This is a genomic window from Pacificimonas flava (assembly GCF_000342165.1).
Taxonomy (GTDB): Bacteria; Pseudomonadota; Alphaproteobacteria; order Sphingomonadales; family Sphingomonadaceae; genus Pacificimonas; species Pacificimonas flava.
Window position 1 is genome coordinate 1 of the sequence record NZ_AMRV01000007.1, and the last position, 55,321, is coordinate 55,321.

Annotated in this window: 55 protein-coding genes, 1 tRNA gene and 4 pseudogenes (1 of these 60 cut by a window edge); 16 read left to right on the plus strand and 44 right to left on the minus strand. The window is 63.9% G+C overall.

The window, feature by feature from the left end:
* Positions 1 to 490: hypothetical protein (locus tag C725_RS16715; protein ID WP_038282858.1), on the minus strand; the 490-nt coding region annotated here is incomplete at its 3' end.
* 122 nt (positions 491 to 612) lie between these two features.
* Here C725_RS16715 and C725_RS10175 point away from each other — a divergent pair.
* Genes C725_RS10175 through C725_RS10185 form a run of 3 tightly spaced genes read left to right on the plus strand, consistent with a single transcriptional unit; the run spans position 613 to position 5,604 of the window.
* Positions 613 to 2,943, plus strand: coding sequence for an EAL domain-containing protein (locus C725_RS10175; protein ID WP_038282860.1), 2,331 nt, complete (start codon positions 613 to 615; stop codon positions 2,941 to 2,943).
* Between the two features lie 10 nt (positions 2,944 to 2,953).
* Entirely contained in the window at positions 2,954 to 4,597 is a 1,644-nt protein-coding gene (locus C725_RS10180) for an alpha-amylase family glycosyl hydrolase (protein WP_008602618.1), read from the plus strand.
* A complete protein-coding gene (locus tag C725_RS10185; protein WP_008602620.1) occupies positions 4,594 to 5,604 on the plus strand; it encodes a glycosyltransferase family 4 protein in 1,011 nt (336 codons plus the stop codon). The genes C725_RS10180 and C725_RS10185 overlap by 4 nt, the downstream gene beginning before the upstream one ends.
* 1,038 nt (positions 5,605 to 6,642) lie before the next feature.
* On the opposite strand, the gene C725_RS10190 is transcribed toward C725_RS10185, so the two are convergent.
* From C725_RS10190 to C725_RS10200, 3 genes are all read right to left on the minus strand, one after another.
* Positions 6,643 to 7,269 carry a DUF4336 domain-containing protein gene (locus C725_RS10190; RefSeq protein ID WP_200858603.1) on the minus strand — a complete coding sequence of 209 codons (627 nt, stop codon included), beginning with the start codon at positions 7,267 to 7,269 and terminating at the stop codon, positions 6,643 to 6,645.
* 224 nt (positions 7,270 to 7,493) lie between these two features.
* Positions 7,494 to 8,357 carry a glucose 1-dehydrogenase gene (locus C725_RS10195; protein ID WP_008602623.1) on the minus strand — a complete coding sequence of 288 codons (864 nt, stop codon included), beginning with the start codon at positions 8,355 to 8,357 and terminating at the stop codon, positions 7,494 to 7,496.
* Positions 8,358 to 8,388: 31 nt separating this feature from the next.
* Positions 8,389 to 8,835, minus strand: a complete 447-nt coding sequence (locus C725_RS10200) for a DUF892 family protein (RefSeq protein ID WP_008602625.1) — start codon at positions 8,833 to 8,835, stop codon at positions 8,389 to 8,391.
* 195 nt (positions 8,836 to 9,030) lie between these two features.
* Here C725_RS10200 and C725_RS10205 point away from each other — a divergent pair, with 195 nt between their 5' ends.
* Together C725_RS10205 and C725_RS10210 are read left to right on the plus strand one after the other, a co-directional pair.
* Positions 9,031 to 9,537, plus strand: coding sequence for a hypothetical protein (locus C725_RS10205; protein WP_008602627.1), 507 nt, complete (start codon positions 9,031 to 9,033; stop codon positions 9,535 to 9,537).
* A 7-nt stretch (positions 9,538 to 9,544) separates the two neighbouring features.
* Positions 9,545 to 10,027 carry a DUF421 domain-containing protein gene (locus C725_RS10210; protein ID WP_008600881.1) on the plus strand — a complete coding sequence of 161 codons (483 nt, stop codon included), beginning with the start codon at positions 9,545 to 9,547 and terminating at the stop codon, positions 10,025 to 10,027.
* Between the two features lie 189 nt (positions 10,028 to 10,216).
* On the opposite strand, the gene C725_RS10215 is transcribed toward C725_RS10210, so the two are convergent.
* Together C725_RS10215 and C725_RS10220 are read right to left on the minus strand one after the other, a co-directional pair.
* A complete protein-coding gene (locus tag C725_RS10215) occupies positions 10,217 to 11,275 on the minus strand; it encodes a glycosyltransferase family 2 protein (RefSeq protein ID WP_184460244.1) in 1,059 nt (352 codons plus the stop codon).
* Between the two features lie 203 nt (positions 11,276 to 11,478).
* Positions 11,479 to 11,778, minus strand: coding sequence for a hypothetical protein (locus C725_RS10220; RefSeq protein ID WP_038282862.1), 300 nt, complete (start codon positions 11,776 to 11,778; stop codon positions 11,479 to 11,481).
* Between the two features lie 424 nt (positions 11,779 to 12,202).
* Here C725_RS10220 and C725_RS15820 point away from each other — a divergent pair, with 424 nt between their 5' ends.
* Together C725_RS15820 and C725_RS10235 are read left to right on the plus strand one after the other, a co-directional pair.
* The gene (locus C725_RS15820) at positions 12,203 to 13,030 is read left to right on the plus strand and encodes a Coq4 family protein (protein WP_078056258.1); all 828 of its coding nucleotides are present in this window, start codon (positions 12,203 to 12,205) and stop codon (positions 13,028 to 13,030) included.
* A gap of 38 nt (positions 13,031 to 13,068) precedes the next feature.
* Positions 13,069 to 13,684: pseudogene (locus C725_RS10235) on the plus strand (tyrosine-type recombinase/integrase).
* Between the two features lie 91 nt (positions 13,685 to 13,775).
* Here the strand turns inward: C725_RS10235 and C725_RS15825 are convergent.
* The 8 genes and pseudogenes from C725_RS15825 to C725_RS15830 form a co-directional block, all read right to left on the minus strand.
* Positions 13,776 to 14,231 carry a GFA family protein gene (locus C725_RS15825; RefSeq protein ID WP_078056245.1) on the minus strand — a complete coding sequence of 152 codons (456 nt, stop codon included), beginning with the start codon at positions 14,229 to 14,231 and terminating at the stop codon, positions 13,776 to 13,778.
* A 442-nt stretch (positions 14,232 to 14,673) separates the two neighbouring features.
* Positions 14,674 to 15,866 (minus strand): annotated as a pseudogene (locus tag C725_RS10240) (IS91 family transposase).
* Between the two features lie 6 nt (positions 15,867 to 15,872).
* Positions 15,873 to 16,780, minus strand: a pseudogene (locus C725_RS10245) (tyrosine-type recombinase/integrase).
* A gap of 395 nt (positions 16,781 to 17,175) precedes the next feature.
* Positions 17,176 to 17,772, minus strand: a complete 597-nt coding sequence (locus tag C725_RS10250; protein WP_200858604.1) for a nucleotidyltransferase domain-containing protein — start codon at positions 17,770 to 17,772, stop codon at positions 17,176 to 17,178.
* A 226-nt stretch (positions 17,773 to 17,998) separates the two neighbouring features.
* A complete protein-coding gene (locus C725_RS10255) occupies positions 17,999 to 18,340 on the minus strand; it encodes a FecR/PupR family sigma factor regulator (RefSeq protein ID WP_038282869.1) in 342 nt (113 codons plus the stop codon).
* Positions 18,333 to 18,839, minus strand: coding sequence for an RNA polymerase sigma factor (locus C725_RS10260; protein ID WP_051051337.1), 507 nt, complete (start codon positions 18,837 to 18,839; stop codon positions 18,333 to 18,335). Before C725_RS10260 ends, C725_RS10255 begins: the two co-directional genes overlap by 8 nt.
* 128 nt (positions 18,840 to 18,967) lie before the next feature.
* On the minus strand, positions 18,968 to 19,135 hold the full coding sequence (locus C725_RS16415) for a hypothetical protein (RefSeq protein ID WP_160165726.1): 168 nt from the start codon (positions 19,133 to 19,135) through the stop codon (positions 18,968 to 18,970).
* Positions 19,136 to 19,163: 28 nt separating this feature from the next.
* Positions 19,164 to 19,912, minus strand: a protein-coding gene (locus tag C725_RS15830; RefSeq protein ID WP_149864640.1) for an IS5 family transposase whose coding sequence is annotated in 2 segments (ribosomal slippage) — positions 19,164 to 19,579 and positions 19,579 to 19,912 — 750 coding nt in all. Because the reading frame shifts where the segments join, the coding sequence is not laid out codon by codon here.
* 407 nt (positions 19,913 to 20,319) lie between these two features.
* Between C725_RS15830 and C725_RS16990 the strand changes: the two genes are divergently transcribed.
* Positions 20,320 to 20,565: an antitoxin Xre/MbcA/ParS toxin-binding domain-containing protein gene (locus tag C725_RS16990; RefSeq protein ID WP_008602654.1), complete on the plus strand. Its 246-nt coding sequence runs from the start codon at positions 20,320 to 20,322 to the stop codon at positions 20,563 to 20,565.
* Positions 20,566 to 20,999: 434 nt separating this feature from the next.
* Here C725_RS16990 and C725_RS10280 read toward each other — a convergent pair.
* The 5 genes from C725_RS10280 to C725_RS16420 form a co-directional block, all read right to left on the minus strand.
* Positions 21,000 to 21,076 (minus strand) — tRNA-Arg (locus tag C725_RS10280).
* 219 nt (positions 21,077 to 21,295) lie between these two features.
* Complete coding sequence (locus C725_RS10285) at positions 21,296 to 21,778, minus strand: DUF1178 family protein (RefSeq protein ID WP_008602655.1); 483 nt, start codon at positions 21,776 to 21,778, stop codon at positions 21,296 to 21,298.
* Complete coding sequence (locus tag C725_RS10290) at positions 21,775 to 22,593, minus strand: carbon-nitrogen hydrolase family protein (RefSeq protein ID WP_008602656.1); 819 nt, start codon at positions 22,591 to 22,593, stop codon at positions 21,775 to 21,777. Before C725_RS10290 ends, C725_RS10285 begins: the two co-directional genes overlap by 4 nt.
* Positions 22,593 to 22,853, minus strand: coding sequence for a glutaredoxin 3 (grxC, locus tag C725_RS10295; protein ID WP_008602657.1), 261 nt, complete (start codon positions 22,851 to 22,853; stop codon positions 22,593 to 22,595). The genes C725_RS10290 and grxC overlap by 1 nt, the downstream gene beginning before the upstream one ends.
* A gap of 32 nt (positions 22,854 to 22,885) precedes the next feature.
* On the minus strand, positions 22,886 to 23,629 hold the full coding sequence (locus tag C725_RS16420) for a ComF family protein (RefSeq protein ID WP_008602658.1): 744 nt from the start codon (positions 23,627 to 23,629) through the stop codon (positions 22,886 to 22,888).
* Positions 23,630 to 23,677: 48 nt separating this feature from the next.
* Here C725_RS16420 and C725_RS16425 point away from each other — a divergent pair, with 48 nt between their 5' ends.
* Positions 23,678 to 24,478 (plus strand): class I SAM-dependent methyltransferase, encoded by an 801-nt coding sequence (locus C725_RS16425; RefSeq protein WP_160165727.1) that lies wholly within the window; start codon positions 23,678 to 23,680, stop codon positions 24,476 to 24,478.
* A 30-nt stretch (positions 24,479 to 24,508) separates the two neighbouring features.
* On the opposite strand, the gene C725_RS10310 is transcribed toward C725_RS16425, so the two are convergent.
* A complete protein-coding gene (locus C725_RS10310) occupies positions 24,509 to 24,913 on the minus strand; it encodes a (deoxy)nucleoside triphosphate pyrophosphohydrolase (protein ID WP_008602660.1) in 405 nt (134 codons plus the stop codon).
* Positions 24,914 to 25,019: 106 nt separating this feature from the next.
* Here C725_RS10310 and C725_RS10315 point away from each other — a divergent pair, with 106 nt between their 5' ends.
* Positions 25,020 to 25,196, plus strand: a complete 177-nt coding sequence (locus C725_RS10315) for a Flp family type IVb pilin (protein WP_008602661.1) — start codon at positions 25,020 to 25,022, stop codon at positions 25,194 to 25,196.
* 199 nt (positions 25,197 to 25,395) lie between these two features.
* Positions 25,396 to 25,584 (plus strand): Flp family type IVb pilin, encoded by a 189-nt coding sequence (locus C725_RS10320; RefSeq protein WP_008602662.1) that lies wholly within the window; start codon positions 25,396 to 25,398, stop codon positions 25,582 to 25,584.
* 58 nt (positions 25,585 to 25,642) lie between these two features.
* Here the strand turns inward: C725_RS10320 and C725_RS10325 are convergent, their stop codons facing one another.
* The 6 genes from C725_RS10325 to C725_RS10350 form a co-directional block, all read right to left on the minus strand.
* Positions 25,643 to 27,115 (minus strand): M48 family metalloprotease, encoded by a 1,473-nt coding sequence (locus tag C725_RS10325; protein WP_008602663.1) that lies wholly within the window; start codon positions 27,113 to 27,115, stop codon positions 25,643 to 25,645.
* A gap of 86 nt (positions 27,116 to 27,201) precedes the next feature.
* Positions 27,202 to 27,798, minus strand: coding sequence for an ABC-type transport auxiliary lipoprotein family protein (locus C725_RS10330; RefSeq protein ID WP_008602664.1), 597 nt, complete (start codon positions 27,796 to 27,798; stop codon positions 27,202 to 27,204).
* Positions 27,795 to 28,745 (minus strand): MlaD family protein, encoded by a 951-nt coding sequence (locus C725_RS10335; RefSeq protein ID WP_008602665.1) that lies wholly within the window; start codon positions 28,743 to 28,745, stop codon positions 27,795 to 27,797. Before C725_RS10335 ends, C725_RS10330 begins: the two co-directional genes overlap by 4 nt.
* A gap of 3 nt (positions 28,746 to 28,748) precedes the next feature.
* Positions 28,749 to 29,585, minus strand: coding sequence for an ABC transporter ATP-binding protein (locus C725_RS10340; RefSeq protein ID WP_008602666.1), 837 nt, complete (start codon positions 29,583 to 29,585; stop codon positions 28,749 to 28,751).
* Entirely contained in the window at positions 29,585 to 30,712 is a 1,128-nt protein-coding gene (locus C725_RS10345) for an ABC transporter permease (protein ID WP_008602667.1), read from the minus strand. Before C725_RS10345 ends, C725_RS10340 begins: the two co-directional genes overlap by 1 nt.
* 46 nt (positions 30,713 to 30,758) lie before the next feature.
* Positions 30,759 to 31,679 (minus strand): SMP-30/gluconolactonase/LRE family protein, encoded by a 921-nt coding sequence (locus C725_RS10350; protein ID WP_008602668.1) that lies wholly within the window; start codon positions 31,677 to 31,679, stop codon positions 30,759 to 30,761.
* 157 nt (positions 31,680 to 31,836) lie between these two features.
* Between C725_RS10350 and C725_RS10355 the strand changes: the two genes are divergently transcribed.
* Complete coding sequence (locus tag C725_RS10355; protein WP_008602669.1) at positions 31,837 to 33,327, plus strand: DNA recombination protein RmuC; 1,491 nt, start codon at positions 31,837 to 31,839, stop codon at positions 33,325 to 33,327.
* Between the two features lie 459 nt (positions 33,328 to 33,786).
* Here the strand turns inward: C725_RS10355 and C725_RS10360 are convergent, their stop codons facing one another.
* From C725_RS10360 to C725_RS10400, 9 genes and pseudogenes are all read right to left on the minus strand, one after another.
* A complete protein-coding gene (locus tag C725_RS10360) occupies positions 33,787 to 34,011 on the minus strand; it encodes a DUF5818 domain-containing protein (RefSeq protein WP_051051342.1) in 225 nt (74 codons plus the stop codon).
* Positions 34,008 to 34,574 (minus strand): cupin domain-containing protein, encoded by a 567-nt coding sequence (locus C725_RS10365; protein WP_008602671.1) that lies wholly within the window; start codon positions 34,572 to 34,574, stop codon positions 34,008 to 34,010. The genes C725_RS10360 and C725_RS10365 overlap by 4 nt, the downstream gene beginning before the upstream one ends.
* A 4-nt stretch (positions 34,575 to 34,578) precedes the next feature.
* Positions 34,579 to 35,379, minus strand: a complete 801-nt coding sequence (locus C725_RS10370) for a TrmH family RNA methyltransferase (RefSeq protein ID WP_008602672.1) — start codon at positions 35,377 to 35,379, stop codon at positions 34,579 to 34,581.
* A gap of 14 nt (positions 35,380 to 35,393) precedes the next feature.
* Positions 35,394 to 35,669: an HPr family phosphocarrier protein gene (locus C725_RS10375; protein WP_038282929.1), complete on the minus strand. Its 276-nt coding sequence runs from the start codon at positions 35,667 to 35,669 to the stop codon at positions 35,394 to 35,396.
* On the minus strand, positions 35,666 to 36,079 hold the full coding sequence (locus tag C725_RS10380; RefSeq protein WP_008602674.1) for a PTS sugar transporter subunit IIA: 414 nt from the start codon (positions 36,077 to 36,079) through the stop codon (positions 35,666 to 35,668). The genes C725_RS10375 and C725_RS10380 overlap by 4 nt, the downstream gene beginning before the upstream one ends.
* Positions 36,080 to 36,082: 3 nt before the next feature.
* Positions 36,083 to 37,078, minus strand: coding sequence for an RNase adapter RapZ (gene rapZ / locus C725_RS10385; protein WP_008602675.1), 996 nt, complete (start codon positions 37,076 to 37,078; stop codon positions 36,083 to 36,085).
* Between the two features lie 6 nt (positions 37,079 to 37,084).
* Complete coding sequence (locus C725_RS10390) at positions 37,085 to 37,507, minus strand: HPr kinase/phosphorylase (RefSeq protein WP_008602676.1); 423 nt, start codon at positions 37,505 to 37,507, stop codon at positions 37,085 to 37,087.
* A pseudogene (locus C725_RS16845) lies at positions 37,504 to 39,003 on the minus strand (ATP-binding protein); the annotation flags it as partial. The pseudogene C725_RS16845 and the gene C725_RS10390, both read right to left, overlap by 4 nt.
* 31 nt (positions 39,004 to 39,034) lie before the next feature.
* Complete coding sequence (locus C725_RS10400; RefSeq protein ID WP_038282873.1) at positions 39,035 to 39,769, minus strand: response regulator transcription factor; 735 nt, start codon at positions 39,767 to 39,769, stop codon at positions 39,035 to 39,037.
* 272 nt (positions 39,770 to 40,041) lie between these two features.
* On the opposite strand from C725_RS10400, the gene C725_RS10405 reads away from it, so the two are divergent.
* Positions 40,042 to 41,634, plus strand: a complete 1,593-nt coding sequence (locus C725_RS10405) for a phosphoenolpyruvate carboxykinase (protein ID WP_038282875.1) — start codon at positions 40,042 to 40,044, stop codon at positions 41,632 to 41,634.
* 156 nt (positions 41,635 to 41,790) lie between these two features.
* Here C725_RS10405 and C725_RS10410 read toward each other — a convergent pair whose 3' ends face one another.
* Genes C725_RS10410 through rpmF form a run of 5 tightly spaced genes read right to left on the minus strand, consistent with a single transcriptional unit; the run spans position 41,791 to position 44,913 of the window.
* Positions 41,791 to 42,261, minus strand: coding sequence for a MerR family transcriptional regulator (locus C725_RS10410; RefSeq protein ID WP_008602680.1), 471 nt, complete (start codon positions 42,259 to 42,261; stop codon positions 41,791 to 41,793).
* Positions 42,262 to 42,318: 57 nt separating this feature from the next.
* Positions 42,319 to 42,618 (minus strand): integration host factor subunit alpha, encoded by a 300-nt coding sequence (gene ihfA / locus C725_RS10415; protein WP_008602681.1) that lies wholly within the window; start codon positions 42,616 to 42,618, stop codon positions 42,319 to 42,321.
* Between the two features lie 58 nt (positions 42,619 to 42,676).
* On the minus strand, positions 42,677 to 43,660 hold the full coding sequence (locus C725_RS10420) for a beta-ketoacyl-ACP synthase III (protein WP_008602683.1): 984 nt from the start codon (positions 43,658 to 43,660) through the stop codon (positions 42,677 to 42,679).
* Complete coding sequence (gene plsX / locus C725_RS10425; RefSeq protein WP_008602684.1) at positions 43,657 to 44,706, minus strand: phosphate acyltransferase PlsX; 1,050 nt, start codon at positions 44,704 to 44,706, stop codon at positions 43,657 to 43,659. The genes C725_RS10420 and plsX overlap by 4 nt, the downstream gene beginning before the upstream one ends.
* Before the next feature lie 27 nt (positions 44,707 to 44,733).
* Positions 44,734 to 44,913, minus strand: a complete 180-nt coding sequence (gene rpmF / locus C725_RS10430; protein WP_008602686.1) for a 50S ribosomal protein L32 — start codon at positions 44,911 to 44,913, stop codon at positions 44,734 to 44,736.
* A gap of 222 nt (positions 44,914 to 45,135) precedes the next feature.
* Here rpmF and C725_RS10435 point away from each other — a divergent pair, with 222 nt between their 5' ends.
* Positions 45,136 to 45,534, plus strand: coding sequence for an MAPEG family protein (locus C725_RS10435; RefSeq protein ID WP_008602688.1), 399 nt, complete (start codon positions 45,136 to 45,138; stop codon positions 45,532 to 45,534).
* Between the two features lie 12 nt (positions 45,535 to 45,546).
* Here the strand turns inward: C725_RS10435 and C725_RS10440 are convergent, their stop codons facing one another.
* A complete protein-coding gene (locus C725_RS10440) occupies positions 45,547 to 46,206 on the minus strand; it encodes an MBL fold metallo-hydrolase (RefSeq protein ID WP_008602690.1) in 660 nt (219 codons plus the stop codon).
* A gap of 103 nt (positions 46,207 to 46,309) precedes the next feature.
* On the opposite strand from C725_RS10440, the gene pabB reads away from it, so the two are divergent.
* Both pabB and C725_RS10450 read left to right on the plus strand, forming a co-directional pair.
* Positions 46,310 to 48,097, plus strand: a complete 1,788-nt coding sequence (gene pabB, locus C725_RS10445; protein WP_008602693.1) for an aminodeoxychorismate synthase component I — start codon at positions 46,310 to 46,312, stop codon at positions 48,095 to 48,097.
* 42 nt (positions 48,098 to 48,139) lie between these two features.
* A complete protein-coding gene (locus C725_RS10450) occupies positions 48,140 to 49,342 on the plus strand; it encodes a pyridoxal phosphate-dependent aminotransferase (RefSeq protein ID WP_008602695.1) in 1,203 nt (400 codons plus the stop codon).
* A 271-nt stretch (positions 49,343 to 49,613) separates the two neighbouring features.
* Here the strand turns inward: C725_RS10450 and C725_RS10455 are convergent, their stop codons facing one another.
* From C725_RS10455 to C725_RS10465, 3 genes are all read right to left on the minus strand, one after another.
* Complete coding sequence (locus C725_RS10455) at positions 49,614 to 50,876, minus strand: DUF445 domain-containing protein (protein ID WP_008602697.1); 1,263 nt, start codon at positions 50,874 to 50,876, stop codon at positions 49,614 to 49,616.
* 139 nt (positions 50,877 to 51,015) lie between these two features.
* Positions 51,016 to 54,168 (minus strand): efflux RND transporter permease subunit, encoded by a 3,153-nt coding sequence (locus tag C725_RS10460; RefSeq protein ID WP_008602701.1) that lies wholly within the window; start codon positions 54,166 to 54,168, stop codon positions 51,016 to 51,018.
* A gap of 11 nt (positions 54,169 to 54,179) precedes the next feature.
* A protein-coding gene (locus C725_RS10465; RefSeq protein WP_008602702.1) for an efflux RND transporter periplasmic adaptor subunit crosses the window boundary here: on the minus strand, positions 54,180 to 55,321 show its 3' portion. 46 nt of this gene lie beyond the right edge of the window; the window shows 1,142 of its 1,188 coding nt (coding positions 47-1,188); the start codon falls outside the window, past its right edge; it ends in the stop codon at positions 54,180 to 54,182.

Consider the following 55,321-nt stretch of genomic DNA (forward strand, 5'->3'; position numbering starts at 1 on the left):
CAACGGCAATGGCGGCGGCAAGCCCGACACGCCGGGCAGCGGCAATGGTGGCGGCAAGCCGGACCTGCCGGGCAGCGGCAATGGCGGCGGGAAGCCCGACACGCCGGGCAACGGCAATGGTGGCGGCAAGCCCGACACGCCGGGCAACGGCAATGGTGGCGGCAAGCCTGACACGCCGGGCGACGGCAATGGTGGCGGCAAGCCTGACCTGCCGGGCAACGGCAATGGCAATGGCGGCGGACCGCCTCACGGGCCTGGTGAACCCGGTGATGGTGCCGATCAACATGGTGACGATTGGGACGATAACAACTGGGACGATGATGATCGTGATGACGACGATCGTGATGACGACTGGGACGATGATGATCGTGATGACGACGATCGTGATGACGATTGGGACGATGATGATCGCGACGATGACCGCGATGATGATGGCGACGAGCGTAGAGGGAACGATGCCTTCGAAGCGCGTACCCTTGTCGAGGGTCATCGCGCGGTGACGCCGGTGGACCGCCAGTCGATCATGGACAGGTCTCTTGAAGGACCGCGACCCCCGCGAGGCATAAGCATGTCAGGACGACCTACGGTTCACCCCTATTAGGCCCGCAAGACATGACCAGCATGATCCGGCACGGGAAAGGCAGTAAAGTTGCTCTGCTCTGTCTGCTGATCGTGCTCGTCGCTGCAAGTTGGCTCGGAGGTTTTGCGGCTTTCGAGAGACGGGTTCTGGATCTGCAAACGCACTTGGGTGAGCGCCAGGCGTCCGGCGAGATCCTTATCGTCGAGATAGATCCGAAAAGCATCGACGCGCTGAAGCAGTGGCCCTGGCCGCGGCGGCTGCATGCCCAGGCACTGAACGCACTGTCAGAACGCGACCCCCGCCTCATTGCTTTCGATGTGGATTTCTCGTCGCGACAATCGCCGGAAGACGACGCCGCGCTCAGCCGTGCGCTTCAGTCCACGAAGGCCACAACGGTTCTGGCTGCGTTCGAGCAGGCCAGCGCGGTAGAGGGCCGCTCTATCGCTGCGCTACCGCTTCCAGCGCTGCGAAGCAGAGCGTTCATAGGCAATGCCAACGTGCGCCCCGATCCGGACGGCGCCGTGCGCACCTATCCCGTGGCAGCCGAAATCGCCGGTCAATTGCGTCCGTCCCTGGCAACTTTGACGGCCGAAGCGAACGTGCAGCGCGCAAGCGAAATCCTGATCGATTACAGCATCGATCCCGCGTCGATCCCGCGCTTGTCGTTCATCGATCTGCTACGCGGCGACGTGGCGGTTTCTGCAATCCAGGGGAAACGGATCCTGATCGGCGCAACGGCGATCGAACTCGGGGACCGCTATCATATTCCCGGACGCGGCCTGCTTCCGGGTGTTGTCGTGCAGGCTTTGGCTGCGGAGACGATGCTGCTGCCAGCGCCGCCGATACCGCTGCCCCGAACGGCATCGGCGCTTGTTGCCCTTCTGATCGGCATAGCACTCGCTGCGATGTTCGGCCGGCAGAGACACTTCCTGGCCGCAGCGTTCATGACAGCGGCGGCGACCATCCTGAGTACGTATTGGGTGGATCAAACCTTCGGTGCCGTCCTCAATCTGGCGATCCCGACCTTGATATGGGGCGGACTGTTCGTCAGCGGTCTGGCCCTGGAGGTGCGATTGCTGCTCAAGAAGCGGGAACTTCTCAACCCGGTCACCGACCTGCCGAACCGGCGCTTGCTGGAGCGGGAGTTGATGAAGGAGGAACACCGGGCTCTGGCTCTCGTCCGCGTGCAGGGATATGATCGGATTGCGTCGGCCTTTGGCGTCGATGCCGCGCAAATGCTGATCCTTTCTCTGGCACGTCTCATTTCAGTGCGTAGCCAGGATGCGCCAGTATATCAGCTTTCGAACAATCTGCTGGCCGTGCTCCTCGATCCGGCGCGAACCGATCCGGAAATCTGGTTTGCCGGCGTGGAAATGAACCTGCGGCAAGGAGTCAGTGCGGACGATATTCGCGCCGACATCCGCGTGGTTGCAGGTTTCGACCTTGCGGGTCCGGAAGCCGATCCCAATTCGTCGCCCATCGACCGCGCGCTTCTGGCGTTGAGCCAGGCGGAAGAGGGGAAGCGGCGGCTAGGCCTGTCCGGCGGCCAGCAGGACCGCGACGGGGAGCAGTGGCGCGTCGGCCTTGCAGCGACGTTGCGAAAGGCTATCGAAGCCGGCCATCTCCGCCTTACCTTCCAGCCCAAAATGTGCATCGGAACGGGCGAAGTCACGCATGTCGAGGCCCTCGTTCGCTGGCTCGATCCGGAGCGGGGGCCGATCTTTCCCGACCAGTTCATTCCGCTTGCCGAGGCGAACGGTAGCATAAGCGATCTGACGCGCTTCGTCGTTGCGGAGGCAGCGGACATGATTGCGCGTCTTCGAGCGAACGGATTGACGACGGGCGTGGCAGTGAACATCTCGACCAACGATCTGGCGGATCCGGCCTTTGTCGAGTTCGTCGCCGAGACCCTAAGGCGAACCGGAATCCCGCCGGACGCCCTGACACTGGAAATCACCGAGACCGGGCTGATCGAAGGCCGAACCGAGGCGCTGGTCTCCGCACGCCGGCTCAAAGCCCTCGGCCTTCGCCTCTCGATCGACGATTACGGTACGGGCCAGTCCACCATGGCCTATGTCGAACAATTCCCGGCGGACGAGCTAAAGATCGACATGTCCTTCGTCATGCGAATGACAGACGACCGGGCGAACGCGATTCTCGTGAAATCCGCGATCGATCTGGGCCATGCGCTTGGCCTGAGCGTCGTGGCGGAGGGCGTCGAAACCGCTGGCATCCTGACTGCGCTCAGGGAACAGAGGTGCGACTATGCGCAGGGGTATCATATTTCCCGCCCGCTGGAGGCGGACGATCTTTTTACCTATCTTTCCGCTTCTCGCGAAGGAGTCTTGCGAAGCGCAGCCTGACCAGGCGGCTATGGCCGATGCCGCCTCGACCGGGGCCGGTTTCAGCATTCCCATTCGCGGCGGGCGGTGGCATGGCCGGACCATGCAGGACGGCGAACAGCATGCGTGGTGGCAGCGCGGAGTAATCTACCAGATCTACGCGCGTTCGTTTCAGGATAGCGACGGGGACGGGGTGGGCGACCTCCAGGGGATTGCGGCGCGGCTTGACCATGTCGCCGCGCTGGGGGTGGATGCGATCTGGCTGTCGCCAATATTCCCCTCGCCCATGGCCGATTTCGGCTATGACGTGGCCGACTATTGCGGGATCGAACCGATGTTCGGCGACCTTGCCGCCTTCGACCGGCTGGTGGCGCAAGTGCACCAGCGCGGGCTGAAGCTGCTGCTCGATTTCGTCCCCAACCACTCCTCCGACCAGCATCCGTGGTTTCTCGAAAGCCGTTCCAGCCGCGACAATCCGAAGCGCGACTGGTATATCTGGCGCGACCCGGCCCCCGGTGGCGGACCGCCCAACAACTGGATCAGCGACTTCGGCGGCAGCGCCTGGGAATGGGACGCGAAGACGGGGCAGTACTACCTTCATGCCTTCCTGCCGCAGCAACCGGACCTCAACTGGCGCAATCCGGAACTGAAGCGCGCCATGCTGGATGTGTTGCGGTTCTGGCTGGACCGCGGCGTCGACGGCTTCCGGATCGACGTCCTGTGGCACATTGTGAAGTCGGAGGGACTTCCCGACAATCCGCTGAACCCCGACTGGGGGCCGGAGCGGACCGAGCGCGACCGCCTGATCCAGCAGCACTCTACCGACCAGCCGGAGGCCCACGCGATCAGCGCCGAGTTCCGGGCGCTGACCGACAGCTACGCAGACCGCGTCCTGATCGGAGAGATCTTCCTGCCGAATGATCGCCATGCCCGCTGGTATGGCACGCCGGATGCCCCGCAGGTGCACCTGCCGTTCAACTTCCAATTGATCGAGAATGCGTGGGAAGCGCCCCGCCTGAGAGTGGTCATCGCGGATTATCTGGCCTCGCTCCCCCCGCATGGCTGGCCCAATTGGGTACTCGGCAGCCACGACGCGCCTCGCATCGCCGGACGTATTGGCGAGCGTCAGGCCCGTGTGGCCATGATGCTGCTGCTGACCCTGCGGGGCACGCCAACGCTTTATCAGGGGGACGAACTGGCGATCGGGGAGGTGCCGATCCCGCCCGAGCGGATACGCGACCCGCAGCACCACCGTCAGCCGCACCTCGATATCGGCCGCGACCGCTCTCGCACCCCGATGCCGTGGGACGGCTCCCAGCCACATGCCGGCTTCAGTTCCACCGAGCCATGGCTACCGCTGAATCCCGACTGGCCGACCCGCAACGTCGCGGCACAGGAGCAGGATCCCGCCTCCATGCTCGCTCTCACCCGCGCGCTGCTGGCAATGCGGCGGGCGGAGCCGGCGCTGGCGGTCGGCGGAATGCGCCTTCTGGACGCCCCGGACGGTGTGCTCGCCTATGAGCGCGAACATGGCGAACGGCGGTTGACCATCTTGCTCAACCTGACGCCGCGCAGCATTGCCGCGCCATGGGAAGGAACGCCGCTTTTCTCCACGCTCGACCGGGCGGCGGACCCTGGCATGCTCCGCCCGGACGAGGGGCTGATCGTCGCATGAAGGTCGCCATGCTCGCCCCCATCGCCTGGCGCACGCCGCCGCGCCACTATGGCCCGTGGGAACTGGTCACCCACCTGCTGACCGAGGCGCTCGTCGCACGCGGTATCGACGTCACCCTGTTCGCCACGCTCGACAGCCTTACCTCCGCCCGGCTCGATGGCGTGGTTCCGGCGCCCTACGAAGAGGATCCGGCAATCGATGCGAAGGTCTGGGAATACCGCCACCTCGCGCATCTGTTCGAACGGGCGCGCGAGTTCGACCTGATCCACAACCAGGCCGACTTTCCCGCCCACGCCTTCGCCAAGCTTGTGGAGACGCCAATCGTCACCACCATCCACGGTTTTTCTTCCGAACGTATCCTGCCGATGTACAAGCCGTTCGAAAACCGCGTGCATTTCGTTGCGATCAGCGAGGCGGACCGCCACCCGGATCTCGCCTATGCCGCGACGATCCATCACGGCATCCGCCTTGACGAATTCGCGTTGAATCCGGACGGCGGCGAGAATCTGCTGTTCTTCGGCCGCATCCACCCGGACAAGGGCGCAGCCGAGGCGATTGCCGCCGCCCGCGCCTCCGGCCGCCCCCTTGACCTCTACGGCATCGTGCAGGATCGTCCCTATTTCGAGCGGGAGGTCGTCCCGGCCTTGGGTGAGAGCGTTCGCTATCATGGCCCCGTCGGTGGAGCGCGGCGCACGCAGGCGCTTGGGAAGGCGCGTGCGCTTCTCCATCTGATCAATTTTGAAGAACCGTTCGGTCTGTCGGTGGTGGAGGCAATGGCCTGCGGCACGCCCGTCATCGCCCCCCGGCGCGGCTCCATGCCGGAGCTGATCGAACATGGCGTGACCGGTTTCCTGGTCGATTGCCCCGCCGAGGCGGTGGCGGCCATCGACCGCGCCGGCGACCTCGATCGCGCCGCGATCCGCCGCCACGCCGCCGAGCGGTTCAGCGTGGAGCGGATGGCGGACGAATATTCCTCCCTCTACCGCCGGATCATCGCGGCGGGCTGAGCCTGACGCGCGAGCCCGCTCGCCGGCCGATCCAAGCCCCCAAAGCCTGCTTCCGAATGGCGGCGAGGGGGGGCGCTACGATCAGTGGCGGCTTCGGCCCTGCCGACACGTGTTCCAGCGGCAGCGCTTTCACTCATAACGAAGGGCCCGCACAGGACTGGTGCCGGCGACGCGCCACGCATGCGCGGCAATCGTGGCAATAACGATAAGGAGAGCCAGCGCCCCTGCAACGGGACCGGTGTCAGTTCGATACGGGCGTCGAAATTGTTCAATCGGTCGCGCATCAGCCATCAGGTTGCTGGCCAAGCAATCAGACTGGCAATTCCTGTCAGCCGTAATCCTTGCTGCCGCCGTAGCCTTCCGGCTCTGAACGAGTCTGAACCCAAATCTCTCCGAAACCGGATAACAGTTCAAATAGAAGGATGACGATCCACCAATATATGGCACCGGGTCAGTGGCCATTTCCATGACGATAGCTTGAAAAGAAGCCTTGATATAGATCTTTCTGCTTCATGATTGGCCCTCATCGATCCTCCCTTCGTATGAGAATCCGTGAGTAAGTAAAAACAAAAACAACGGATAACAGCGTAGCTGTGATAAATGCGAATTTTGTCTGCCCGACATCTAAATACGGGCGGCCGCCATTACAATGAATCAAAAGTAAGGAAACTAGACTCAATAGAAATATAACAGCACACGAGCCATAAAACATTAAACCAGTATTCCCCGTCACGACTTTACGAATTAACATCGTGACGTGAAATATACCCGCAACCAGAAACAGGAAAGCCATTGGACTGTAAGAAAGTGCTTCCATAGCAAGTGATATTCGTAGGCTCGTGAAAGGTGCTGTCAACCCACTGTTTCCTAAGGAATTCACGGCAACGTTATCAATGTAGAAGAAGGAGCACTGGCATTGCGGGGAGAACCTTGCGTGGCCATCGATCTAGCCAGTTCCCGCCGACCGATCTCCACGGCCTCAGGCGGGTGGAGCGGCCCCGGTCGGCGCCTGGTTAAGAGCCCTTCTCGCCCGGCCGCTTAGATCAGCCAGCCGAAAGCCTGCTTGAGGCGCTCAGACCCGCGATCTTTGAACCAGTTCCCGTGCGCGAACACGGTGCGCTCCGGCTCCAGCGCGAGCATTTCCTGTATCGCAGCCTTGGCGCTCTCGCCGCCTGCTCGAACGGCCAGCCGCACATGCAGGGGCGTGGTGCCGCCTGTTGCCCTGGCAACCCGCATCAGGGCGGCAGTGATGCTCGGAAGCTTGCCGGGCTCGAGATTGTCGATGAGATCAGTGAGCACCAGAGTGCGGCTTTCCGTATGAAAGAAGTACGCTTCGTTGAAGCCAGCTCCGCCTGTAATGAGAGCTTGTCTGATTTCACCGGCCCAGTCTTCTGGCGCGGCAGCACCCAGATCCTGATCGATCTTCACGTCGGAGTTGCGCACCGGGCGCCGATCCCGCAGTCCCGGCACTCCCCAAGTCTTCGCGTCCGGAAACGCCCGCTGCCAGTCGGACAGAAAGGTCCAGTGGCCCATGCTTGGCGCGATCAGGTGAGCGACCCGGCCAAGCGCTTTCACCTCCTCCATCAAGGCTGCAGTCAGCCGGATCGGCGAATGAAGCAGCAGTTCACCGCTCCGCAAGCGGATGATGGTCATGCGGATGGGCAAGACGGTGCCCATCGCTCTTATGGGGCCGCCGTCGACAATCCAGATGCCCGTCCCAATCGGCTTCGGCGTATCGAGCGGCGGATAGCCGATACGGTCGCGCTCTTGGGCTCCGGGATGCGTACGGCTGGACCTTGCAAGAGCGACAGCCGCGATCGCGACGGCAGTGCTTCCGACCAGTGCGAGAGCTAAATTGCGCCTGCTTGCCATCCGATGAAACCCTCAACTCAGATGAATGGCTTGCCGCCGGTCACTGCCACGGTTGCGCCCGAGACATAGCTCGCCTCGTCCGTCGCCAGCATCACGTAGACCGGTGCAAGTTCCTTCGGCTGCGCGGGACGCTCCATGGGGTAGCTCTTGCCGAACTCCTTCACCTGCTCGGGCGGCATCGTCGAAGGGATCAGCGGCGTCCACACCGGCCCCGGCGCGACACAATTGACCCGGATGCCGCGCGAGGCGAGCAGCTGAGCCAGGCCCCCGGTGAAGTTCTGGATCGCACCCTTTGTCGTCGCGTAGGGCAGCAGCGTCTTTTTAGGTGTGTCGGCGTTCACGGACGTCGTGTTGATGATCGCGCCCTTATCGCCCATGTGCGGAACCGCCGCTTTCGAAAGATAGAACATCGAGTGGATGTTGGTGCGGAAGGTCAGATCCCACTCCTCGTCCGGGATTTCCGTCAGTTCCGTGTAGGTCATCTGATGGGCGGCGTTGTTGACGAGGATGTCGATCCGTCCGAACGCCTCGACCGCCTTGTCGATGATGGCACGGCAGTGCTCCGCGGATCCAATGTCGCCCGGCATCAGGACGGCCTTGCGTCCCGCCTTCTCCACCCAGTTGGCAGTGTCCCGGGCATCCTCGTCCTCGTCGAGATAGGAGATCAGCACGTCCGCACCCTCGCGGGCGAACGCGATCGCCACGGCCCGGCCGATTCCGCTGTCGCCGCCAGTGATGATGGCCTTCTTGTTCTCAAGGCGTCCGGAGCCTCGGTAGCTCTCTTCGCCATGGTCGGGCCGCGGATCCATCGCGCCCGTGACGCCGGGCACTTCCTGTTGTTGTTCGGGAAGAGGAGGTTTGACCTCATCGAGAGTGCTCATCAGTCGCTCCACTGAGATGCGTGGGACCGGCCTAATGCTGGTCGATGGCGGATTTGATCCATTCGCGGTGGCGCCGTTCGTCGGCCAGGTTTTCGCGAAGCACCGCCAGAATTTCAGGCGAGGTCTCGCCGTGCTCGACCGCCTTCTCATAGGATTTGTTCGTAACTTCTTCGTTTGCGAGCATGGCCGATAGAACCGCCTTGTCGGAGCCGACCACGCCCGCCAGCTTCACTTTTCCTTCGGTCAAGATCTTCATCGCACCGGCCGCCTGCGGCACGTCGGCACCGCGTTCCGAAATGAACGGCGCCAGATTCTGCGTATGTCTGCGATGATCCTCGCAATAGCTGCGGAGGTGCGCTCTCGCATCCTCGTCCGAAAGCCGCTCAATCGCTTCTTCGTAGGCAGCGATTGCGTCGTAATCGAGTTTCACGAGATCCTGCAGAATTTTCGTGAAGTGGTCATCGTCAACGGTCGCCATAGCCGCACCAATCCTTTCCTGTCTCCGATGGTTCACAGGTTGACGAGAAAATCCGGTCCTCGCGCTAACATTTGTGCCCTTCCTCAATCTTGCGGCGTCCCGCCTTCAAGGAAAAGCGCTTTGGCTTTCGGATCCCTGCCACTAGCATCCGCGCAGACCTTCAGATGACGGATCGAAACAGACGCAAGGCGTTGGATGGGCGAGAACAGACAGGCCGCGGGCGAGGCCATCGAGATCGAAAGCGACCGCCGTTTCCAGGAGCGTCTTTGGACTTTGCAGCGCGTCTGCTGGCTCGTGATGTTCGGGCTTGTGTGCGCGGCGCTTCTCGGTGCGACCGGTGCTGGCGGTTCGCTCGCCGCTGGCAAGACATCCGGGATGGGCGCGTCCGTCGAATATCCGCGCATCGCCAGATGGCAGCGTGCGGAACGGGTGGAGATATCCCTGGCCCCCTCGGCCATGTCCGAAAGTCAGCTTTTGCTGGGAAGAGGCTTTCTCGACAGCTTTTCCGTTTCCAGTATGACGCCGCAGCCGAAAGCGACCCAGGCACGCAGTGACGGTGTTTTGCTGACGTTCGGGAAATCTCCGGGCGCGCCCGGAACCGTGTCGATCATGGTTCGGCCGGAAAAGCCGTCTCTTCCGAAGGAAATGCACCTGACGATAGACGGCGCGCGCCTTTCCTTCACCTCCATCGTTCTGCCCTGAGGTCGTCATGGAAAGTGTCGTTCGCGGATTTGCCGTCTATCTGATCCTCCTGCTGGTGTGCCGGGCGTCGGGGCGGCGGACGCTGGCGCAGATGACGCCGTTCGATTTCGTCCTGCTGCTGATCGTCGCCGAAACCACGCAGCAGGCTCTTTTGGGCGATGATTTTTCGATCACGAACTCCGTCGTCCTGATCGTCACGCTTTTCGTGGTGGATATCGGTTTTTCTTATCTCAAGCGGTCTTCGCCCGGCGTGGCGAAACTTCTCGACGGCCAGCCGACCCTTCTCATGCACAACGGAGCGGTCGATCACCGGGCTCTCCGGCGCGCGCGTGTCGACACCGCCGACCTTCTCGTCGCGGCAAGAAGCCAGCATGGAATCGAACGCCTCGACCAGATCAAGCATGCCGTGCTGGAAACGGATTCCGGCATAAGCATCATCCCTGCAGAACGCGGAACCGGAGAGGAAACGGACAGCCGAAGCTGCTCCTGACCGCAGGACATGCCCGCTGCGGGCAGGGCGAGCGATCACCACATCCTCTTGCAGTTCTTGGGGGTCTTTCCGCCGGTTGAATAACTACCGCGAACATCGCCCGCGGCACCGCCCTGCGTATCACTGCCGTGCGGTTGTCCGGCCCGAGCGGCGGGTTCGGGCGCTTCCTCCGAGCCAGGAAAACCTACGTCAGTCGAGCGAAGGTCGTGGGGGACCTTGCGCCGCGGCAAGGACGCTGGCCTCGCCGTCTCGGGATCGGGAGTGTTCGCTGCGCAGCCTCCGCAGCGAGGTCGCGCTCCGTTGGAGGCGACTTCCGCGATAGCGCACGCCGCCTTCGAGGAAAGCAACGAGGGCGAGCCAGGAGGTAATTGATCGCTCCAGCAGCCACAGGGGTGCCCAGAGGGCGCTGCTGGGCGGAAATACGCTGGCTCCCCCTGCGCGCCGGCGTCCCAGCTCCGCCACGCCGCAGGACGCCGCAGCCGCCACGACAAGCAGGCGGGGCCTGTACGAGGTCAGAACGATCGCGCCCGGCAGAATGGCAAGCGTAGCGGCAAGACGGAGCGGACGTGCCCATTCATCGTAGGCCTGCCTCACCCGTTGATGGCTGAAATGCTTGAACGAGGGCGGACGGCGCACGACGAAAAGGTCCAACGGCACCATTTCTCGCCCGCCTCCGGCCTTGATGGTGCGCACCAGTTCGAGGTTTTCGAACAGGACGTCGCCCGCATACCCGCCTGCGGCGAGCAGGACCGAGCGGCGTACGCCGAGCGTGCCGGGCCAGTCGCCTCCGGAAAGGCGTGCAAACAGGGTGCGTGCGGTATCCCAGCGGGCGTGCCAGGGCGCCGGGCGGAACCAGTTCTGCGGTCTCACCACATCGGCCCCAAGCAACAGATCCCCCAGCCGGGCCAGTTCGCTGCGCCGGTAACGGATGTCGTCATCACCGATAACGACTCGTTCATAGCGGGAAAGCTGGACTCCCGTCACCACTCCGGCAACCTTTCCATTCGGGGTATGGAATTGCGGCCGCACATGGCGCACGTGCGCGCCCCACGCGCGTGTGTGCGCTTCGAACACTGCGTCAGGAGATCCATCGACAACAATGACGTCGTCCAGCTCTCTCGCAAGACGCAGCAGATAGCCGGTAAGCTGTCGGGTCCGCGGCGCGGTGGCGGCGATCGGCAGGACATAGCTGATGCCCGCCACCTTGGCCTCCTGCGCGCGCACCGCTATCTGGCGACCTGTCTCCACTACCCGCATCCTGTGCGGCCACCCGCGCCCGGTCGCCAACTTACATTACGCAGCTGCTCGGCTCGACCGGTTTCTGTCGCCATTATGCTGTTTTCGCCAGGAGATGAGCTGATCTACTCCTCATTGCACGTTGCAGGGGTGGGGTTGCGGCGCAGCCGTCGGGCGTTCAGGTCGCCCGCGTGGCCACTGCGCCGTAGATTATATCAACTCACCCATGGTTCTGCTCCAGACACGCCCAGCTGGCGGACGAGCCTTCGTGACACCCGCTGTCCGCGCTGCGCGACCACTTGCGCGAAGCTTCTGCGCCAGTCGGCGAATGGTCGCGCTGGCGCGCGCTGGTGCTCGATGACCCGCTCCAGCACAACGATGCGATTCATGCAGCCGCGTTTGCCCAGCTCGTCGGCAACATGGACCGGACGAAGGATTACCAAGTGCTCCTGACAACGCACGATCTTGCGCAGGCGGAGTTCCTCAAGCGCAAGTTCGGTGCACGCAACACCCATGCTCGGTCCTGCACTTGCTCGGACGCGGCGAAACCGGCGCCGACTGGGCATTCCAGCCGTCATCTGGGGGGCAGCAGCAAGCGGCAGCGGCCGTCTAGCGCGGAACCCCCGTGCCTAGCTCGATCGTACGCGAGACGAGAGGAGAGTGCGAACCGCCGAAGGGCCATTGTCTCGCCTATCTTCCGTCCCTCCCCTGCGGAGGGACTTGCTTGCCTAAGTTCGCTGTCAAACCTCTCGCGCCATGGGGTACAATACCAAGTTGGTAATTAGAGTGGTTGTCCGCAATTAGGGCACGAGATCCGAACGACGGCTTTTTAGCGTCTCGGCCCAAGAACGGTCAGTCTCCTCGCGGCCCAGCTTGAGCCGACGAGCAAGCACTGTCATTAGTGGCATCATACCTTCGGAAACTTTGGGCTTCGCGATCATGCCATCGTCCGCTTCCCTCGCTGCCACCGTCGCTAACGACGGCACGCCGCTCATCCATGCTTCGCGACCCCCGCGCAAATATGCTCCGCTAAAGGCTTTTGGGCATTTCCGCGAACTTCTGAAGGACAAGGAAAACACTGCGGAGGTGTTCAACATATTCGAGTCGCTTCCGTCGCGCAGTTTCCTCCCCCGCGTACTGGACCTCACTTGCAGTCAGCGGGGTGAGCGGTTGCGGAAGCAAGAGCCATCTCTGCCACCGTTGCTGGATGACCATGAGTCGCTGCGGCGCCTGCCGAAAGGCTCGGTCGCGCACGCCTACTGCGATTTTATGGAGAGCGAAGGCCTCTCCGCTCGCGGTCTCGTTGCCGAAGCGGAAAAGCTCGGGCGGCGGACATATGATGATCTTGTGCAGTGGTTCAGCGATCGCAGCCGCGATACCCACGATTTGATGCACGTATTGACCGGTTATGGCCGGGACGCGCTTGGAGAGATTTGCGTTCTCCTCTTCACCCATGGCCAAAGCCCAAGCCAGGGGCACTTGTTGATTGGATATGCCGGTGCCCTCAACATTCGAAAATTGACGAGGCAGCGCGGGCCGGTTTTCAGGGCATGTCGTCAGGCGCAGCGGACCGGAAGGGCGTGTCCTGCTCTTGTAGGGTTATCGATCCGCGATCTCTTGGCGATGAACCTGGAAGAGGCACGTCGGCGATTTAACATCTCCGAACCGAATTTCTACAATGAGTGTCATCAAGTCTGGCGCAGTGAGGGTATCGATCCCTATGATCTGCACGCTTCAGAAGGCAGTTCGGCCGAAATCTGGGCCTGACGTCTCAGCAAATGCGCTCATGCGTTCGTCCTAATCCCATGCGCGGCGTTGATCTGGCCCATGACGCCGATGACCTGACCCCAGCTTTCCTCCGGCTCGGATTAACTCAGAAACAAATCTGGGCGATCCGCTTCCATCTCGACCGCGAAGGCCGATTGAGGGACAAAGCACTTTTCGACCTCGCCATCGACAGCAAGTTGCGCGGCTGTGACTTGGTCAAGATCAAGATCGGCGATGTCGTCGCAGGCGCTGATATTCGCAATCGAGCCATCGTCATCCAGCAGAAGACCAATCGTCCCGTGCAATTCGAACTCACTGCCGACGTCCGCTCGACGCTGCTGTCGTGGTTGGAACGCCGGGGCGGCTCGACCAGCGATTATCTGTTTCCGAGCCGAGTAGACCATGCTGGCCATATGAGCACACGTCAGTATGCCCGCCTAGTCGACGAATGGGTGACAGCCATCGGGCTACGGAATGCGAATACGGGACGCATTCGCTCCGGCGGACGAAAGCGGTGATGATCTACCGCGCCACGGGCAACATCCGTGCGATCCAGATCTTGCTAGTCATACCAAGATCGAAAATACGGTCCGCTATCTCGGGGTCGACGTGGAAGATGCTTTGCTGCTGGCCGAACGTACGAATTTGAATTGAGATGGCGGTCGGCCGTCGGCATTGGCCGACCGCTTTGGTTTGCGACCCCGGCGCAACAATTGACCGACTTGGGTGGAAAGCGGACGGTTTGTTAGTCGACGATTCCGACCAGTTGCAGCCATTCGTTATTCGTCTGTGGCTGGCCGTCCATCGTCGCTGCGCCAGCCGGAAGTTGAATCCATTTCTGTTTGCTCTGAACCCACATATGAGCTTTCGGGTGGACATCGACGCTGTTGTCGAGGGTGCCACATCGAAGAGACGCAAATCCCACGTGTTGATTATTCTCTGCGAAGATGCGTGACTTGCAAACTGCACAGCCGTAGATCGACGACTTCGCTCCGCTTGGTTGCAGCAGTTCCCCGATATCCAGATCGCCTTGAACGTCTAAATCTGCCCTAGCGATGAGCATATGCTCACTGAATGCACTGCCCGTTCGGGCTTGGCAATCGGTACAATGACATGCGTAAGGGTTCATTCGCATACCTTCGCGAAGCACGTAAGTGACCGCGCCACAAGCACATCTGCCGGTTAGTTCGCCCTTCATCATGCACCCTCGCGTTTGACCCTCAAGATATCGCTTCGATGACAGGTAATGGAAAGATGCGCCATAGCCAGGAACGTCCGGCAAGGCGTCGGTTGCCGAACGGCGGCTTCCTAAGTTTTTCCGCCAGAACCGGAAGGGCAGCAGACGTTTAGAGTTTCGGACGCCGCGAGGCGTCGGAAAGTCGACGGTGCCCGAACCCGCGGGCCGTACGTGGTACGCTATGGGGATTTCGACTTTGCGCTGATCCAGACGGTTGCTGACGGTGCCGATAAGCGGAAGGGTCTGATAGCAGCCCGTCCGATTTTGCGACGACAAAGCAGCCGTAGGACGCCGGTACGTCCGATTTTGGTGATGCGACCACCGCTTTTGGGCAGGTAATATGCGGACGTTACCGCCGCCTGAAGCGTGGCTGCGGCGGGGTGGAACAGTGTCATGCCGTGCCGGGTCACGGCGCAGGGTTCCCGGATAGAGCGGCTGCGCTTGGCGGACCGCGTGGCGGATGGCAGCGCTGGAACGTCTGGATGACGACCATGCGCCCGCCGCAGCAGGGGTACGGTGGGCGGGGGTCGAGCGGTTCGGTGGTCATCTCGTTCGTAGCAGGCCGTGCGATCGCGAGCAGCTGCCGGGCGCGTTCGAGATGGGCCTTGCGGGTGCCGGCGGCGAGTAGACCGTAATGGCGGATGCGGTGGAACCCGCGCGGCAGGCAATGCAGCAGGAAGCGGCGGATGAACTCGTCGGCAACCAGCGTCATCACCTGCTGGCGATCTGATGCGGAACGGCGATAGTCCTTGTAGCGGAACGTGACCCCATCCTCGTCGAGCCGCAGAAGGCGACTGTTCGAGATGGCGACACGGTGGGTGTAGCGCGAGAGATAGGCGAGCACAGCCTCGGGACCGGCGAACGGCGGCTTGACATAGACCACCCAGCGCTTCTTCCTGACTGGAGACAGGTGGCGCAGGAAGAAGCGCCGGTCTGCGAGAGGCGCCAACTGGCCGAAGAAGGCGAGCTTGCCGGCATCGTGGAGCGCCAGCACCCGGGTCAGGAATAGGCGCCGGAACAGGGCGCCCAGTACGCGCACCGGTAGCAGGAACGCCGGGCGGCCGGGACCCAGCGCTCGCCGTCCGGTGCGATACCGCCTCCCGGCACGATCATGTGGATGTGCGGATGGTGGGTGAGCGCCGATCCCCAGGTGTGGAGCACGGCTGTAATGCCAATCCGGGCGCCGAGATGCTTCGGGTCGGCCGCGATGGTGAGCATCGTCTCCGAGGCACTCTTGAATAGCAGGTCGTAAATCAGCGCCTTGTTGTGGAACGCGATGGCGGCGATCTCAGCGGCGAGCGTGAACACGACGTGGAAGTAGCCGACCGGCAGCAGGTCGGCTTCGCGCGCCGCGAGCCAGTTGCGTGCGGCCACACCCTGACACTTGGGGCAGTGACGGTTGCGACAGCTGTTATAGGCGATCCGCCAATGGCCGCAGTCGGTGCAGGCCTCGACGTGACCGCCCAGCGCAGCAGTGCGGCAGTGCTCGATCGCCGACATGACCTTGAGCTGATGCAGGCTCAGCTGCCCGGCATGAGCGGTTCGATACGCTGGCCCGGCGGCACGGAAGACATGGGCGACCTCGAGCGAGGTGCTCACCGGTTCTCAGCCGCTCGGTGCCTTCTTGTCCGGTCCGGCCAGCGCGAGCCGGTCGAGCGGGCTGACCACCGCCCGCATCGTCTTCGTCGCCACCTGCGTATAGAAGGCGGTGGTGCCCAGCTTGGCATGGCCGAGCAGCGCCTGGATGACGCGGATATCGACGCCGTCTTCGAGCAGGTGCGTTGCGAAGCTGTGCCGCAGGGTATGCGGTCCCACACGCTTGGTGATGTCTGCCACCTCCGCCGCCTGGACGACGACGCGGTGGAGCTGGCGGGTGCTGATCGGCAGCGTCGCGTTCTGACCCGGGAAGAGCCAGCCATCGGCGTGTAGCACGCCCTGCTGCCGCCCGGCGCGCCACCAGTCACGCAGCAGCACGAGCAAGCCCTCGGGCAGCATGGCATTGCGATAGCGTCCGCCCTTGCCGCGTTCGATCCGGAGCAGCATGCGCTTGCTGTCGATGTCGCACACCTTGAGCGCCGAGACCTCACCGACGCGCAGTCCCGCGCCATAGGCGACCGACAGCGCGGCCTGGTGCTTGATGCAGGTGGTGGCGTCGAGCAGTCGCTTCACTTCCGCCAGGGTCAGCACCACCGGGATCTTGCGGGCGTGTGCGGTCCGGACCAGCCTGCGCGCGAGCTCGGGCCGGTCGATCGTGTGGGTGAAGAAGAACCGCAGCGCCGCCACGACGCTGTTCATGGTCGGCGCCGGAACGCCCGTTCCCGCTGCTCGATCTGGAACCGCCGCACATCCTCGGCCGTGGCGGTATGCGGCGAGCGGCCCAGCCAGGTCGCGAACCGCCCGACATCGCGCAAATAATTACGCTGCGTCTCCGGACTGAACCGGCGCATCGTCATATCCTCGATCAGCCGCTGGCGCAGTGGGCTGATCGGTTCGACCGGGACAAGATCGTTCATCACTCGACTCCTCAGGCTGAAGGAGCCGAAATCGTCTGCCTTTGCGCCCTAAGCGCTACGCTCGATGCTCTGCATCATCCCCGCCGCCAGCACCCCTCCCGCGAAGCGGGTTCGTGCACCGGCCCAGACCACACCGTTTTTATAGACTTTTCGTAACGCGATCATCCTGAGGCTCGAGCGCTTGCGTCTGCGCGGTCCGAACGGAGCGAAAGACGAGTTCCACCCCGCCGCCGTAGCCCAAAACCTCCGAAAGCTCGCCAAGATGAAGCCGATCCCAGGCCTCGCACCCGCCTGAGCAAGCCGGGGCCTCCGTTCGTCCGCTATCCGGAGCAGTCTTCAACCCGAACCGACAGCGACTTCTTCAACAGAAAAAGGTGGAAACCTGCCAAAGCCCCTCAAGCCCGCCACTCCGCAGGCGCGGTCCGGCGATCTCCCTCGAGCAACCGGCCGCCGTGTGGGGCCAGTTCACTCTCCGCCAAGGCGATTACGGGATCGGGTTGACCAACCTCGAAGAGCGCCCGAAACGCGGTATCGAAGCGGCCGCCCAATGCGTGGTCTGCTTTCGTCAGGAGCCGCGGCGTCCACTTCCCTGCGCCGCTCCATCGGCCTCGGCCTCGCAACGCCAACTCGGCCAACTTGGAATAGAGCATGGCACCGATGGCCAGAAGTTCAGGCGCGGTCCGTTCTCCCCGCAGGTCATCGACCGCGTCCGTGATCTCGTAGCGCAGCGCATCCAACTCGGCCTGCGTCAACGCCGGTGGGCCAGCCCTCAAGCTCGCCGAAACGGCATGCTGGAGCGCTGCGGCGCATTCCAGGTCTTTTCCGATCGTTTGGCTTTCGGCGATCATGCTCAGGATCGAGGGGCGCCCCCGCGCTGCGTCATCGTTGACGAACCAAGCCAGCGTACCTGGATCGTGAACGAACGCTTCGACCGGGGCACCTTTAAAGGTGAAGGACTCTCGGCGGGCCGCTTCCAGTTCGTCGAAGACCACGACGAGATCGATGTCGGACAGGTTTGTCCCTTCCCCCGCATGATCGACCCAGCGACAAAAGCGAAGGAGGCGTCCCGATATCGCTCGCGGACCACGGCTCGGCCGATCGTCAGAGCTTCAGACGGTGACGGGCATGAATAAAGGCTCATTCTGTCCCCGTCAACACCAGGTCGGGCTGCTCCTTACCCGCCGCCGAGCCGATCTGTTCGATGGACACATGGACGGGCTATCGCGCCGCGCGGGAACGGCTGCTCTCCCATATTCGCGGCGGCGCGCAGAAGAACGTCATCGTCGTGGGCGGCGCGCCGTAACCCGCAAAGAGGACAAGGATGCCGGCACATGCGGCGGCCATCCGCTTGCGCTTCGTTTCGCGCTTTCGGCGATAGGCATGGAGGACCGTTTCCATATTCGGCCCCATGATCCGCTGCCACATCCGATCGAACAGTTCCCTGCGCCGCGGATCGCCTCGCAGCCAGCGCTCGAAGCACTGCTGGTCGACCGGCTCGTCATTCATGAAGGTCGCGACCCAGTGCGCCGCCTCCAGTTCCATCGTCTCCGCTTCAGACATCGGCGCGCTTCTCGATCAATTCCATCGCCCGGTGCAGATCGAGCACGGCGCGCGCCACATGCATATCCACCGCGCCCGGCGTAAGGCCGAATTCGCCGGCCGCCTCCTTCGAGCTGAGGCCATGAACCCGGCGGCTGACAAAGACCTTCCGCCGCAAGACCGGCATCTTCGTAAGCACCCGCGAGACGATTTCCACCAGTTCGCGATGCTCCAACTGCCGCTGGATGTCGGAATGCTCACAAGCCGTATTCTCGTCGAGCTCCACGGTCGAGAACCTCTTGTCCCGCCGGAAATGGTCCCTTGCGAGATTTATGGAGATCCGGCGCAAAAAAGAGAGGGGATTGGAAATTCTAGTCCCCGTCTTCTGACTGTAGGCCAGGTATCGGAGATAGGCCTCCTGAACGATGTCCTCGCTCAGAGATCTCTCGCGCACATGGCGCGAGACATAGCGCATGAGCTCGCCCCGGGAGGCACTGATATCGAAGCTCTCATAGTGCATGACGGGCGCCGATATTTGCGCATTGTGACGCCCGGATTAAACGTGAGGAAAATCACGTCGTGCTCCGGAAATTCGGAGCACAGCGATGGTGTGCGATCACGAACCTGCATTCGGCATCCACTTGAAAATCAAAGCCTTATGTTCCGTAGCTGGCGATTGAACAGCAGTTCCTCGATATTCGCCAGCAGGCCGGACTCGTCCCGCATGATGAGCTGGCAGTCGTTATTCAGAGCGGAGTCGGGGTTCTCGTTGGTGACGTTGAAGCACATCGTCGAGCAACGGGCGGCCTCTGCCATCTCTAGGCTCAGGACTCATTGATCACAGCTAAAAGATGACGGTGGCGGCGATGCAGATGGCCGAGAAGAAGGTGTGTGCGCATCTGTCGTAGCGGGTGTGGATGCGGCGCCAATCCTTGAGACGGCCAAACATGATCTCGATCTTGTGGCGCTGGCGGTAGAGGGCAGCGTCGTGCGGGATCGGCACACGCCGGTTCGCCCTGGAGGGGATGCAGGCAGAGATCTTGCGATCGGCCAAAGCAGCGCGGAACCAGTCTGCGTCATAACCTCGATCGCCGAGCAGGGTTTTGGCCCTGGGCAGTGCATCAAGCATCAAGGCAGCCCCTTTGTAATCGCTCATCTGCCCTTCGCTGAGCGCCATGATCAGCGGGCGCCCGTGATCGTCGCAGACGGCGTGAAGCTTGGAGTTCAGGCCACCCTTGGTGCGTCCGATACGGCGGGGAACAGCCCCTTTTTGAGCAGGCTGGCAGCGGTGCGGTGTGCCTTGAGGTGAGTTGCATCGATCATCAGCTGGTCGGGCCTGCCGCCTTTGGCGGCCAGCGCAGCGAATATCTTGTTGAACACGCCAAGCCGGCTCCAGCGGATGAATCGGTTGTAGATCGTCTTGTGCGGCCCGTAGCCGGTCGGCGCGTCCCGCCTGCGCAGACCATTGCGGATCACGAAAATGATCCCGCTGACGATCCGCCCGTCATCGACCCGAGGAATCCCATGTGACAGCGGAAAAAACGGCTCGATCCGGCGCATCTGCGCCTCGCTCAACATCCACAAATCACTCACCGGTAGCGCCTCCTCGCACTCCCGTTGAATGAGCTCGAGGTCGTTCCCGCAAGCACTTTAATGGGTCCTGGGCCTAACGCGGACGCGGCATCACGAAGCCGCCAGTATATATTTCAGACAACAGTTTCATCATGGCGGGTAGGACAGAGGTACATACGCAGCAAGCACCAGAGTTGCCCGTCACCGCAAAAATCGACTCTTAAACCTATTATTTTGACCGCTTCAGGGGCGCAGGTTAATTATTCTGATTATCGAAATTGGCGGCGCCCTGCTGACTGACTTTTGCACGCCCTAAGTTGGGCCGACTGCGGACTGGCAGGTTTAGGGAAACGCTCGCCGGATTTTCGAAAGAGCAATGGCTTGAGACCCGGGACGGCAAAGAGCCAAACGAACTTACGCGGGAACAGATGGTGCGAGCGTCCTGTATCATCGGGATCTTCCGGTGCCTTCGCATCATCTTCAACGGCCCGCTTGCCTATGGCTGGATGACGCATTCTAACAAGGGTCCGCTCTTTAACGGAAACCGTCCGATCGATGTAATCAATGCTGGTGGGCCGGAGGATTTGGTCAAGGTTCGGGAGCACCTACTGCACCTTGGAGGAGGATGCATCGACAGCGGTATGGAAGACGAGTTCGAGCCGGATATCAGCTGAGGTGATTTGGTGACGGCTGTGCGCTGTTAGCCTCGGCTCATATGAAGTCGAGCGCCACGTTGGCATCAGACCGGCGCTTTTAGTATTCCGGCCGTCAGAGACGACAATGAACTGACGGATGCCCACGAGACCCGCCGTGCATTGGTAGCAAGACCCGACACGTCGCTACTGAAGTCTTCTCTTGGACGACGAGCATAAACGCACCCATGAAATTGGTGCGCAGTCCTGTTTTAAAATCAAGTCTATCGCAGGCGAAGGCACTGCTAAGATCGCGGCACTTTTGGTGTGGCTCGACAGAGAGCGTTCAGGCTTTTCAGCTTAAGCCGACGCATCTGCTGGCCAAAAATGAGCGAACGGACGTCTTAACTTGCGCAGCGGACGTCTTAAGCTGTCCAGAGGCACGTTCGTTTTTGTCGCCACAATTCGAACGGAAATGGTGCGCCCGGCAGGATTCGAACCTGCGGCCCCCAGATTAGGAATCTGGTGCTCTATCCTGCTGAGCTACGGGCGCTCGCAGCCTTTCGGCATCTGCACGGCGGCTGGGGGTGGGGTCAAGTCGCGGGTGTGTTTCCTGTGAGAAGAGGGCAAGCGGGGGCTTCCTGAAATTCGGACCGCGGGGCATTGCGCGGTTTCGAAGGCCCGCGCTCGATATGTCTGGTCTGAAGCCCGGGAACGTAGCGCCCGCGCGTCGGGTGCTCGGAGCGGAGAAGGGGCAGGCTGCCCGCCCTCCTTAGGCGTCGCTTCGCGGACGGACCGGGAAGAGGAGGGGGAAGGCGGCAACGCCTTCTTCCCTCAGTTCCTTCGCCTCGCCGGCACCCGTTTCCCCATAGATCGAGCGGTGTTCCTGCTCTCCATAATGCATCGCGCGGGCTTCTTCGGCAAAGCGGCTGCCGACATATTCGCTTTTGGCAACAGCCTCGCTCTGTGCCCTTGCCAGCGCGGCCAGCATGGTTTTCACAGCCTCGGGGCTGGGCGGCGTGGCCCCCTCAGCTTGCGGGGCATCCTTCATCGCAGCGGCGGCAGCCATATCCGCATCGCTCCGCGCCGCTCCGCTTGAAATCGCCAGTGCACTCGGCGTCCGTTCGATATCCGTGCTTTCGCAAAAGGGGCAGGCGACCAGGTCGCGGTCCTTCTGCGTCTCATAGTCCCTGCGACTGCCGAACCACGCCTCGAATATATGTCCGCCGGCGCATCTCAAATCATAAACGATCATGGGAAGGCTATATGGGCGCGATGATCGCGTGAGGGAAGGCGCCGCCGAATCTCGGCCACGCGGGCAAGATCGATGTCGCAGATGGCGGTTCCGGGTGTTTCGCCCATGTCGAGGAGCACCTCGCCCCAAGGATCCACGACCAGCGAATGGCCGTAGGTGGCGCGGCCATCCTCATGCGTCCCCGTCTGGGCCGCGGCTATTACGAAGGCGGTGTTCTCGACGGCGCGCGTCCGGGCGAGGAGGTGCCAATGCGCGGCCCCCGTCGGGCGCGTGAAGGCGGCGGGTGCCGCGAGCAGGTCGGCGCCCGCTTCGCTAAGGCAGTCATAAAGCCGCGGAAAGCGCAGATCGTAGCAGATTGAAAGGCCCAGCCGTCCCGCCGGCGTGTCGGCGACCACAGGGTGGCCACCAGCGTCGAAGCTTTTCGATTCCCCATAAGTTTCGCCGCCGCCCAGATCGACATCGAACAGGTGAATCTTGTCATAGCGGGCGACGATCGTGCCGTTCCCATCGATCAGGAAGCTGCGATTGATCAGGCGGTCGCTGGCGGCGGTGGTCTTGATCGCCAAAGACCCGAGCGCCACCCAGGTGCCCGTTTCGGCGGCTGTTTTTCGGACCGCGGCGAGGACCATGTCGGCGTTCTCGGCCACCGTATGGCTGAGAAGGCGTTCGCGATTCTTGTCGAGACAGCCGCTCATTTCCGGGGTGAAGACAATTCCGGCCCCCTCCGACGCCAGACTGCCGATCGCACCGGTCAGCGCGGCCGCATTGCGCGCTGGCTCGATGCCACTGGTCATCTGGACGAGGCCGATACGCATTACGCCTCCTGCAACAGGGTATCGAGCCGCCCGTCGCGTTCCAGCGCGGCGAGGTCGTCGGATCCGCCCACATGCGTCTCCCCGATGAAGATTTGCGGCACCGTGCTACGCCCGCCGGAGCGGGATAGCATCTCCTGCCGCTTCTCCCCGCCCATCGAGATGTCGATCTCGTTGAAGTCGGCACCCTTCTTTGAAAGCAACGCCTTTGCCCGGGTGCAATAGGGGCAGAGAAACTTCGTATAGATGTCGATCTTCGGCATGAGATCTCCTTTCGCCCGCGGCTGCCGCGAGCTTATTCGGCAGCCGTTATGAATTCCTTTCGGTCCGTCGGCAGAGCACGGGCGAACGTCACCACGTCGACCGATGCCGCCCCGGAGCGGACGAGGATCGCGGCCGCGGAGTTCACCGTCGCGCCCGTCGTCATCACATCGTCCACTAGCACAACGCGTCGTCCCTCGACACGGGTCCGGTCGGCGCGAAAGGCGCCCTTCGCCGCGCGGAAACGGGCGGCGCGGCCGAGACCCGCCGTAGAATGCGTCGGCTTTACCCGCTGCATTGCCGAAAGCGCCATTGGAATGCCGCTAAGCCGTGCCAGCGCCAGTGCCAGCAATCCCGCCTGATTGTAGCCGCGCTGACGCAGGCGGCGCGTATCGAGCGGGATGGGCACGAGCAACTGATCGGCTTCGGTGGCCGGCATCAGGCGCAGCATCTGCTCTGCCATCAACAGCGCGAGATGCGTACGCGCGGCATGTTTGAAACCGAGGAGGACGGGAACGACGGCGCCCTCATAGCGGAAGGCGGCGCGTGCACGGCGGTAGGGCGGCGGCGTGTCCGCACACGCACCGCACTGCGCGGCTGCGGCCATTTCAACGTCGAACGGCAATCCGCATATTGCGCAGCAAGGGTCCGTCAGGAAGGAGAGCTGCTGCCAGCACGCCGAGCAGAAACGCCGATCCTCAACGACGATCTCACGGCACGATGGGCAGCGCGGCGGCAGAACGAGATCGAGAAGGGCGTCGGCGGCGCGGCGAAACATGACAGCGACCTTACAGGCTCTGCGCGCGCTGCCTATATGCGTGCGCGCATGAACGACGACGAAAACAGGATCGCGCCATTCGACCGCAACGCTCGCCGCCGCGCGCGTGAGCGTGCCGTCAAACGATATGGAGAGTTCGCTTTCCTGAAGGATGCGGTCAGCGAAGATCTGGCCGGCCGGGCCGCTGGGTTCGATCGGCGCTGGGCGCGCTGCCTGGACCTTGGCGCTCATGACGGACGGCTGGGCGCGCGTATCGGCGCCAAGACGCTGATCGCGACCGACAGCGCCTATGGGTTTGCCGCACCGCTTCGAGGCGTGGTGTGCGACGAGGACCGCCTGCCCTTTGCCGAGGACAGTTTCGACATCGTCGTGTCGGCGCTCAGCCTGCATAGCGTCAACGACCTACCCGGCGCCCTGGTGCAAATTCGCCGGCTTCTCCGGCCGGGCGGGGTCTTTCTGGCCGCTTTCGTGGGCGGCGCCTCCTTTGCGGCGCAGCGCAGTGCGCTGCTGCATGCGGAGATGGAAGCAAGCAGCGGCGCCTCACCCCGCCTGTTGCCGATGGTGGACCCCGCCGAAGCTCCGGGCCTGCTGCAGCGAGCCGGCTTTGTCGATCCCGTCGTCGATCAGCATTGGATAACGGTCAAATACAGGGGGGCGCAGGACATGGTGCGCGATCTTCGCGGCATGGGTGAGACGAATGTGCTGGCAGCGCGTGAGCGGGCGCCCATGGGAAGGGGGCAGGTGGGCGCGCTGCTGGCAGCGGCCCATACCGGGGCCGATCAGCGTATCGAGGCGCAGGCGGAAATCCTGACGCTGACGGGAAGAGCGCCGGAGGCTCCGGGAGAATAGCGGGGGTCCGCTGGAGCTTTGGACGGTGCGTCAGACCAGCGCATCGAGCAGGCCGATGAGCGGCCGGTCGGCCGGCGGCATGTCGATGTCGAACATGGCGGCCGGGCGTGCCCACCGCAGCGCCTGACCCTCCCGTCCCTCCGGCCGGCCGGTCCATTTCCGGCAGACGAACAGCAACAGGATCAGATGAAACTCGTCATACTCGTGGCTGGCGAAGGCGATGGGCGACAGACAGGAGCTGTGTGTCGAGATGCCCAGTTCCTCGTCCAGCTCCCGGATCAGCGCGAGTTCCGGACTCTCGCCAGGATCGATCTTTCCTCCGGGAAACTCCCATGTGCCGGCGAGATGCTTTCCTGCGGGACGCTGGGCAAGAAGGACGCGGCCATCCCGGTCGACAAGGGCGGCGGCGGAAACGAGGATTGTAGGCTTGGACATGAGCGCGCACGGTTAATCGCCTCGCTGCCTTTGGCGCCAGTCTTTTGTTAACCGCCAAGGGGTAGACCGCCTTGCGCAGTCGATCGGCGAAGCAAAGGTCCAGGGCATGAGTTTATTTTTCCGCCGGCTGAACAGGGATCGGCGCGGGGCGACGGCCATCGAGTTCGGATTGCTTGCCGGCCTCATCGCGATTGCCGCGCTCGCCGGGTTCAACGCGTTCGGAGAAAGCCTCGAAAACATGTGGGATGGAGTGAAGAACGAGTCCGTCGGAGCGATGGGCTAGCGGATCGAACGGCTCCACTGTCCGATTCGGATCAAATTTCGGACACAATTACAATGGTCTGACCAGTCGCCCCAAAAAGTCCGCCCGCCATTAAGATGTTCTCAAGAGACCCAGAGTAAACCGGGCAATGCTGACCCATCGAGGACCGGGCCAAGCAGCACATTCGCGTCAGATACGTACCGTAACCAAGGAGAATCTCATGTCCTTCATCCGTAATTTCCGCCGCGACGAGGAAGGCGCGACCGCCATTGAGTACGGTCTGATCGCCGCCCTTATCGCCGTTGCAGCCATGGGCGCCATGAGCGCACTTGGCGACAGCGTCGGCAACACGTTCAATACCGCATCGAACAAGATGAGCACGACGACGACGAACCAAGCTGGTCAGTAAGACGGGTCGTACTCGCTAAAAAAAAAGGGGAGCAGCTGTTGCTGGCTCCCCTTTTTTGCTACTGCTCTACAACGATTTTGACCTGTTCGCCGGCTTGCAACCCGTCGTTCGCGGAAAGCCCGTTGAGGACGCGGAAGCGCTCCTCGCGATAATCGTCGAAGGCCATGCGGCGGGCCAGTGACGACACTGTGTCGCCCGACGTCACCGTCACCACGTCGATGACGCGCGGATTGAGGGCGGCAGCCTCCGCGCTCGACAGCTTTTCGAAGCTCCCGACCGTCGATTGGATGATCCTGCTGTCGTCGACGTTCGCCGGAGAGACGAACGCGAAATAATAGGATTTCGACGAGTCATACTGGATCGCGACGACCGTTACGTCGGTTTGCCCGCTCTGCGTCGCGACCCGGGCCTGCTGCGTTGCCGTCGCCATGCCATTGACGCTGCCGGTCTCGACCTGCGTGACCTGAGCATTCTGTGCCGCCTGGCCGAGAATGCCGCTTAGCGCCTGCTGTGCGAGGGCAGAGGGGCTCCCCGCGCTGCCGCCGGAAAACTGAATTTGCACCGGCGTGTCACCGTTGGTGGCCGTCACCGCAGCGGCGCCGTTGTTCAGGTAGAAGCCGTCCGGCACCGTAAAGGCGAGCCGAAGCGTCGGGTGCGCAAAACGGTGGCCATCGACATAACCCTGCTCCGGCGCGTCGCCGTAGATGATGCCGTCGATCGCCGACAGGAAGGCGGCGGCTTCCTCCCGACCCTGACCCGGCTGCATGCCCGTCTCTTTCGCCTTGGCCGTGGCCCGCGCGACGCGGTCGGCCGAAAGAGGGTGGGTGCGGGCCCATGCCGGAATCTGCGACGCTTCATCCTGACCGCGAATGCGCGCCTCCAGCGCCGCTTGCTGGCCGAGCGCGTCGAGAACATCGGCGGATTCATAGGGATTGTATCCCGCACTCGTCATATAGCGGATACCGAGATCGTCGGCCTGATATTCCTGATCTCGCGAATAGCTGAGCGTCCAGACCTGTCCGATCTGTCCAGCGAGCTGCGCGATCTGGCCCGACCCGGTCAGGACGCCCGCAAGCACGCCGAGGAGGCCGGAGCCGAGGGCGGCGTTCTGGCGGCGCTGACTGTGGCTCGCTGCCACATGTCCGACCTCATGCCCCAGAACGGACGCCAGCTGCGCCTCATTGTCCATCAGCGCCAGCAGTCCGCGCGTCACATATGTGTAGCAGCCCGGAATGGCGAAGGCATTGACGACGCTGGAGTTCAACAGCGTGACGGTGCAGTTGCTCCCATCGGTAGACAGTCCGGACTCGATCGCGACCTGTCGTCCAACCCGGCGCACCATGTCCGTGCCGGGGCCGTCGTACGAGCCGCCGAACTCTGCGAGAATCTGCGGGTGGGCCTGAGCGCCGGATTGCCTGTCGGATGCGCTGACGGCGCGCGGATTCTCCGGGTCGAACGGTGCCATGCAGCCCGCGACCGTCAGGGACGCAGCAGTGCACAGGGCAAGGGTTTTCATCGCGTTGAGCGGCATTATCGTCTCCCATTTGCGGCCGCTCGACCGCGGCCCCCTTTTGGAGATTATAACCGGCCTCGCCCCGCTGAGGTTCCTCGAAGCCGTTAGAGGCCCTGAGCGGCCCATGCCGCCGCCGAGGCGGCCACCTCGTTCGCTGCTTCGCCGAGAGCGGCGGCGACGGCCGGTCCCGTTTCCTGCGTCGCCGGGCGCCTTGCCTCGAAATGCCGGCTGCCGACGAAACCGCCGCGCGACGAGGTCAGCACGGCGTCATAGGCAACCACCACTTCGGAGCCGCCGCTGACGTCGAGGCCAAATTCCGTGAGCGTTCCGGAAAGGCGCGCCGAGGGGACGACGTCGGGCGTTCGTTCGTCGACGGCAGGCCGGTTGGTCACCGCCGCGAACTGCGCAGCAAGCACACGTTGGAACAGGCGGTTCGGCTGCTCGATCCAGGCGGCGCTACCCAGATACTTGATTTCGTTGGTCGCTGTCGTGACGGGAACGCGCAGGGTCTGCAGCTTGCCAGGGACGGAGGGCATGGCAATCAGCACAGGGTCGCCGCGGGTTGCGGCGGGCGGCGGTGCCGTGGAGGCAATCGTCAGAAGGCTGGCCGGCGGCTCGGCATTGCCGCCGATCTGCACCAGCGGTCCGCAGGCGGTGCTCAGCAACGCAGCGCCGAGGATCAGGGGGGCACCCAGCTTCATTCGCTTTCTCCGGGCTCGTATGTGGGCAGCGTTCGTCCGCCGATCAGCGCTCCGGCAGGATCCTCGTCCAGCTTGGACGCAATGGCGCCGAGAGAGGAGGATGCCCGCCGCAAGTCCCGCAGCAGCAAATTCACTTCCGGCAGGGTTTGCTGGTTCACCCTGTCGACAGTATCGCCGGAGCGCGCAGCGACCTGCTCGATCTGCGTCAACGCCGCGTCGGTGCGGACCAGGGTCTGGCGCAATTGCGCGAGCGTCGGGCGCCCCTCCTCATCGATCAGGGCGGCGGAACTGTCCGCGAGGCGGGAAATACTGCCTGTCGCCTCCTGCAGATTGGCGAGGATCTGCCGCGCCTCTGTCACGCTGGCGGAAATATCCTCATCGCGCGCGGCGAGAGCGCCGGTCACCCTTTGCGTATTTTCGAGAATTCCGGCGATCGATTCCATGTTCCGGTCGTCAAGGAACAGCGTCAGGCGCTCCGTCAGTTCGGTCACCTGATCGAGAAGCTGCGGCGCTGCGTTCAGGAGGGAATCGATGGTGCCCGGTGCCGTCGGGATCACCGGCACGCCGAAGGGGCCGTCCTCAGAAATGGGCGGCGCGCCCTTCATGGCGCCGTCGAGGGAAACGATGGCGACGCCGGTAAAGCCGACGGACGACAGGGTCGCGCGTGTCCCCTGCAGGATCGGTGTGTTCTGCTGCACGCGGATGCGCACGCGTACGAATTCGGGAGAATCGGGCAGGATCGCGATTTCCCGCACGCTGCCAACCGGAACACCGGAATAATTGACGGCGCTGCCCCGTGCCAGGCCGGAGACGCTTTCGAAGAAAACGTCATAATCCTTCTCGTTGCCGGTATCGAAGCGCGCGATCCAGAGAATGAAGCCGAACAGCGCGACGAACAGGAGCAGCGCCACGGCGCCGACGAGAACATGGTTGGATTTCGTTTCCATTCGCTATGCCATCTGCTGGTTCGCGTCCGCGCCCGCAAGAGCCGCACGCCCTCGGGGGCCATGAAAATATTCCTGAATCCAGGGGTGATCGATCTCGAGCAGCTCCTTTATCGGCGCGGCGGCGAGAACCTTCTTGTCGGCCAGCACCGCCACCCGGTCGCAGATCGCATAGAGCGTGTCGAGATCGTGCGTGATCAGAAACACTGTCAGGCCCAGCGATTCCTTCAGGTCCAGGATCAGATTGTCGAACGCCGCGGCGCCGACCGGGTCGAGGCCCGCCGTGGGTTCGTCGAGAAAGAGCAGGCGCGGGTCGAGTGCGAGGGCGCGGGCGAGGGCGGCGCGCTTGCGCATACCGCCTGACAGTTCGCTCGGATATTTCGGTGCCGCCTCCGGACCGAGGCCGGTCAGCCCCAGCTTGTAGGCCGCGATCTCGTCCATCAGATCCTGCTGCATGTGGAAGAATTCACGCAGTGGCACCTGCACGTTTTCCGCAACGGTCAGCGTGGAAAACAGCGCGCCATTCTGGAACAGCACGCCGAATTGCCGGCGCACCTCCAGCTCCTCGCCCTCCGCAAGGCCTGTCACCGGCTTTCCGAAAATGCTGATCTCGCCGCTGGCGAAATGCTGCAGGCTGAGGATCGAGCGCATCAGTACGGTCTTGCCTGTGCCCGAACCGCCGACGACGCCGATAATCTCGCCGCGCTTTACCGTCAGGTCGAGATCCTCGTGGACCGTCTGGTCCCCGAAGCGGTTCACGAGATTTTTCACCTCGATCACGGCCTCGCCCTTGCGGCCGTTGATGGCGACAGGCCTGGCGGACTGGTCGTTGCCATCCGTCATCAGAGCCATCCCAGCATCGAGAAGAACACGGCGAAGAAGGCATCGAGCACGATGACGAGGAAAATCGCCTGCACGACGGCGGCCGTCGTGCGCCGCCCCACCTCCTCGGCATTCCCCTCGACCTGCAAGCCCTGGAAGCAACCTGCGACGGCGATGATGAGGCCAAAGACCGGCGCCTTTATCAGACCCACCCAAACATCGGTGATCGGGACCACCTCCTGCAGCCGGCTGATGAAGGTGGCCGGCGGAATGCCGAGTTGCAGCCAACTGACGAGCGTGCCGCCGCCGATCGCCATGATCGATCCGTAAAAGGCGAGCAGCGGCATGGCGAGGACGGCCGCGAGAAGGCGCGGCAGCACCAGCACTTCGATGGGCGGCATGCCGATCGTCCGCATGGCGTCGATCTCCTCCGCCAGCTTCATCGATCCGAGCTGTGCGGCAAAGGCGCTGCCCGACCGGCCGGCAACCATGATCGCCGTCATCAGCACGCCGAGCTCCCGAAAGGTGATGCGGCCGACGAGATTGATGACGAACACCTCCGCGCCGAACTGGCGCAGCTGGACCGCGCCCTGCTGCGCGATAACAATCCCGACGAGGAAGCTCATCAGGCCGATAATGCCCAGCGCCTCCACGCCGACGGTTTCCGCCTGGCGGAAGATGGCTGCGCCGCGCAGGCGGCGGGGATGCAGAACCGTTCGGCCGAGCGCCATCATCGTCACGCCCAGAAAGGCCAGGAATGCGCCAAGCTGCAGCGTCCCCTCGACGATATGGCCGCCAAAGCGTTCGAGGAGACCGAGCGGCCCGCCCCGCTTTTCCGGACGCATGCGCGTATCGAGCTTCGCATCGCCGATCTGCTGGATCAGCTGCTCCATATCGTCAGACGCGCCAACGATCTCGGTCTCTTTTCCCGCTTCCTGGCGCACGCTGCGCAGGCGATAGAGCACCCAGGCGCCGACCGTGTCGATGCGGTCCGCGTCCGATATGTCGACTTGAAGGGGGCCGTCCCGCGCTTCGAGGTCGCGAAATTTCGGCGAGAACTGATCCGCGAACCGGACGGTCAGGCGGCCGCTGACCGTGATCAGCGCCCCTTTCCCGTTCTCCGTTTCCTGCAACTGCACGCCGTCCATGATCGCGGGCTTAGCGTGCTTTCTCCGCCGCCTCTAGGCCGTAAACTCAAGCATAATGCGCAAGTTCGAGGCCCGCGCGCGGCCAGCGGACCTTGGCGATCCGGCCGGTGGCCGACAGGCATATCCACGCATCGCGCATGTCTGCGCCGCCGAAACAGATGTTCGTCGTCAGAAGGTCCGGAAAGTCATAGTGCGTGATGGCGCCCGATGCCGGATCGACCGAGGCAATGCCCGGCGTTTCAAGCAGCGTCGCGACGCACACATGTCCCTCCGCATCGACAGCAAGGGAATCGAGAAGCGTACGCCCGGCCCAGCCGTGCACCACGCGGCCTGGAAAGCCGGCGAGGGCAGGGGCCCCGACCGCCCCTGGGCCTGTTACGTCCATGGCGATGATCTGCCGGTCGTTCGTCAGCGCGGCGTAGACGGTCCTTCCGTCGGGGGAGAGGCCGACGCCGTTCATATTGGGGCCGAAGGCGGCGCGGCGAACGAGGGAGGTGTCCGGCCTGGCGTAATAGAGGCCGCCATGGTCGTGGCCGTAGCTGCGGACCTTGCCCAGATCGGTGAACCAGAATCCGCCGTCCGCATCGAAGACGAGATCGTTCGGTCCGGAGAGCGCATGCCCGTCGATGCTGTCGAACAGGCGTATGACCTCTCCGGTTTCGATGTCGATCCGCTCGAGGCGGCCGGCTTCGTAGTCAGCAGCCGCCATGCCCGGGATGAGCATGCCGTCCTGATCGGTCCAGGCGAAGCCGCCATTGTTGCAGCAATACAGCGCGCCGTCCGGACCAACAGCAAGTCCGTTGGGCCCGCCGCCCGGCTCCGCCACCGTCCTCAGTGAGCCGTCGGGGGCAAGGCGCGTGATCTTGCCCGCCGCGATCTCCACGAAGATCAGCGACCCGTCCTTCATCCAGACGGGGCCTTCCGGAAAGGCAAGCCCCTCCGCCACGATCTCGAAATCCAGTGTCACCGCGACGTCCCCCCGTTCTTTCCTTTTCCGATTCTGCCGCAATGTCCGGAGGGCGGTAACTGTCAATCGCGCTTGGGCTGGACGACCGGTATGCGGCGGCCGCTTTACGGGCGGCTCTGAGCTGCGTAGGTTCCCGTTCCGTTCTCCAGGAGGTTGCATGTCCGCCGAACTCGTTATCGCTGTCTTTGTCGCTCTTGCGCTGGGGGCGGCGCTCGGCTGGCTTCTCTGGGGCCGGGCGGTCGCCGAGCTGAAGAGCGAGCGGGAGTCGATCCGCCGCCGGCATGAGGAGGAAGCGGCGGCCCATGGCGCCACGCGCGATGCCGCGCTGGCGGAGAAGGAACGCCTCGTTTCCGCCACGCGCGACGCGGAGCAGGCGAAGGCGCTTGCGGAAAGCGGGGCGCACGAGCGGGCGCGCGAGGTCGAGGGGCTGCGCGGCGATATCCGACGGCTGAACGAAAAGATCGACGAACTCGACAAGCATCGTCTGGAACTGGTCGACCTGAAGCGCGGACTGACGGAACAGGAACGGGCCTTTGTGAAGCGGGAGGCGGATCTCGACAAGCGTTTCCGCGAACTCGCCGACGCCGCTCTGGGTCAGTCGACGGAAACATTCCTGAAGCGGGCGGAGGAAACGCTGGTGCGGCACCGGGAAGCGGCGGGGCAGGGCCTCGAACGCAACCGCGAAGCGCTCGACAAGCTGATCTCCCCCATGCGCGAGACGCTGACGAAGTACGAGACGCAGCTGAAGGAGATGGAGGAGAAGCGCGCCAACGCCTATGGCGCGATCACCACGGCTATCGCCGACGTGCGCACGGGGCAGGAAAAGGTCAGCGAAGAAGCGCGGCGCATCGTCGGAGCGCTGCGCAACGCGCCCAAGGCCCGGGGCCGCTGGGGCGAGCATCAGCTTCGCCGCGTTCTGGAGATGGCCGGCCTGTCGCCGCACTGCGACTTCGCGGAGGAGGTGCATGTGTCGAACGATGAGGGTACGTTCCGTCCCGACGTCGTCGTGAACCTGCCGCAGGACCGCGTCCTCGTCATCGACGCGAAGGTGTCGCTGAACAGCTATGAGGATGCGCAGCACGCCGAAAGCGATGAGGAACGGCAGGCGCATCTTCTGGCACACGCCAAGGCCATCCGCGCGCATGTCGATACACTGGGCCGCAAGAGTTACACGCGGCAGTTCGACGATACGCTCGATTTCGTCATCATGTTCGTGCCGGGGGAGAATTTTCTCGCCGCCGCACTGGAAACGGACCAGAATCTTTTCAACAGCGCCTTCGACAAGGGCGTGCTTCTGGCCGGGCCGACCAACCTGATCGCCATCGCGCGCACCGTGGCGATGGTCTGGCAGCAGGAAAAGGCGGCGGAGAATGTCCGCGAGATCGCCGCGCTCGGCAAGGAGCTCTACGAACGGCTCGCCACCATGGGCGATCATGTGGCGAGGGTCGGCAAGAACCTGGATCAGGCGACCGGGGCCTATAACAAGATGGTCGGAAGCCTGGAGAGCCAGGTCATGACATCCGCGCGCCGGTTCGAGGACATGCACATCGACCCGCCGAAGAAGAAGATCGACGAGCTGGCCCAGGCCGTCACCGAACCGCGCAGCCTGACCAAGCTTTCGGTCACCGACCGGGAAGCTGCCGAATAGGGGCGCGGTGGTGAGCGAATTCGCGCTCATGCTTGAGTGATAGCAGGCGTCGGATGCTGCCGGGGGTGGGCCCCTGCCTGCGCAGGCGCGACGAGAATGAGTGCGGAGACGACGAGAATGGATAGGATCCTGGTCGCTCAAAGACCCACCGGCGCGGCCGCGTTCTCGCCTGCCCGAGACACCGGTATCGAGCGAACTCGGACCGCTATGGAGACCGATATGCCCGGCCGGTTCACTCGACGTATCGCTTATACCGGAGTTGACGGCTTCGGAGTTTTTGCCGCTATATCTGCAACACCTTGTGGCGATCGAGTTCATCGCAGGATGTGCGATTTCGCCATAGAACTCGTCACCCCTGCGGAGGCAGGGGTCCAACTCGATCAGTGATGCGATCACCGGATTCAGGGCTGCGGGTAACGCCTCCCGCGTCGTTGGGCCGGTGCCGGCCCGGTATACGGCCTAAGCCGGCGCGACGCCGTCGGCATCCACCAGGCCGGGTTCGACTTCCCATCCCGTTACCCGCACCGTCTTCTCGACGAGATCGATGGGGGTGCGGGGCAGGATCAGCCGGACGCGGCTGCCGGAGTCGTTGCGTAACAGTTCGAACTGGGCACCATCCCGCTTGAGGGTGCCCGTGGCGTCGAAGCGTACGGCGTCGGGATTCTTATCGCCGTGCAAGCTCATGCGTCCTTCAGCGCATCGTCGAAGCTGCCGTCGATCAGGACGAAGCAGATGCGGCAGGGCGCGCCGGATCGGTTGGCCCAGCCATGATTGGTGCCGCGCTGGACGACGATGTCGCCGGCACGCACCACCGTCTCTCCAACATCGAGCAGCAGCGTGATCTCGCCCTCCATGACGATGCCGTAATCGACGGTTTCGGTGCGGTGCATGAAGGGATGACGAGAGCCGGGATGATGGCGCGACGCCTCGGCTGCGCCGACATGCGCGAAATGGGCGCGCGCCGCCTCCGGCGTCACCTCGGCTGCGCCGACCTCCTCGGGCGGGAAATCCACGATACGGATGCGTGCGCCGCCGGGCGGGGGTGCGAGGCGAATGCCGTCCTCTGGCGGCTCGCCCGAGGCCGCGTCGATGGGTGCGGGTATGGCCGGCACGTTCCAGAGTTCCGTGAAGGTCGCGCCGCGCGGCCCGCCCATGGTCTCGACACGGGGAGCGAGTCGGTCCTCCTGAATGATCGCGCGCCCGTCCGCATCGTGCCCCGTGACGATTCGCCTGACCGGTCCCGCCATGGCCTCAGCCCCTTCTGCGCTGGTTCAGCACCTCATATACCATGACGGCGCAGCTGACGGCGACATTGAGGCTGTCGGCCTTGCCGCGCATCGGAATCTTCACCAGCCTGTCGCATTCCTGCTCATAGGAAGGCGGCAGTCCGCGCTGTTCATTGCCCATGACGATGAAGGTCGGAGCCGGATACTCGACATCCTGATAATCATGCTCGGTTCTGAGGCTGGTCCCCACCAGCATGCCCGGCCCGGCGCGCAGCCATTCGAAGAAGGCGCTGCCATTTGCCTGCGCGATCGGGATTGTGAACAACGCGCCCATGGATGCGCGCACCGCCTCGACAGAGAAGGGATCGCAGCTCTGGTCGAGAAGGATGACGCCGCCGGCGCCGACGGCATCCGCGGTCCGCAATATGGTGCCGAGATTGCCCGGATCCTTTAGCGATTCGCAGACGATCCAAATATTCGCCGCGCCGCGCTCCAGCCGCGGCAGATCGGTCTCCAGAAGCCGGTACACACCGACCACGCCCTGTGGATTGTCCTTGCCCGTAATCTTCGAAAGAAGCGCAGGCGGCACCAGGAGCGCCTCGCCGCCCGCAGTTTCGGTTTCGGTCATCAGGCGCTGTGTCAGCGCGTGACGCTCTCCGTTCGCGGCGATCACCATTCGCGGAACATGTCCCGCCTCCAGCGCCTCGGTGCAGATACGTAGCCCCTCGGCCAGGAAGAGGCCCTCCGCCTGGCGGTGTTTCTTCTGCGTCAGTGCGCGGACACGCTTGATCGTCTCGTTGGAAAAGCTGGTGATCTCGCGCGGCACGCTTCGTCCCCGCGCTATTCTTCGCCGAACTTCGTCTCGACCAGATCGACGAGAGCCGCGACGGCCGCATCGGCCTCCGGACCGGTGGCCGTGATGGCGATGGTATCGCCGATACCGGCCGCCAGCATCATCAGGCTCATGATCGACGTGCCCGGCGCGGTGACGCCGTCCTTCTCCACTTCGACATCCGCGTCGAAGCCGTCCGCCAGCGTCACAAACTTGGCGCTGGCGCGGGCGTGGAGGCCGCGTTTGTTGCGAATCTCGGCCGTTGCGGCCGTGGCCCCGCTCAGGCCACCGCTCCCAGTATCTTGGAGGCGACGGAGATGTATTTGCGCCCCGCCTCCTGCGCTGCCTCGATCGCGTCTGCCGGGCTCATCTCGCCGCGCACGCTGGCAAGGCGGATCAGCATGGGAAGGTTCATGCCGGCAATGACCTCCACAGCCTCGGAACGATCCGCGCCCATCAGAGAGATGGCGAGGTTCGAGGGCGTGCCGCCGAACATGTCCGTCAGAATGATGACGCCGCGGCCCGAATCGACGGCGCTCACCGCGTTCGCGATGTCCTGCCGCCGGGCCTCCATATCGTCGTCCGCCAGAATGCAGATGGATTCGATCTGCTGCTGCGGCCCGACGACGTGCTCCAGAGCGCTGACGAATTCGCGCGCCAGTCCCCCATGCGTAACCAGTACCAAACCGATCATAAGCTAATGACTCAGTCCTGCCGTAAGTGTTTCGCTGCCCGCCTTGTCCTCTGCGTCGGCTCGCTCGCTCCGCCGCTCGGCACTGTCTGCGCGCTGGGGAAGGTCGCGATGGATCACATTCGGCTGCGCCCCCGCTGCCCGCAAATGATCCGCCAATCGCTCGGTGACGTAGACGGAACGATGGCGGCCACCCGTACACCCGATCGCCACCGTAAGATAGGCCTTTCCTTCGCGAATGTAGGACGGCAGCAAAACGGTCAGCAAATCCGCGATGCGCTCGAACGCCGGTGCGAAGGCGGGATCGCGCGCGATGAAATCGCCGACTGGCACGTCGCGGCCCGTCTGCGGCCGCAGCGCGTCGTCCCAGTGCGGGTTCTGCAGAAACCGCATGTCGAACACCATATCGGCATCCCGCGGTACGCCGCGCGAGAAGCCGAACGACATGAGTGTAAGGGTCAGCCCGCCGCTGCCGCTGCGACCGAACCGGCTGGTCATCGCCGCCTTCAGATCGTGTACGCTGTATCCCGTCGTATCGATCAGCGTGTCCGCCGCGCGGCGGAGGGGTTCGAGGATTTCGCGTTCGCGGGCGATGCCGTCGCTCGCCGGCCGGTCGGGAGCCAGCGGGTGCCGGCGACGCGTTTCGGAAAAGCGGCGAATGAGCTCACCGCCGGTGCAATCGAGGAACAAGAGCCGGGCGTTCAGCCCCCCGTCGCGAAGGGCGGCCAGCTTCGCCACCACCGCCTCGGCATCGAAGCTCATCGTGCGGGTATCGATGCCGACCGCGATCGGACGCGCGCCAAGCGGACGCGAATGTGACGCCGTTTCGAGAAGATGGGTGAGAAGAGACAGCGGCAGATTGTCGACGGTTTCGAAACCGCGATCCTCGAGAGCGCGCAGCGCCGTCGACTTTCCCGCGCCGGAGAGCCCCGTCACGACGAGAAGCCCTGGTAGGCGGGCTTCGCCCTCGGACGATAGGTTGGGGGCAAGCGGCTGCGCCATGGGCCGTCAGTCTATCGCCATAATGTCGCCGTTCAACGCCAGTTCGACGCGGATCGGCGCAGAGACTTGCGCGGCATCCAGCCGCAGGCAGGGCAGGTGGATGCCGCAAATTTCGCACGTGCGCGGGCGGGGGAGACGCGGCCCGCGCTCCCCCAGTTCGACCACCAGCGCAACGGGGGCAGGGGGATGGGCGGCCATGCGCACGATGCCGACGCCGCGAACCTCCAGCAGACCCGCGCTACCCGGGACGGCGCCGGCGATCAGCGTTCCATCGTCTGCCGTTAACAGGGTCTGATCGTCGGCGACCAACTGCGCGCCCCTGTCGATCAGACGCAGCGCCAGGTCCGATTTTCCGCTGCCGCTCGGCCCAAGCAGCAGGACGGCGCGGCCGCCAATGGCGATCGCGGTTGCGTGGCGGCGCTCGGTCATGCCGCGATCGCCGGGAAGACGGCCTCCAGCCGTGCGCCCGTCCCGGCCGTGGCCCGCCCCGCCACGAGCGTGCCGTCATGCGCCTCCACGATGGCGCGCGCGATGGCGAGACCGAGTCCGCTATGCTGTCCGAATCCTTCGGCTTCAGGCCGTTCGGAGTAGAAGCGGCCGAAGATCTTTTCCTCCGCGCCGCTCGGAATGCCGGGTCCGTCATCCTCGACGATCAGCCGTACCCGCTCGCCGGTTCTTGCCACCCGCAGGCGCACCGCCCCGCCCTCCGGCGAGAAACTGAGCGCATTGTCGAGAAGGTTGCCGGCCACCTGGGCGAGGCGGCTGTCGTCACCCATGACGATGGCACCCCCGGATTCCGGCGCTTCCATGAGGATTCGCAGCCCCCGATCCAGGCCGCGCTCTTCGTAAAGCGCAACGAGCGCGTGCGCCATGTCGCCGAGGTCGACGGGCGTGAACATGGCGCGGCTGAGTTCGGCATCAAGACGCGAGGCATGGGAGATATCGCTGATCAGACGGTCGATTCGCGCCACGTCGTCCTTGACGATTGCTAGCAGTTCTCCGCGCAGCGCGGCGTCGGTGACGTTGCCGAGGCCCTCCACGGCGCTGCGCAGCGAGGCGAGAGGGTTCTTGAGTTCGTGCGCGACATCGGCCGCGAAAGCCTCCGTCGCGTCGATCCGCATGCGCAGCGCCGCGGTCATGTCGGACAGGCTGCGGGCGAGTTCGCCGATCTCGTCGCGGCGCTTCTTGAAGCGCGGCACCGTCACCTCGCGCGAGCGGCCAAGGCGCACGCGCTGCGCGGCAAGAGCGAGGCGGCGCAGCGGCCGGACGATGGTGCGGGCAAGGAAGCTGGAAACGAGCATCGAAAGCCCGACGACGCCGAGAAAGATGAAGAAGAGTGTTTGCCGTTCGTCGCGGACCACCTCCGTGATGTCGCGGGCGTTCGTCGACATGGTGAGAACGTCGCCGTTCGGCAGCGGGGAGGCGGCGTAGATCATCGGCGTGCGGTCCGGCGCGCGCCGCAGGCCCGAGGCGGGGCGCCCCGTTCGCAGGGCCGTCTCGGCCTCCGCGAAGGTCTGGCGCCGGTCGGGCGCACCGAGATCAAGATAGGGAATGGGATCCGCACCGCCAGCGCCCTCGATGATGCGGTCGAGCGTGCGTGCAGCGCGGAACTGCCAGGGTTCCGTTTGCGGATCGCGCAGCCGATAGGTCGGCCCCGTCAGGGCCCAGCTGTCGAAAATGCGCTCTCCGCTTCGGTCGTAAATGCGAATGCGCGTGCCGGTCTGGATGCTCGCGGCCGCCATCTGACGTCGCAGGTCGGCCGGACTGTCGTTCTCGATGCTGATCGCCACCAGGAAGGCGCCCGCCTGAAGCTGCGACTGGCGCTGCTCGAGGAGGCGCAGGCGGAACGAGTCGAGATAGAGAATGCCACCCGCCAGCATCAGCACGGCGAAGAGGTTCACGGCAAGGATGCGCGTCGTGAGGGACCAGCCGCGCGACCAGCGGAGCTGACTGTCGTCAGTCCCCGTCCGCGCCCTCGGTAAAGCGGTAGCCGACGCCGTAAAGGGTTTCGATGGCGTCGAATTCCGCGTCGACGGCGCGGAATTTCTTGCGGAGGCGCTTGATGTGGCTGTCGATGGTTCGGTCGTCGATATAGACATCATCCTCATATGCCGCATTCATGAGCTGGTCGCGCGATTTCACGAAGCCGGGCCGGCTCGCCAAGGCCTCCAGCACCATGAATTCGGTGACGGTGATGGCGATGTCCCGGCCGTCCCACAGGACGCGGTGGCGGCCGGGATCGAGAGTCAGCCGTCCGCGCACGATAACGTCCTCGGCCCCGGCCCCATCGTTCGCGTCCGTGGCGGTTCGGTGTGCCGCGCGGCGCAGAATGGCGCGGATTCGCTCGACAAGAAGGCGCTGCGAGAAGGGCTTTCCGATATAATCATCCGCACCCATGCTGAGGCCGAGGGCCTCGTCGATCTCCGTGTCCTTCGACGTCAAGAATATGACGGGAACGGTAGACCTCTCGCGCAGCCGCGTGAGCAGCTCGATCCCGTCCATGCGCGGCATTTTGATATCCAGAATGGCAAGGTCTGGCGGATTGTCGCCCAGTGCCTTCAATGCGGTTAGCGGATCGGCGTAGATGCGCGTGCCGAAGCCTTCATTCTGTAGTGCGATGGAGAGGGTGGTCAGAATATTGCGGTCGTCATCGACGAGGGCGATCGTCGGAGGGGCGTTCTGCTCGCCCATCGTCAGGCCCGCCCCGCCCGCGCTCGGTGCGCGGGAAGGCGAAGGCGAAGGGGCGGCGTCGTCCGGGCTCATGATCTTCGATTAGTTTATACCGATGGCGGCGTCACCCGCTGACTCCAGCGGCGGCAAAAGGACGGCATTCTGCCGCCGACCGGCAGTTTTGACCGGCCGTGCGATTCTCGTGTATGCGGAGGCCAGGCGAAATGGCCGGCAATCCGCCGATTCTAATCGCATTTATCAGATAAAATAGGAGACGGCTAGTGGCTGCCGAAATGATTGTTCCTGCCCACGATCTGAAGGCGCAGGGCATTGATACCACCGCAAAGCTTTACTGGAACCTAATGACGGCTCCGCTGGTGGAAACCGCCGTGTCGCGCGGGGAGGGCAAGCTGTCGAAGGGCGGCGCACTCGTCGTGGAGACCGGAGCGCACACCGGCCGCAGCGCGAAGGACAAGTTCACCGTCAAGGATTCGCTGACGGAGGACACGGTCTGGTTCAATGACGGCAACAAGCCGCTGTCGCCGGAGCATTTCGCGAATTTGAAGGCGGACTTCCTGAAGGCGCTGGGTGAGAAGGAAACGCTGTTCGTCCAGGACCTCTATGGCGGGTCGCAGCCCGAACACCGGGTGAAAGTGCGGGTCATCAACGAGCTGGCCTGGCACAATCTGTTCATCCGGACGCTGCTTTGCCGCCCGGAGCGGAGCGAACTGGCGGACTTCGAGCCCGACTTCACCATCATCGACCTGCCGAGCTTCCGGGCGGACCCGGAGCGGCATGGTTCGCGCTCGGACACCATCGTCGCGGTGAACTTCACGGAAAAGATGATCCTGATCGGCGGCACGCGTTATGCCGGCGAAATGAAGAAATCGGTCTTCGGCCTTCTGAATTTCCGCCTCCCCGAGGCGGGCATCATGCCGATGCACTGCTCTGCCAATATCGGTCCCGACGGCAAGTCCGCGATCTTCTTCGGTCTGTCGGGCACGGGCAAGACCACGCTTTCGGCCGACGCGAGCCGCACCCTGATCGGCGATGACGAGCATGGCTGGTCGGACACGGCAGTCTTCAACTTTGAGGGCGGCTGCTACGCCAAGATGATCCGACTTTCGGAAGAGGCGGAGCCGGAAATCTATGCCACGACAAGGCGCTTCGGCACCGTGCTGGAGAACGTCGTCATGGACGAGACCACGCGTGAACTGGACTTCGACGATGCCAGCCTCGCGGAGAACACGCGCGGCGCCTATCCGATCGACTTCATTCCGAACTCGTCGGAAGAGAATCTCGGCCCCCCGCCGAAGAACGTCATCATGCTGACGGCGGATGCGTTCGGCGTTCTGCCGCCCATCGCGAAGCTGACGCCGGACCAGGCCATGTACCATTTCCTGTCGGGCTATACGGCGAAGGTCGCCGGCACGGAAATCGGCGTGACGGAACCGCAGGCGACCTTCTCGACCTGTTTCGGTGCGCCGTTCATGCCGCGTCATCCGTCGGTCTACGGCAATCTTCTGAAAAAGCGCATCGCCGAGGGCGGGGTGGATTGCTGGCTGGTCAACACGGGCTGGACCGGCGGTCCGCACGGCGTTGGTCACCGCATGCCGATCAAGGCAACGCGCGCGCTCCTCAACGCCGCGCTCGACGGCAGCCTGAACGATGCGGAATTCCGCACCGACCCGAACTTCGGGTTCCAGGTTCCGGTCGAGGTTCCGGGCGTCGATACGCACATTCTCGATCCGCGGGGGACCTGGGACGACAAGGACGCCTATGATCGCAAGGCCCGCGAACTCGTCGGGCGCTTCATCGAGAATTTCGCCCAATTCGAAGAGCATGTCGACGAGAGCGTGAGGGAGGCCGCGCCGAAGGCCGCCTGACGCGGGACGTGAAGACTTGCAGAGCGGCGGCGCGTGGGTATGCGCGCCGCCGTTTTCTTTTTCCGCCAGCTGCGCCAGGCCCCGCCGCCGCCAAGTGGCGTATCATCTCCGCCCTTCTTCGGCGCGCCCTGGCCGCGCTAGCGCCGGAACCGTTCTTCAGACGGAACGGGCGGCATCAAGCGCGCTGGAAAGTCGTGTACGGATCGCACGCAGCTCGCTGAGCATGTCGGCATCCCCTCCGTCCGCCCGCGCCGGCGGGACAGAGAAGGGAAGTCCGCCTTCCGCGGCGGCGCTGCGAGCTTCGTCCGTTTCGGAGCGAGGGATCGGCGCTGCATCGTCTCCCGGGACGGTGCCGACGCCGACATCACCGGCGGCTACCGCCTTCGCTCCGCGTTCCCGCAGAAGCTTCTGCACGCCCTTGATGGTCAGCCCGTCACTGTAGAGAAGGCTGTTGATGGCGCGGAGCAGATCGACATCCTCCGGCCGGTAATAGCGGCGGCCGCCGCCCCGTTTCATCGGTTTGACCTGCGTGAACTTGGTTTCCCAAAAGCGCAGCACATGCTGCGGCACGCCGATGTCGTCGGACACTTCGCTGATGGTGCGGAAGGCGTTGGGAGACTTGGCCAAGGAACCTCCTCAGGTCGCGGCTCGGGCAACGCGTACAGGCACGCCGCCCGAACAGGGTCAATTCTTGTCGTTGATCCGGTCGCGCATGATCTGACTTGGGCGGAAGGTCATGACGCGGCGCGGCTCGATGGGCACTTCCTCGCCCGTTTTCGGATTGCGCCCCATGCGCCGGTTCTTGTCGCGCAGAACGAAGCTGCCGAAGGAAGAAATCTTCACGTTCTCACCGCGCACCAGGGCATCGCCCACGGCGCCCAGCACCGTTTCGACCAGCTGAACGGACTCGCTGCGTGACAGACCCACTTCCTCATGGACCTGATCGCCAAGTTCCGCACGGGTCAGCGTATTCGATTCTGTCATGGCACGGTTCCTGTTGTTGACTGCCCTGAATATCAAAAGTTGGAGGGACCGGAAAGACTTACCAGCGTACGGCGCTCGCCCCCCAGGTGAACCCGCCGCCCATGGCCTCCAGAATCAGAAGATCGCCGGCCTTCACCCGCCCGTCCTGCACGCCCTGATCCAGTGCCAGGGGGACGGAGGCGGCGGACGTGTTGGCGTGCTGGTCGACGGTCACGATGACGCGGTCCATGCCGAGGCCGAGTTTCCGGGCGGTGGCATCGAGGATGCGCAGATTCGCCTGATGCGGCACAATCCAGTCGATCTGCGATTCCTGCAGGTCGGCTGCATCCAGAACCTCTCTCACGACGCCCGCCAGATTGACGACGGCATGGCGGAAGACCTCCCGCCCGGCCATGCGCAGCTTGCCGACGGTTCCGGTGGATGAGGGACCCCCGTCGACGTAAAGAAGCTGATTGTGGGCACCCTCGGCGTGGAGCCGCGTGGCGAGGACGCCCTGACCGGTTGCCTCGTCCGTTTCCTCCGCGATCAAGACGGCCGCGCCCGCTCCGTCGCCGAAAAGGACGCAGGTGCCGCGGTCTTCCCAGTCGAGAATACGGCTGAAGGTTTCCGCGCCGATCAACAGGGCGCGCTTGTGCTGCCCGGCCCTCAGCATCGCCTCGACGATCGAGAGCCCATAAAGAAAGCCGGAACAGACCGCGGCCACGTCGAACGCAGCGCCGTCGCCCATGCCGAGCTTGTTCTGGACGACGGTGGCGGTGGCGGGAAATGTCTGGTCGGGGGTGGCGGTGGCGACCACGAGAAGATCGATGTCGCGTGCGGAAAGACCGGCGGCATCCAGAGCCCTTTGCCCGGCGGCGACGGCAAGATCCGAGGTGAACTCGCCTTCGGCCGCGAGATGCCGCTGGCGAATGCCGGTTCGCTCCACGATCCATTCGTCGCTCGTTTCGACGCGCGATGCCAGATCGGCGTTCGTCACGATATTGGCAGGCAGGTAGCTGCCCGTGCCCACGAACCGGGCGCGGCGAATCGTCTTGCCGCTCATTGTGCCGCTTCCGGCAGGGCGCGGTGCTGTTCGAAGCGGGCAAGATCGGTCGCGATGCGATTGCCGATATCGTCAACGACCAGATCGCGCGCGACGCCGATGGCATTGGCGAAGCCGTCGACATTGGCGCTGCCATGACTTTTCACGACGACGCCGTTCAGCCCCAGAAAGACAGCGCCATTATGGGCATTGGGGTCGAGATGGGAGCGAAGCTGACGAAGAACACGCCGCGACATGATGAACCCGATGATCGAAAACAGGCTGGAACGAAAAGCCCTGCGGAGAAGCTCGACGATAAGCTTGGCCGTGCCCTCCATCGTTTTCAGCGCGACATTGCCGGAAAAGCCGTCCGACACGATGACATCGACGTCGCCGCGGCCGATCTTGTCGCCCTCCACGAAGCCCTCATACTGCATGCCGAGACTGGGTCCGGCCAGGCGCAGCGCGTCGGCCGCCTCCTTATGGTCGTCCGTACCCTTCAATTCCTCCTCACCAATGTTGAGGATGCCAACCTTGGGATGGTCGAGTCCGAGGACGATGCGGGCGAACGCGGCGCCCATGACTGCGAACTGAATCAGATTCTCGTCATCGCATTCGGAGTTCGCGCCGAGGTCCAGCATGACGCTGTCGGTCTTCATCGTCGGCAGGAGAGCGGCAAGCGCCGGACGGTCGATGCCGGGCATGGTCTTCAGCCCAAGCTTCGCAAGCGCCATGAGTGCGCCCGTATTGCCGGCGCTGACGGCCGCATCGGCATCGCCGGCCTTCACGGCGGCGACGGCGAGCCCGATCGAAGACCGGCGCGCGCTGCGCAGCACCTGACTGGGCTTGTCGGTGCCCTTCACCTCGACGTCGGTGTGCTCGACCGTCGAACAGGCTTTCAGCTGCGGAAAATCAGCGAGGGCTGCGTCTATGGTCGCGCGGTCGCCGAACATCAGGAAGCTGAGTTCCGGATAACGCCTGCGCGCGACATCCGCCGCCGCGATCGTAACGGGGGCGCCCTCGTCACCACCCATGACATCGATGGCGATTACAGGACGCGCTACCAAGACGAATTTCCCGCTTTGCGGGCGACGTTAAAGGCCGACCTCGAAAACCTCACGGCCATTATAATGGCCGCACGAACCGCAGACGATGTGCGGCAGCTTGAGTTCGCCGCAATTGGAGCATTCCTGATAGTTCCTGGCTTCCAGGGCGTCGTGCGCGCGGCGTTTGTCCCGGCGGGACGGGGATACTTTTCTTTTCGGGACGGCCATGAGGCACCTGTTCCAGTCGCTGAAATTCCAAGGATCGGCAGCATATGGCGGGGCGCAGGAAAGCAAGCCCCGGACACCGGTGCCGATGAAGGGCCGCTATTTAGCGATTCCCATTTCGGATGCAAGTCCCGCTCTGGCCAGTAAAACGCGAATGGCATAGTTCGATCTGGCAATCCCGAGCCTCCCGGTTCGAGGATCCCCTGCAGGAGGTGGAGATCCATCATGTTTCCCGCAACGCTTCTGACGGCCGGCGCGCTGGGCCTCGTCCTTCTAATCCTGTCGTACCGCGTGGTGCAAATGCGCGTGGCAGGAAAGATTTCGCTGGGCAATGGCGGCGACGAACGCATGCTGGCCCGCACACGGGCGCATGCGAACTTCACCGAATATGCCCCGATGATTCTCGTCCTCATGATGCTTGTCGAGGCCTCCTATGGCGGTGCGGCGCCCTGGGGCCTGTGGCTGGTCGGATTGCTGACGGTTCTCGGCAGGCTGCTGCACGCCCGCGGAATGGCGCTTTCGGCCCCGAACAAGCCGCGGGTGTTCGGCATGGTTCTGACCTTCGGCTGTATCCTCTTCCTCAGCGGTTGGGCGGCGGGTCTCGCCCTCGGCTTTATATTCTAGGCGGCATCCCGTTCAGCCATAGGCGCCGACAAACGGGTTCGTGCGCTTCTCCTGGCCGATGGTCGACATCGGGCCGTGGCCGGGCACGAAGGCCGTGTCCTCCGGCAGGGTGAACAGTTTCTGCTGGATGGCGTCGACAAGCTGCTGATGATTGCCGCGCGGGAAGTCGGTGCGTCCGATCGAGCCCTGGAACAGGACATCCCCGACGATCAGCAGCTTCGAGGGTTCATGATAGAAGACGACATGGCCCGGCGTATGTCCCGGACAGTGGAAAACCGAAAGCGACAAGCGTCCGACGGTCACCATATCGCCCTCGTCCAGCCACCGTTCGGGCGTGAAGGGGCGGGTGCCGATCATGCCGAAGCGCTCGCCCTGCTCGGTGGCCTGATCGATCCAGAACTTGTCCTCAGGATGCGGCCCCTCGATGGGCAGCGATAAATCCTCCGCCAGAACGCCGGCCATGCCGCAATGATCGAGATGCCCATGCGTGATCAGAAGCTTTTCAAGCGTCACGCCCTTCTCGGCAACGACCTGCTTCAGCCGGTCGAGATCGCCGCCGGGATCGACGAGCGCGCCCTTCATCGTCTCGGTGCACCAGAAAAGCGTGCAGTTCTGCTGCAGGGGCGTGACGGGAACGATGCAGGCGGCAAGCGGCGGGGGCGTCTGTGTCATACACCGGAAGATGGGCGGGCGGCGTGGCGGCGTCAATCGGCGCCGGGCCAGACTTCGAACCTGCCTAGCCATGGCGGACCGAGGGGCCTAGAGCGCCGGGGCCATGCTGATCGACCCGGCACGCCCGTTCCTGCTGTTCGACGACGCCCGCCCGTCCGGGTCGGTGCGCGCGTTCCAGGATGCGAGCGCGCGCCTGGAGGCCTACGATCTGGCTGATGTGAACGCCGTTCTGGCAGAGGCGCGGCGCGAATCGGCGCGTGGCCGCTATATCGCGGGCTGTTTGGCATATGAGGCGGGCGGCGCATTCGAGCCGCGCATGGCGGGGACGCAGGCCCCGGGACCGCTCGTGTCCCTGGGCATTTACGAACGGGAACACCGGGGCGACTGGGAGGAGATCGCCGCTTATGTGCGAGGGCGCGAGGCGGAGATCCGCGACCTTCGTCCGCAGGTGGAACGCGCACGCTATGAGCAGTCGTTTCGCCGCATCCTGGAGTATATCGGCGCTGGCGACATTTATCAGGCGAACCTGACCTTCCCGGTAAGCGGCAGCGCAAAGGGACATCCGCTGGCGCTTTACGACCGGCTGCGAAGGACGCAGCAAATGCCCTTCGGGGCCCTGATGCGCGGCGAGGACCGAAGCTGGGTGTTGTCAGCGTCGCCGGAGCTGTTCTTCGGTGTGCGGCGCGGACGCGTCACGGCGCGGCCGATGAAGGGCACGGCGCGCCGACGCCCCTTGCCTGCGGACGACCTTGCGGCGCGGCGGGAACTCGCCGCGGATCCGAAGAACCGGGCTGAAAACCTGATGATCACCGACCTGATCAGGAATGACTTGTCACGGATCGCCGCCCCGGGCTCGGTCGAGGTCCACGGAGCCTTTGCCGTCGAAAGCTATCCGACGGTTCATCAAATGGTGACGACCGTAAAGGCGAAACTGGCAGAGGGACGCGACGCCTTCGACGTGCTGGCGGCGATGTTCCCGTGCGGTTCGATCACCGGAGCGCCGAAAGTGCGGGCGGCGCAGATCATCGATGAGGTCGAGGCGGGGCCGCGCGGTCTCTATACCGGCAGCCTCTGCTGGTTCGCGCCGACCGGCGATGCCTGCGCCAGCGTGGCGATCCGTACTGCGGTGCTCGAGGGAAAAAGGCCGGACGCGGCGGCTGCGAGGTTTCGCATGGGCGTGGGTGCCGGTATCGTTGCGGACTCGCGGGCGGACGCGGAATGGAACGAAACGCTGGACAAGGCTGCCTTTCTGACGTGCCGCTCGCGGCCCTTCCATCTGATCGAAACCATGCGTTTCGATCCGCAGGAAGGCGTCGTGCGGCTGGCCCTGCATATGATGCGGCTGGAGGCGAGCGCGAAGCGCCTGGGCTTTACGGTCAGCACCCATGCAATCGGGAATTTGCTGCAGGCCGCCACGGGGCGGCTGATGTCGGCGCGGCGTGTCAGGCTGGTGCTCGCCCGCGACGGCACCCATGCCGTGCATATCGGACCGCTGCCGGAGGGGCGCGGCCCGCTTCGCGCCGCCCTGTTTCCGCTGCCTGTGGAGCCGGATGACATCAGGCTCTACCATAAGACCAGCGACCGGGAATTTTACGATACCGCCCGCCGCGCCTCGCAAGCGGACGAAGTCGTTTTCGTGCGTCCCGATGGCCTGCTGACCGAGGGCAGCTTTACCAACCTGTTCGTGAAGCGCGGCGACATCTTCCTGACGCCGCCGGCTAAGCGCGGCCTCTTGCCGGGCGTATTGCGCGGCGAGATGCTGCAATCGGGTTTGGCGCATGAAGCCGATCTGACGCCGGACGATCTTACCGCCGGAGAGGTTTTTCTCGGCAACTCGCTCAGGGGGTTGATGCGCGTTTCCGATGTTGCACGTGCGAAGGGGCAAGCCTAGACCGCGCTCTCCGCAACAAAACCCGCGAAGGAGGCGAGGTCAGTGGCATTTCTTTCCAAGGCTGTCGGCAGAATCGAACCGTCCCCAACCGTGGCGGTAACGACGCGCGCCAACGAGCTGAAGGCGGAAGGCCGCGACGTCATCGGCCTTGGTGCAGGCGAACCGGACTTCGCCGTTCCCGAACATGCGCGAGAGGCGGCGATACAGGCCGTCCGCGACGGGAAGAGCAAATATACCGCGCCGGACGGTACGCCCGAATTGAAGGATGCGGTACGGGCGAAATTCAAGCGCGAGAACGGCCTGGATTTCACGCGCGACGAAGTGACGATCAATGTCGGCGGCAAGCATTCCATCTTCAATGCCTTCATGGCCACGATTGATTCCGGCGACGAGGTCATCATACCGGCGCCCTATTGGGTCAGCTATCCCGACGTCGTGCAGTTCGCGGGGGGCACGCCGGTCTTCATCCGCGCCGGCGCGGAGCAGGGGTTCAAGATCACGCCTGCGCAGCTGGAGGCGGCGATCACGCCGCGTACGAAGTGGTTCGTGTTCAACTCGCCCTCCAATCCTACGGGCGCGGCCTATACGCGCGGGGAGATCGAGGCTCTGATCGCAGTGCTGCGTCGCCACCCGCATGTATGGATCATGGCGGACGACATTTACGAGCATATCACCTACGAGGATTTCGAGTTCTTCACCATTGCGCAGCTGGCGCCGGATCTGGCCGGCCGTACGCTGACCGTGAACGGGGCATCGAAAGCCTATTCGATGACCGGCTGGCGTATCGGATATGCCGCTGGCCCCCGCGAACTGATGCGGGCCATCGCAAAACTTCAGTCGCAATCGACGACAAACCCCTGCGCCATCGCTCAGGAAGCAGCGCGGGCCGCGCTCGAAGGGCCGCAGGACTTCCTGAAGGACCGGGCGGACGCCTTTCAGAAGCGGCGTGATCTGGTGCTGGATATGCTTGGCGAGATCGATGGGCTCAGCCTCGTGAAGCCGATGGGCGCCTTCTACGTCTATCCGGATTGTTCAGGCCTGATCGGACGCAGGACGCCGGACGGAAAGACGATCGAAACGGACGAGGATCTGGCGACCTATTTGCTGGAGGCGGAAGGCTGCGCCGTGGTCCACGGCAGGGCCTTTGGGCTGTCGCCGGCGTTCCGAATTTCCTACGCCGTTTCCTCCGATGTTCTGGAGGAAGCCTGCACGCGCATTCAGCGGGCCTGTGCAGCGCTGAGTTGAACCGGGTATTTCCTTCGGCGGACCGTGCGTCCCGCCGTGCGGAATATCGGGGGATACGATCACTGTGCACGTAAATAGCCATTGGATCATACGGACGTTCGGCGGCAGGAACCTGCCGCAGGCGATCGGCACAACTCTCCGCTGCGGACAAGTCCCTCCCCTCCCGCGTGGCGGCGAACTTGCCGGTCGAAGTCCAGTCGGTGGCGACTCCCCCCTCTCGCCCTGACGGATCCCGGAGCGGCAGTGCGGCGGCACTGCCGCTCCCTTTATTTCAGAGCAGGGTGACGAGCCCGTGCAAGATAACCCCGACGAGGCCGCCGACGAGCGTGCCATTCACACGGATGAATTGCAGATCGCGTCCCACGGCGCGCTCCAGCCGGTCGCTGACCGTTTGCGTATCCCAGCGCTTCACCGTGTCGGAGACGACGGCGACGATCTGATCCCCATAATCGGCGACGGCTCCGGTCACGATGCGGCGGGCATATTTGTTGAGCGACCGGCGCAGCGCCGGGTCGGCCTCTATCGTGCTTCCGAACGCCCTGATGCCGTCACCCACCCGGCCGGACAAGACTTGCGCCCCCCCGTCCTTCAGACCGCTACGCATTGAGGCCTTCAAATTGCCCCAGATGCCGTCGAGGAAACGCGCCAGTTCGGGATTGTCGAGCATCTCGTTCTTCCACCGCTCGACCTTTTCCTTCGTTTCGGGAAGATATTGCAGGTCGAAGGCGACGTCCTTTATCGCGATCATGATTTTGATGCGGAGCGGGTGCTGCGGATCGTAGGCCATGTCGTTCAGCAGCTTTCTGAGGCCGCTAATGATGGCGTTCGCAACGCGGTCGTCGATGCCCGCCATGCGCAAGAACCACTGCGTACGCTCCTCCACCAGGCCGCGGATCAGAAACTCGTTTTCGTCGAGAATACGCGCGCCCCAGATCACAGCGCTGTCGAACACAGGCTGCAGCCGCCCCTCGTCCAGCGAACGGTCGAGGATCCGGCCGGCAAGCGGCGCGACCTCAAGGCGTCTGAGGTTCGACGAAATCCCGTGACGAACCAGGTCGGACAAAGCCTCATTGTCTGCGGCATCGAGGAGTTGCACCGCAAAGCGAGCGAAGCCGCCGCGCCCCAATCCCGAGCCGGTAGGGGAGGGGGCGGCAAGCCAGCGGCCGGCCGCCCCGGCCATGTCGATGCCGGCCAAGCGCCGCGCGACAATGGCCGGCGTCAGGAAATTGCGTTTCAGGAATCCGGCCAGATTGTCGGCCAGCCGCTCCTTGTTCCTCGGCAGAATGGCCGTGTGCGGGATGGGCAGGCCCAGCGGATGGCGGAAAAGGGCGACGACTGCGAACCAGTCGGCCAGGCCGCCCACAAGCGCCGCCTCGGAGAACGCCTGCAGATAGCCGGTCCAGACAGCGCCCTCCGGCAAGGCCGTGTGCGTGATGACGAAGATCGCCGCCATCAGGACAAGAAGCCCGGTCGCGACCAGACGCATGCGCCGGGCGGGGTGCGGCTGGAACATGCCGAAGGGGGCGCCGATCATCGCTGCACCGCTGCCTCTTCAGCGCCGAGACCGGCACCGCATGTGATCTGACCTCCGCTCATCAAGCTCTCAAAGGCGAAACCGGGCGGCGGGTTCCGCTCGCGGGCGGGAATCCCCAAGCGCCGCTGCGGCAGGCCGATCATTCCGCCGGCTGGTGCGTCCCTTCGCCAGACCGCTCCGGCGGCGTTTCGCCGGGCTTGTTCACGAGTCCTCCGAACAATCCGTAGAGCTTACGCTCGACGTCGTCCGCCAGGCTGAAAGATGCCGGCACGATCAGCAGCGTGAGCAGTGTCGAAAGGGTGAGGCCGCCAATGACGACAATGCCCATCGGCGCGCGCCATGCGCCGTCCCCGGACAAGGCGAGCGCGGTCGGCACCATGCCTGCCACCATGGCGATGGTGGTCATGACGATGGGCTGCGCACGCTTTCTGCCGGCATCGAGGATCGCCGTCCGGCGCGGTACGCCTGCGGCCATTTCCTCAAGCGCGAAGTCGATCAGCAGGATCGAGTTCTTCGCAACGATGCCAAGCAGCATCAGAAGGCCGATAAGGACCGGGAAGGAAATCGGGTCGCCGGTAATGTGAATTGCCAGCGCGCCGCCAAGAGGAGCCAGGAGAAGCGAGCCCATGTTCACGAACGGCGGCATGATGCGCTTGTAGAGTAGCACGAGCACCGCGAAGACGAGCAGGATTCCGGAGACGACAGCAATGAAGAATTGCGTCATCAGATCCGCCTCGATCTTCGACATGCCGAATTCCACGCGCGTGACGCCGGGCGGCAGGTCCTGCATGGTAGGCAGGCTGAACTGCGCAATGCGATTGCCCTCGCCGGCAACGACACCTTCCTTCAGGTCTGCGCTGACGACGATGCGGTCCTGCTGATTGAAGCGGCGCAGCTGCGAAGGACCGGAACCGAAACCGATGTCGGCAATGGCCTTCAGCGGGACCGATCCGCCTGTCACGGTCGGGACCGGCAGGTTTTGAAGCGTGGCGATATCCTGGCGAGAACCGGTGGGCAGCATGACCCGGATCGGAATTTGCCGATCGGAAAGCGAGAATTTCGCCACGTTCTGATCGATGTCGCCCATCGTCGCGATCCGGATCGTCTGGCTGAGAGCCGCCGTCGTGACGCCCAGATCGGCTGCCAGCGCGAAATCGGGCCGGATGACCACCTCTGGCCGCTGAAGGTCGCCATCGATGCGCGGCGCGACAAAGGTTTCGCTGCGTGCCTGCATGTCAGCGACGACCTTCTGCGCGGTTTCCTGCAGCAGTTCGGGGTCGGAGCCTGCCAGCATCACGTTGACCGGCCTGCTACCGCCGCCAAAGCCCTCATTCGCGTCGAACGCCACACGCGCATCGGCAAAGTTGGCAAGCTCTGGACCCAGTTCCCGCATATATTCGGTGCTGGTCCGCTCGCGCTCTTCCACAAGGCTGGCCCGGACGCGGCCGGTGCCCACCTCGATCGTCGAGAAGACGCGGTCGGTTTCGGGCTGCTCCAGAAGGAAGCTGGCAACCGCTTCGGTCGTGCGGCCGGTCTGTTCCAGCGTTGCGCCCGGCGGCATTTCGATGTCGACCGCGACGGAATCCTCATCCACCTGCGGATTGAGCGTGAAGGGAAGGGTGGAGAAGGCGATGACCGTGGCGACGAGTGCCAGAAATCCGGCCCCGAGCACCCAGACGCGGTGGTCCAGGAACATCGCGAGAAAGCGGTGGATGCCGCCACGCTTCGCATGCTCGACGGCGCGGTCCCGATCGATCGTCCAGCGCAATACGCGCTCATAGGCGTTGATCATCCCCCCCTCCGCATGCTCGCGGTGCCCGTGCGGACGAAGAAGATAGGCGGCCATGAGCGGCGTCACCATGCGCGCGACGGCGAGGCTGAACAGGACGGCCGCGACGATGGTCAGGCCGAACGGTTTGAAGAACTGCCCCGGTATGCCGTCCATCAATGCCACCGGCAGGAACACCGCGACGATGGAGAAGGTCGTGGCGACGACGGCGAGGCCGATCTCGTCCGCGGCGTCCATCGCCGCCTGGAAGGGTGTTTTCCCCATGCGCATGTGCCGGACGATGTTCTCGATCTCCACGATCGCGTCGTCGACGAGAACGCCGGCCACGAGCGCGAGCGCCAAAAGCGTCAGATTGTTGAGCGTAAAGCCCATAAGGCCCATGAACCAGAAGGTCGGGATGGCAGACAGCGGAATGGCCGTGGCGGCGATCAGCATGGCGCGCCAGTCGCGCAGGAACAGGAACACCACGATGACGGCCAGGAAGGCGCCCTCGATCAGGGCCGCCATCGACGCCTCATACTGCTCGATCGTGTAGGTATAGGTCGTGAAGATCGGAGTGAACCGCACGCCAGGGACCTCCTGTTCGATCTTGCGAAGCTCGTCCATCGACGCTTCCCAGACCGCCACGTCGCTCGCGCCCTTCGCGCGCGTCAGCGACATCGAAAGTGCCTGCACCCCGTTCACGGTCGAATATTGCCGCTGCTCGGCATAGCCGTCACGAATGTTGGCCACCTCGGACAGGGCGATATTGCGGCCGGCGCCCAGACTGATCTGTGTGCGGCCGAGCGCGTAGATATCGGTCGCATTGCCGAGCACGCGGACGGACTGCTCGCTGCCTGCGATCTCCGTACGACCGCCGGCCGCGTTGAGGTTGAGCTGGCGAAGCTGTGCGTTCACCTGTGCGGCGGTGATCCCCTGGGCCTGCAGACGCTGGGGATCGAGTTCGACCCGGACCTCTCGCTCGACACCGCCGCCGCGGCTGACGGAGGCCATGCCGGGAATGGAAAGCAGGCGCTTTGAAACCGTATCGTCTATAAACCACGACAGTTCTTCCAGCGTCATGTCGCTGGCCTCGACGGACAGATAGCCGATCCAGCCGCCCTCGTTCATACGCATGACGCGCGGCTCCAGAATCCCCTCCGGCAGGTCGCTGCGGATGTTCGTGACCGCGTCGCGCACATCGTTGACGGCGCGGTCGATGGGCGTCCCGATATTAAACTGAACGAAGGTTTCCGAGGATCCTTCGGAAATCGTGGAGGTGATCTCGTCGATGCCCTCCACGCTGCGGATCGCCGCCTCCACGCGCTGGGTCACCTGCGTCTTCAGTTCCTCGGGTGCCGCGCCGGGCTGGGAGACCTGTACGATCGCCGCCGGAAAGGAGATGTCGGGCTGCTGGTTGACGTCCAGTCTCGTGAAACTGACGAGGCCCGCCAGCGTCAGCGCGATAAACAGGACGATCGGAACGACCGGGTTGCGGATCGACCAGGAGGAGATGTTGCGCATCGCGTTTCTCCTCAGGCCGGATCTTCGGCGCGGGCCGGTTCGATCTTGTCGCCCTCGTTCAGGAAGGCGCCGGCGCTTTCCACGACCCGCTCGCTGCCATCGAGACCGGACAGAATGACGACGCCGGTCGAGCTGATCGAGCCCACTTCGATCGGTGTCCGCTTCACCGTGTCGTCGGCATTCACCGTGTAGACATAGCTGTCGCCGACGTCGCCCAGCACCGCGGATTCCGGCAGGACCGGGCGGTCGGCGGATCCCGTCTCTATGGTCGCGGTCGCAAAGGCACCGGGCCGCACCTTGCGGTCGCCGCGAATGACGATACGCGCCGTGCCCTGGCGCGACTGTGCGTCGACAACGGGATCAACCAAGGACACCGTGCCGCGATATACGGTCGGGCTGCCGGAAATACGGATTTCCGCGCCCTGACCCACCTCAACCTGCGACAGGTCCTGCTCGGGGACGAGTGCGCGAAGTTCCATCTGTCCGCTCTGGGCGATGCGGAACAGCGCGGCGGAGCCGGAACCTACGACCTGGCCGGGTTCGACAGCACGTGTCAGGATGAGTCCACCCTCTGGCGCACGAACGTCGAGCTGCCCCAGACGCGCCTGAGACTCCTCAAGCTGTGCCTGTGCGATGTTCACCTGAGCGGCCGCGGCGTCCCGCGTTGCCGTACGCCGGTCGATGTCCGCGTTCGAGATGAAGCCCCGGTCGACAAGCTGCTCTGCGCGGGTCAGTTCCGATTCGGCCAGTTTCAGATCGGCGCGGGCCTGCGCGACCGCCGCGCGAAGCTGCTCGACCTGCTGCACCTGGACGCGGCGATCGATCCTGGCGAGCACCTGCCCCTCTCGCACGAAATCCCCTTCCTTGACGAGAACGCTCATCACCATGCCGCCCTGGCCCTGCACGCCGACGGGCAGGTCGCGCGTCGCGGCAATGCTGCCTGTCACGCGCACGTTTGCGGTGACCGGATTGGAACCGGGAACGAGCACCGTCACGCGCGGCGCCGTTCCCGGACCGGCGTCCGGGCTGACAGCCGCCCCGCCTGCGGCTTCGTCTCCGTCACCGCGAAGCAGAAAGAACGCGGCGAGTATGATTGCGCCGAGCACCACCGCCGCCAACACCCATTTGGCAGCTGGCGAAAAGCGGCGGCTTC

Excerpts from the sequence above, each read along its gene's own strand:
- C725_RS10175 (WP_038282860.1), top strand. The coding sequence starts at position 613 with ATGACCAGCATGATCCGGCACGGGAAAGGCAGTAAAGTTGCTCTGCTC.
- C725_RS10180 (WP_008602618.1), top strand. The coding sequence starts at position 2,954 with ATGGCCGATGCCGCCTCGACCGGGGCCGGTTTCAGCATTCCCATTCGC.
- C725_RS10185 (WP_008602620.1), top strand. The coding sequence starts at position 4,594 with ATGAAGGTCGCCATGCTCGCCCCCATCGCCTGGCGCACGCCGCCGCGC.
- C725_RS10195 (WP_008602623.1), bottom strand. The coding sequence starts at position 8,357 with ATGAGCACTCTCGATGAGGTCAAACCTCCTCTTCCCGAACAACAACAG.
- C725_RS10200 (WP_008602625.1), bottom strand. The coding sequence starts at position 8,835 with ATGGCGACCGTTGACGATGACCACTTCACGAAAATTCTGCAGGATCTC.
- C725_RS10205 (WP_008602627.1), top strand. The coding sequence starts at position 9,031 with ATGGGCGAGAACAGACAGGCCGCGGGCGAGGCCATCGAGATCGAAAGC.
- C725_RS10210 (WP_008600881.1), top strand. The coding sequence starts at position 9,545 with ATGGAAAGTGTCGTTCGCGGATTTGCCGTCTATCTGATCCTCCTGCTG.
- C725_RS10220 (WP_038282862.1), bottom strand. The coding sequence starts at position 11,778 with ATGGGTGTTGCGTGCACCGAACTTGCGCTTGAGGAACTCCGCCTGCGC.
- C725_RS15820 (WP_078056258.1), top strand. The coding sequence starts at position 12,203 with ATGCCATCGTCCGCTTCCCTCGCTGCCACCGTCGCTAACGACGGCACG.
- C725_RS15825 (WP_078056245.1), bottom strand. The coding sequence starts at position 14,231 with ATGATGAAGGGCGAACTAACCGGCAGATGTGCTTGTGGCGCGGTCACT.
- C725_RS10255 (WP_038282869.1), bottom strand. The coding sequence starts at position 18,340 with ATGTCTGAAGCGGAGACGATGGAACTGGAGGCGGCGCACTGGGTCGCG.
- C725_RS10260 (WP_051051337.1), bottom strand. The coding sequence starts at position 18,839 with ATGCACTATGAGAGCTTCGATATCAGTGCCTCCCGGGGCGAGCTCATG.
- C725_RS16415 (WP_160165726.1), bottom strand. The coding sequence starts at position 19,135 with ATGGCAGAGGCCGCCCGTTGCTCGACGATGTGCTTCAACGTCACCAAC.
- C725_RS16990 (WP_008602654.1), top strand. The coding sequence starts at position 20,320 with ATGGTGCGAGCGTCCTGTATCATCGGGATCTTCCGGTGCCTTCGCATC.
- C725_RS10285 (WP_008602655.1), bottom strand. The coding sequence starts at position 21,778 with ATGATCGTTTATGATTTGAGATGCGCCGGCGGACATATATTCGAGGCG.
- C725_RS10290 (WP_008602656.1), bottom strand. The coding sequence starts at position 22,593 with ATGCGTATCGGCCTCGTCCAGATGACCAGTGGCATCGAGCCAGCGCGC.
- grxC (WP_008602657.1), bottom strand. The coding sequence starts at position 22,853 with ATGCCGAAGATCGACATCTATACGAAGTTTCTCTGCCCCTATTGCACC.
- C725_RS16420 (WP_008602658.1), bottom strand. The coding sequence starts at position 23,629 with ATGTTTCGCCGCGCCGCCGACGCCCTTCTCGATCTCGTTCTGCCGCCG.
- C725_RS16425 (WP_160165727.1), top strand. The coding sequence starts at position 23,678 with ATGAACGACGACGAAAACAGGATCGCGCCATTCGACCGCAACGCTCGC.
- C725_RS10310 (WP_008602660.1), bottom strand. The coding sequence starts at position 24,913 with ATGTCCAAGCCTACAATCCTCGTTTCCGCCGCCGCCCTTGTCGACCGG.
- C725_RS10315 (WP_008602661.1), top strand. The coding sequence starts at position 25,020 with ATGAGTTTATTTTTCCGCCGGCTGAACAGGGATCGGCGCGGGGCGACG.
- C725_RS10320 (WP_008602662.1), top strand. The coding sequence starts at position 25,396 with ATGTCCTTCATCCGTAATTTCCGCCGCGACGAGGAAGGCGCGACCGCC.
- C725_RS10325 (WP_008602663.1), bottom strand. The coding sequence starts at position 27,115 with ATGCCGCTCAACGCGATGAAAACCCTTGCCCTGTGCACTGCTGCGTCC.
- C725_RS10330 (WP_008602664.1), bottom strand. The coding sequence starts at position 27,798 with ATGAAGCTGGGTGCCCCCCTGATCCTCGGCGCTGCGTTGCTGAGCACC.
- C725_RS10335 (WP_008602665.1), bottom strand. The coding sequence starts at position 28,745 with ATGGAAACGAAATCCAACCATGTTCTCGTCGGCGCCGTGGCGCTGCTC.
- C725_RS10340 (WP_008602666.1), bottom strand. The coding sequence starts at position 29,585 with ATGACGGATGGCAACGACCAGTCCGCCAGGCCTGTCGCCATCAACGGC.
- C725_RS10345 (WP_008602667.1), bottom strand. The coding sequence starts at position 30,712 with ATGGACGGCGTGCAGTTGCAGGAAACGGAGAACGGGAAAGGGGCGCTG.
- C725_RS10355 (WP_008602669.1), top strand. The coding sequence starts at position 31,837 with ATGTCCGCCGAACTCGTTATCGCTGTCTTTGTCGCTCTTGCGCTGGGG.
- C725_RS10360 (WP_051051342.1), bottom strand. The coding sequence starts at position 34,011 with ATGAGCTTGCACGGCGATAAGAATCCCGACGCCGTACGCTTCGACGCC.
- C725_RS10365 (WP_008602671.1), bottom strand. The coding sequence starts at position 34,574 with ATGGCGGGACCGGTCAGGCGAATCGTCACGGGGCACGATGCGGACGGG.
- C725_RS10380 (WP_008602674.1), bottom strand. The coding sequence starts at position 36,079 with ATGATCGGTTTGGTACTGGTTACGCATGGGGGACTGGCGCGCGAATTC.
- rapZ (WP_008602675.1), bottom strand. The coding sequence starts at position 37,078 with ATGGCGCAGCCGCTTGCCCCCAACCTATCGTCCGAGGGCGAAGCCCGC.
- C725_RS10390 (WP_008602676.1), bottom strand. The coding sequence starts at position 37,507 with ATGACCGAGCGCCGCCACGCAACCGCGATCGCCATTGGCGGCCGCGCC.
- C725_RS10400 (WP_038282873.1), bottom strand. The coding sequence starts at position 39,769 with ATGGGCGAGCAGAACGCCCCTCCGACGATCGCCCTCGTCGATGACGAC.
- C725_RS10405 (WP_038282875.1), top strand. The coding sequence starts at position 40,042 with ATGATTGTTCCTGCCCACGATCTGAAGGCGCAGGGCATTGATACCACC.
- ihfA (WP_008602681.1), bottom strand. The coding sequence starts at position 42,618 with ATGACAGAATCGAATACGCTGACCCGTGCGGAACTTGGCGATCAGGTC.
- C725_RS10420 (WP_008602683.1), bottom strand. The coding sequence starts at position 43,660 with ATGAGCGGCAAGACGATTCGCCGCGCCCGGTTCGTGGGCACGGGCAGC.
- rpmF (WP_008602686.1), bottom strand. The coding sequence starts at position 44,913 with ATGGCCGTCCCGAAAAGAAAAGTATCCCCGTCCCGCCGGGACAAACGC.
- C725_RS10435 (WP_008602688.1), top strand. The coding sequence starts at position 45,136 with ATGTTTCCCGCAACGCTTCTGACGGCCGGCGCGCTGGGCCTCGTCCTT.
- C725_RS10440 (WP_008602690.1), bottom strand. The coding sequence starts at position 46,206 with ATGACACAGACGCCCCCGCCGCTTGCCGCCTGCATCGTTCCCGTCACG.
- pabB (WP_008602693.1), top strand. The coding sequence starts at position 46,310 with ATGCTGATCGACCCGGCACGCCCGTTCCTGCTGTTCGACGACGCCCGC.
- C725_RS10455 (WP_008602697.1), bottom strand. The coding sequence starts at position 50,876 with ATGATCGGCGCCCCCTTCGGCATGTTCCAGCCGCACCCCGCCCGGCGC.
- C725_RS10460 (WP_008602701.1), bottom strand. The coding sequence starts at position 54,168 with ATGCGCAACATCTCCTCCTGGTCGATCCGCAACCCGGTCGTTCCGATC.